Source organism: Bifidobacterium simiarum (assembly GCF_002802905.1).
Classification (GTDB): domain Bacteria; phylum Actinomycetota; class Actinomycetes; order Actinomycetales; family Bifidobacteriaceae; genus Galliscardovia; species Galliscardovia simiarum.
Genome location: NZ_PEBK01000004.1, coordinates 246,551 through 292,387 on the forward strand (window position 1 = coordinate 246,551; position 45,837 = coordinate 292,387).

Annotated in this window: 37 protein-coding genes, 2 tRNA genes and 1 rRNA gene (1 of these 40 running past the window's edge); 26 read left to right on the forward strand and 14 right to left on the reverse strand. The window is 63.5% G+C overall.

Annotated elements, in window-relative coordinates:
• A protein-coding gene (locus CSQ87_RS05505) for a LacI family DNA-binding transcriptional regulator (RefSeq protein WP_100512872.1) crosses the window boundary here: on the reverse strand, window positions 1–48 show its beginning. The gene continues 990 nt to the left of window position 1, outside the view; the window shows 48 of its 1,038 coding nt (coding positions 1–48); the start codon lies at window positions 46–48; the stop codon falls past the left edge of the window.
• A 285-nt stretch (window positions 49–333) separates the two neighbouring features.
• Here CSQ87_RS05505 and CSQ87_RS05510 point away from each other — a divergent pair, with 285 nt between their 5' ends.
• From CSQ87_RS05510 to CSQ87_RS05530, 5 genes are all read left to right on the forward strand, one after another.
• The gene (locus tag CSQ87_RS05510; RefSeq protein ID WP_100512873.1) at window positions 334–1,809 is read left to right on the forward strand and encodes a glycoside-pentoside-hexuronide (GPH):cation symporter; all 1,476 of its coding nucleotides are present in this window, start codon (window positions 334–336) and stop codon (window positions 1,807–1,809) included.
• 3 nt (window positions 1,810–1,812) lie between these two features.
• Window positions 1,813–3,405 carry a glycoside hydrolase family 43 protein gene (locus CSQ87_RS05515; protein ID WP_100512874.1) on the forward strand — a complete coding sequence of 531 codons (1,593 nt, stop codon included), beginning with the start codon at window positions 1,813–1,815 and terminating at the stop codon, window positions 3,403–3,405.
• A gap of 211 nt (window positions 3,406–3,616) precedes the next feature.
• On the forward strand, window positions 3,617–4,465 hold the full coding sequence (locus tag CSQ87_RS05520) for a TM2 domain-containing protein (RefSeq protein ID WP_243388840.1): 849 nt from the start codon (window positions 3,617–3,619) through the stop codon (window positions 4,463–4,465).
• Between the two features lie 140 nt (window positions 4,466–4,605).
• Complete coding sequence (locus CSQ87_RS05525) at window positions 4,606–6,054, forward strand: lipoate--protein ligase family protein (protein ID WP_133122352.1); 1,449 nt, start codon at window positions 4,606–4,608, stop codon at window positions 6,052–6,054.
• Window positions 6,055–6,150: 96 nt separating this feature from the next.
• The gene (locus CSQ87_RS05530) at window positions 6,151–7,305 is read left to right on the forward strand and encodes a quinone-dependent dihydroorotate dehydrogenase (protein ID WP_100512876.1); all 1,155 of its coding nucleotides are present in this window, start codon (window positions 6,151–6,153) and stop codon (window positions 7,303–7,305) included.
• A 13-nt stretch (window positions 7,306–7,318) separates the two neighbouring features.
• Here CSQ87_RS05530 and CSQ87_RS05535 read toward each other — a convergent pair whose 3' ends face one another.
• The 3 genes from CSQ87_RS05535 to CSQ87_RS05545 all read right to left on the reverse strand — a co-directional run bounded on the left by CSQ87_RS05535 (window position 7,319) and on the right by CSQ87_RS05545 (window position 11,792).
• Window positions 7,319–8,425, reverse strand: coding sequence for an NADH:flavin oxidoreductase/NADH oxidase (locus tag CSQ87_RS05535; RefSeq protein WP_100512877.1), 1,107 nt, complete (start codon window positions 8,423–8,425; stop codon window positions 7,319–7,321).
• 134 nt (window positions 8,426–8,559) lie between these two features.
• Window positions 8,560–10,827: a transglycosylase domain-containing protein gene (locus CSQ87_RS05540; RefSeq protein WP_100512912.1), complete on the reverse strand. Its 2,268-nt coding sequence runs from the start codon at window positions 10,825–10,827 to the stop codon at window positions 8,560–8,562.
• A gap of 230 nt (window positions 10,828–11,057) precedes the next feature.
• Entirely contained in the window at window positions 11,058–11,792 is a 735-nt protein-coding gene (locus tag CSQ87_RS05545; RefSeq protein ID WP_240541771.1) for a Crp/Fnr family transcriptional regulator, read from the reverse strand.
• Window positions 11,793–11,929: 137 nt separating this feature from the next.
• Here CSQ87_RS05545 and CSQ87_RS05550 point away from each other — a divergent pair, with 137 nt between their 5' ends.
• The 6 genes from CSQ87_RS05550 (at window position 11,930) to CSQ87_RS05575 (ending at window position 20,032) form a co-directional block, all read left to right on the forward strand.
• Window positions 11,930–12,733: a polyprenol monophosphomannose synthase gene (locus tag CSQ87_RS05550; protein WP_243388841.1), complete on the forward strand. Its 804-nt coding sequence runs from the start codon at window positions 11,930–11,932 to the stop codon at window positions 12,731–12,733.
• 156 nt (window positions 12,734–12,889) lie between these two features.
• Complete coding sequence (locus CSQ87_RS05555; RefSeq protein ID WP_100512878.1) at window positions 12,890–13,705, forward strand: DeoR/GlpR family DNA-binding transcription regulator; 816 nt, start codon at window positions 12,890–12,892, stop codon at window positions 13,703–13,705.
• A complete protein-coding gene (gene galT, locus CSQ87_RS05560; protein ID WP_100512879.1) occupies window positions 13,698–14,945 on the forward strand; it encodes a galactose-1-phosphate uridylyltransferase in 1,248 nt (415 codons plus the stop codon). The genes CSQ87_RS05555 and galT overlap by 8 nt, the downstream gene beginning before the upstream one ends.
• A gap of 422 nt (window positions 14,946–15,367) precedes the next feature.
• Window positions 15,368–16,615 (forward strand): galactokinase, encoded by a 1,248-nt coding sequence (galK, locus tag CSQ87_RS05565; protein WP_100512880.1) that lies wholly within the window; start codon window positions 15,368–15,370, stop codon window positions 16,613–16,615.
• A 230-nt stretch (window positions 16,616–16,845) separates the two neighbouring features.
• The gene (locus CSQ87_RS05570; RefSeq protein ID WP_243388842.1) at window positions 16,846–18,417 is read left to right on the forward strand and encodes a DHA2 family efflux MFS transporter permease subunit; all 1,572 of its coding nucleotides are present in this window, start codon (window positions 16,846–16,848) and stop codon (window positions 18,415–18,417) included.
• Between the two features lie 280 nt (window positions 18,418–18,697).
• Window positions 18,698–20,032 (forward strand): MATE family efflux transporter, encoded by a 1,335-nt coding sequence (locus CSQ87_RS05575; RefSeq protein ID WP_100512881.1) that lies wholly within the window; start codon window positions 18,698–18,700, stop codon window positions 20,030–20,032.
• A gap of 142 nt (window positions 20,033–20,174) precedes the next feature.
• Here the strand turns inward: CSQ87_RS05575 and CSQ87_RS05580 are convergent, their stop codons facing one another.
• From CSQ87_RS05580 to CSQ87_RS05590, 3 genes are all read right to left on the reverse strand, one after another.
• Window positions 20,175–21,539: a PFL family protein gene (locus tag CSQ87_RS05580; RefSeq protein ID WP_100512882.1), complete on the reverse strand. Its 1,365-nt coding sequence runs from the start codon at window positions 21,537–21,539 to the stop codon at window positions 20,175–20,177.
• 27 nt (window positions 21,540–21,566) lie between these two features.
• Window positions 21,567–21,839 (reverse strand): ACT domain-containing protein, encoded by a 273-nt coding sequence (locus CSQ87_RS05585; RefSeq protein WP_093960720.1) that lies wholly within the window; start codon window positions 21,837–21,839, stop codon window positions 21,567–21,569.
• Between the two features lie 205 nt (window positions 21,840–22,044).
• Window positions 22,045–22,728: a tRNA (cytidine(34)-2'-O)-methyltransferase gene (locus CSQ87_RS05590; protein WP_165776750.1), complete on the reverse strand. Its 684-nt coding sequence runs from the start codon at window positions 22,726–22,728 to the stop codon at window positions 22,045–22,047.
• 92 nt (window positions 22,729–22,820) lie between these two features.
• Here CSQ87_RS05590 and CSQ87_RS05595 point away from each other — a divergent pair, with 92 nt between their 5' ends.
• Together CSQ87_RS05595 and CSQ87_RS05600 are read left to right on the forward strand one after the other, a co-directional pair.
• Window positions 22,821–23,822 carry an HhH-GPD family protein gene (locus CSQ87_RS05595; RefSeq protein ID WP_243388843.1) on the forward strand — a complete coding sequence of 334 codons (1,002 nt, stop codon included), beginning with the start codon at window positions 22,821–22,823 and terminating at the stop codon, window positions 23,820–23,822.
• An 87-nt stretch (window positions 23,823–23,909) separates the two neighbouring features.
• Window positions 23,910–24,674 carry a hypothetical protein gene (locus CSQ87_RS05600; protein WP_165776751.1) on the forward strand — a complete coding sequence of 255 codons (765 nt, stop codon included), beginning with the start codon at window positions 23,910–23,912 and terminating at the stop codon, window positions 24,672–24,674.
• 3 nt (window positions 24,675–24,677) lie between these two features.
• On the opposite strand, the gene CSQ87_RS05605 is transcribed toward CSQ87_RS05600, so the two are convergent.
• Complete coding sequence (locus CSQ87_RS05605; protein WP_100512918.1) at window positions 24,678–26,240, reverse strand: DNA repair protein RadA; 1,563 nt, start codon at window positions 26,238–26,240, stop codon at window positions 24,678–24,680.
• Between the two features lie 112 nt (window positions 26,241–26,352).
• Between CSQ87_RS05605 and CSQ87_RS05610 the strand changes: the two genes are divergently transcribed.
• Both CSQ87_RS05610 and CSQ87_RS05615 read left to right on the forward strand, forming a co-directional pair.
• Window positions 26,353–26,976 (forward strand): hypothetical protein, encoded by a 624-nt coding sequence (locus CSQ87_RS05610; protein ID WP_100512884.1) that lies wholly within the window; start codon window positions 26,353–26,355, stop codon window positions 26,974–26,976.
• 228 nt (window positions 26,977–27,204) lie between these two features.
• Window positions 27,205–27,294 (forward strand): 30S ribosomal protein bS22, encoded by a 90-nt coding sequence (locus tag CSQ87_RS05615; protein WP_004268639.1) that lies wholly within the window; start codon window positions 27,205–27,207, stop codon window positions 27,292–27,294.
• 490 nt (window positions 27,295–27,784) lie between these two features.
• On the opposite strand, the gene rpiA is transcribed toward CSQ87_RS05615, so the two are convergent.
• Window positions 27,785–28,483, reverse strand: a complete 699-nt coding sequence (rpiA, locus tag CSQ87_RS05620) for a ribose-5-phosphate isomerase RpiA (RefSeq protein ID WP_100512885.1) — start codon at window positions 28,481–28,483, stop codon at window positions 27,785–27,787.
• A gap of 166 nt (window positions 28,484–28,649) precedes the next feature.
• A complete protein-coding gene (locus CSQ87_RS05625; protein WP_100512886.1) occupies window positions 28,650–29,654 on the reverse strand; it encodes a ribonuclease H family protein in 1,005 nt (334 codons plus the stop codon).
• A gap of 258 nt (window positions 29,655–29,912) precedes the next feature.
• On the opposite strand from CSQ87_RS05625, the gene CSQ87_RS05630 reads away from it, so the two are divergent.
• Window positions 29,913–29,985 (forward strand) — tRNA-Ala (locus CSQ87_RS05630).
• A gap of 377 nt (window positions 29,986–30,362) precedes the next feature.
• Here the strand turns inward: CSQ87_RS05630 and pgm are convergent.
• Complete coding sequence (gene pgm / locus CSQ87_RS05635; protein ID WP_100512887.1) at window positions 30,363–32,039, reverse strand: phosphoglucomutase (alpha-D-glucose-1,6-bisphosphate-dependent); 1,677 nt, start codon at window positions 32,037–32,039, stop codon at window positions 30,363–30,365.
• 261 nt (window positions 32,040–32,300) lie between these two features.
• Between pgm and CSQ87_RS05640 the strand changes: the two genes are divergently transcribed.
• The 5 genes from CSQ87_RS05640 to CSQ87_RS05660 all read left to right on the forward strand — a co-directional run bounded on the left by CSQ87_RS05640 (window position 32,301) and on the right by CSQ87_RS05660 (window position 38,356).
• The gene (locus tag CSQ87_RS05640; protein ID WP_243388844.1) at window positions 32,301–34,571 is read left to right on the forward strand and encodes a glucose PTS transporter subunit IIA; all 2,271 of its coding nucleotides are present in this window, start codon (window positions 32,301–32,303) and stop codon (window positions 34,569–34,571) included.
• Window positions 34,572–34,575: 4 nt separating this feature from the next.
• Window positions 34,576–35,442 (forward strand): PRD domain-containing protein, encoded by an 867-nt coding sequence (locus CSQ87_RS05645; RefSeq protein WP_100512888.1) that lies wholly within the window; start codon window positions 34,576–34,578, stop codon window positions 35,440–35,442.
• Window positions 35,443–35,732: 290 nt separating this feature from the next.
• Window positions 35,733–36,122: a VOC family protein gene (locus CSQ87_RS05650; RefSeq protein WP_100512889.1), complete on the forward strand. Its 390-nt coding sequence runs from the start codon at window positions 35,733–35,735 to the stop codon at window positions 36,120–36,122.
• A 407-nt stretch (window positions 36,123–36,529) separates the two neighbouring features.
• Complete coding sequence (gene fucP / locus CSQ87_RS05655; protein ID WP_243388845.1) at window positions 36,530–37,936, forward strand: L-fucose:H+ symporter permease; 1,407 nt, start codon at window positions 36,530–36,532, stop codon at window positions 37,934–37,936.
• 147 nt (window positions 37,937–38,083) lie between these two features.
• On the forward strand, window positions 38,084–38,356 hold the full coding sequence (locus CSQ87_RS05660) for an HPr family phosphocarrier protein (RefSeq protein ID WP_100512891.1): 273 nt from the start codon (window positions 38,084–38,086) through the stop codon (window positions 38,354–38,356).
• Window positions 38,357–38,450: 94 nt separating this feature from the next.
• Here CSQ87_RS05660 and CSQ87_RS05665 read toward each other — a convergent pair whose 3' ends face one another.
• Window positions 38,451–39,731, reverse strand: coding sequence for a diacylglycerol/lipid kinase family protein (locus CSQ87_RS05665; RefSeq protein WP_423734773.1), 1,281 nt, complete (start codon window positions 39,729–39,731; stop codon window positions 38,451–38,453).
• 177 nt (window positions 39,732–39,908) lie between these two features.
• Between CSQ87_RS05665 and serS the strand changes: the two genes are divergently transcribed.
• The 3 genes from serS (at window position 39,909) to CSQ87_RS05680 (ending at window position 43,077) form a co-directional block, all read left to right on the forward strand.
• Window positions 39,909–41,195: a serine--tRNA ligase gene (serS, locus tag CSQ87_RS05670; protein ID WP_100512893.1), complete on the forward strand. Its 1,287-nt coding sequence runs from the start codon at window positions 39,909–39,911 to the stop codon at window positions 41,193–41,195.
• A gap of 491 nt (window positions 41,196–41,686) precedes the next feature.
• On the forward strand, window positions 41,687–42,859 hold the full coding sequence (locus CSQ87_RS05675) for an MFS transporter (RefSeq protein ID WP_243388852.1): 1,173 nt from the start codon (window positions 41,687–41,689) through the stop codon (window positions 42,857–42,859).
• A gap of 130 nt (window positions 42,860–42,989) precedes the next feature.
• Window positions 42,990–43,077 (forward strand) — tRNA-Ser (locus CSQ87_RS05680).
• 242 nt (window positions 43,078–43,319) lie between these two features.
• Here the strand turns inward: CSQ87_RS05680 and CSQ87_RS05685 are convergent.
• Window positions 43,320–43,871 (reverse strand): VapC50 family PIN domain-containing toxin, encoded by a 552-nt coding sequence (locus tag CSQ87_RS05685; RefSeq protein ID WP_100512895.1) that lies wholly within the window; start codon window positions 43,869–43,871, stop codon window positions 43,320–43,322.
• Window positions 43,868–44,263 (reverse strand): helix-turn-helix domain-containing protein, encoded by a 396-nt coding sequence (locus CSQ87_RS05690; RefSeq protein ID WP_100512896.1) that lies wholly within the window; start codon window positions 44,261–44,263, stop codon window positions 43,868–43,870. The genes CSQ87_RS05685 and CSQ87_RS05690 overlap by 4 nt, the downstream gene beginning before the upstream one ends.
• Window positions 44,264–44,481: 218 nt before the next feature.
• On the opposite strand from CSQ87_RS05690, the gene CSQ87_RS05695 reads away from it, so the two are divergent.
• Together CSQ87_RS05695 and CSQ87_RS05700 are read left to right on the forward strand one after the other, a co-directional pair.
• The gene (locus CSQ87_RS05695; RefSeq protein ID WP_165776752.1) at window positions 44,482–45,144 is read left to right on the forward strand and encodes an HAD family hydrolase; all 663 of its coding nucleotides are present in this window, start codon (window positions 44,482–44,484) and stop codon (window positions 45,142–45,144) included.
• Between the two features lie 415 nt (window positions 45,145–45,559).
• Window positions 45,560–45,837 (forward strand): 16S ribosomal RNA (locus tag CSQ87_RS05700); the annotation flags it as partial.

Below are 45,837 nucleotides of genomic sequence, written 5' to 3' on the forward strand. Positions count from 1 at the left end.
CGTAATCTTGCGCTTTGCCGGTTCGCCGTGTTCGGATTCCTTTGCCATGATTTCCCTGCCGCAGTGTCGATTTCTCTGTCGTATTTGGTATCGCAGCCGTTTCGACGGCCGATGACGACACCCCTATATCCTAGCGTTTGCTAAAAACCACACAAGTTGTGAGAAACGATCGTCTTCCTCCGTGCGACACGTTAAGTGTTTTGAATTGACAAACGGTCGGTGGATGGTAATCTTACGTTTAGAAACAACGAAAAGTTTCTTAAAAATATCAGTTAAAAACGAAAAGATACTTAAACGACGAAGTTTATCGTTACTGATCGGAAAGAGGCAGTCATGCAATCAACGGCACAGACATCGTCCGGCTCACATATCAGGCCCATAGGCAGCATCGGAGTCGGGGAGAAGATCGGCTTCGGTCTGGGCGATTTTGCTTGCAATCTTATCTATGCCAGCCTGTCCACCTATCTGTTGTTCTTCTACACAAACGTGTTTGGCCTTTCCGCGGCGGCGGCCTCGCTGCTGTTTTTCGTCGTTCGTATCGTGGATGCCGTCACGGATCCGTTCCTCGGATTCATGATCGATAAGGTCGACACGCGCTGGGGCAAGTATCGCCCATTCCTGTTGTTCGGCGCGATCCCGTTCGCGGTGCTCGCCGTGCTGTGCTTTACCGTGCCGAGCTTCGGCGGCGTTGGCAAGCTGGTTTACGCCTATGTGACTTATATTCTGTTGTCCATCTGCTATACCAGCGTCAATGTGCCGTATGGCAGCCTCACTGCTGCTATGACCAACGATCAGCAGGAATCCGTGAGCCTGACCACTTTCCGTACCTTCCTTGCCAATATCGGACAGGTGGTCGTGGCATTCTTCGTGCCGTTCCTCTCCGATTGGCTTACCGAAAGTTTCGGCGCCGCTACTGGCTGGCAGCTCACGATGATCGTGATGGGTACGCTCGGAGGTCTGCTGCTGTGGGGCTGCTTCGCCACCACGCACGAGCGTGTGAAGGTTCCTGCCTCGCACACCCGCATTCAGGTAAAGGATGTGTTCGAGCAGCTTGCCAACAACCGTCCGCTTGTCGTGCTGTGCGTGTTCTTCTTCGTCATCTACGGAGTCAAGTCCATTGTCAGCTCCACTGGCATCTACTACGTCACCTACTATGTGGGCCGCCCCGATCTGGTCAAGTGGTATTCGCTGGCCGGTACGTTGCCCGCCCTGCTGTTCATTCCTGCAATTCCATGGCTGGCTCATCGTCTGAGCAAATTCCAGCTCATCATTCTTTCCATTTCAGCCGATATCATCGGTATGGCGGGCCTGTTTCTCGCCCGTCCGAACTGGATCGTATGGATCTTTGTGTTCCGTGGCATCGCTTCCATCGGCAACGGCATGATCTCTGCCTATATGTGGGCGCTGATCCCCGAGTGTGTGGAATACGGCGAATACAAGACCAACAAGCGCATGAGCGGCGTGATCTACGCCATCGTCGGATTCGTGTTCAAATGTGGCAACGCACTCGGTGGCATGATCCCCGGACTGATTCTCGGGGCAACGGGCTATGTGGCCAACGCCACACAGACCGATACGGCACTGCATGGCATCGTGATTGCCACCACCGTGGTGCCGATCATCATCTATTTCATCGCCATCTTCTCCATGAAGTTCTACAACCTCGACAAGGAGACCTACGCCCGCATCTCCGCCGAACTCAAGGAGCGCAACGCGGCTGAGATGGAGCGTGAGGCGCAGGCGGAGCGTGAGGCATCCCTGATGGGTTCCGCCGCCGATGAATCCGACGTCACCAAGGAAGAGAGGTGAGTCATGGCCTCCTCGATCATTCATAATCCGGTGCTCCCCGGATTCAATCCTGATCCGGTGATCTTCCGTGATGATAAGTGCTACCACATCATCGTCTCGACCTTTGAGTGGTTGCCTGGCTTGCGTATCTATTCCTCAGACGACTTGGTCAGCTGGCGCTATGAAACCTCGGTGCTTTCCGAGCCCGGCATGGTCGAGCTACGTGGCAATCCCACCTGCTGCTCGATCTGGGGGCCGTATGCCGCCTATCACAACGGCCGGTACTATGTGGTCTACACCAATGTGAACTCCACGAAGGTGCCTTACAAGGACTGCGACAACTACATCGTCACCGCGGAACGGCTCGAGGGACCATGGAGCGATCCGGTATACGTCAACAGTTCCGGATTCGATCCTTCGCTGTTTTTCGACGATGACGGCAAGGCATATTTCCTCAACGAAATCTGGGATTACCGACTCGGCACGCATAACAAGTCGGCAGGTGTGGTGATGCAGCGTATCGATCCCGAAACACTCGCGTTGATTGGCGAGCCGAAGGTGATCTTCCGCGGTACCGACGCCCGCAAGACCGAGGCCCCTCAGATCGTCAAGCGCAGCGGATATTACTATCTGCTTACCGCAGAGGGCGGTACTGAGGCAGGTCATCAGGAAACCGTGGCACGCAGTAGGAATATCTGGGGGCCGTATGAGGTAGATCCAGATACCCCGCTGATTACGGCGGCCGACGACCGGTCCCTGCCTCTGCAGTGTGCCGGACACGCCTCTTTGGTGAGGACCGATGGTGACGAATGGTACATGGCGTATCTGTGCACCCGTCCGTTCCCGGACGGTGACGAGTTTTCCATTCTCGGACGGGAGACCGCGATCCAGCGTGTGGAATGGACCGATAACGGTTGGCTACGATTGTCAGGCGGAGGACATCACCCGTCATTGACCGCGACGGGTCCGCGTCTAACGGTGCCGGACCATGCTGCGGGAGTCGACTGTGATTATGTCACTGCCAACTTGGGATTCTCCGATCCGTTGACTGGCTCTCGGTTGGACCCTGAACGTTGGAACACGTTGAGGCAGTTTCCCGACTCGTCATGGCTTGACCTTACTTCCGAGGGAATGGTTATCCGAGGAGGTCAGTCGCCGCAATCCGCCTTCGATCAGCATCTGGTGGCCACACGTCAGACGGCTTTCGACTGTGACGCTTCAGTGACCATGCAGTACACGCCGCGGAACTACATGCAACTTGCCGGTATGACGCTATATCTGGATACCGCCAACTACGTGTTGTTCATGATTACCGCGGGCGACGATGGCTGTCCATACGCAGTGCTGCAACGTTCGGTACGCGGTCAGTTCGAACAGATCGCCTCTGTGCCAGTTTCCGACAGCGGTAGCTACCGGTTCAATATCCGACTTTCCGGTCCTTCGGCGGAGTTCGTCGTGAACGACGGCCAGTCCAGCCAGACGCTGGCCGAGTCCGATATCGCCTTCCTTTCCGGAGGGTATACGGGCAACTTCATCGGACTGGATACGATCGATATGGGCAGGCGTAATGCCAGCGAAGCGGTGTTCACTGATTTTTCATATCGGGTGAGCGCCTGATCGCTACGTGGCCTGATCCATACGATCATCGATCAGACGAGCGGAGATCCTCCTTCCTTCATCTCCGCTCGTCTCCTTTTTACGTTTTCATCCATGCCTTGTGTGCGATGTGTTTGTCGGTACGTTGGCATGGCGCCCTCCCACGGCCCCTCGAACGGCGAAATCCAACAGGAATCACGCGGTTGTTGAAGCGCTCGGGTAACGTGGAGGCATGACCAACAATGAGCCCCAGAAGTATAGTGAGACTCCGAACCGCGTTCCGGGGGAGGATGCGAACCGGTCCGATCAATCGTTGAACCATGATTCCATGCCGCTGCAGCAGCCGTCGTTCCAGCAGCCGGAACAGCCGCAGCAGCCCACCTATTCGCAGTCGGCGCAGGACGCCTTCCTTGAGGCCGAGCAGGCCGCGGCCCAGTACACCGGCACCGAACCGCAGTTCGGGGCGGGTGCCGTGCCGAATCAGCATGGCCCGTCCGCCCAAGGACCGCAGTCACCGTATAGCAGCCCGTACGACAGCCCGTACGGCAGCGCCCACGGCCAGCCGCAGAATCCGCCGTCATACGGTCAGGCCTACGGCCAATCCCAGTCGTCCTACGGCCAGCAGTACGGCCAGTCCGGTGCCGGTGTCGGTACCGGTACCGGTGACCGTGACGCAGCAGACAATCCCTACGCCCAGAATCCATACGGGCAGAACCCCTATGGGCAGAACGGGTACGCCCAGAACGGATACCAGCAGTTCCCGCCATACGGCCAGTCCCAGTATGGTCAACCCCAGTACGGCCAGCCGCAGTACGCCTACGGCTACGGCCTAAGCTCGAAATCGAAGATCGCGGCCGGTCTGCTCGGCATCTTCCTCGGCTGCTTCGGCGTCCACAATTTCTACCTCGGCAACACCGGCAAAGCGCTGGCCCAGCTGCTGCTGACGGTAGTCGGCTGGATCGTGGTGATCGGCCCGGCCGTTGCCGGACTGTGGGGACTGGTCGAAGGCATCCTGATCATCGCCTCCAAGCCGGGTTCGCCGTGGCACCGGGACGCCAACGGATACGAGCTGCAGGACTGAGACAGGAAGGGGCCGGTTCGGCTGGTCGACCGATTGGTCGGTCGGTTGATCGATCGGGCAGCTGGTCGACCGATCGGCTGGTCGTCCGATCGGGCAATCGACACGATGGTCGAACGCATGACGATCGAATAGGGGGTATCGTGATCGGCAGGGGATTGTGCAAGACGCCGCGCGGCAAGCTCGTGGCGGTGACCGTGCGAATCGAAGGAGACGGGACCGGTCCGGACCGTATCGTCGAGGCCCGTCTTGACGGTGATTTTCTCATCGACCTGACCGGTGCCGACCGTGTGGTCGAGACCAACGGCATTGTCGGGCCCGACAGCGAGACCAAGGCGGACAGTGTGACCGGGACTGATATGGACCTGATCGCGGATCTTGGTCACGCCATCGTCGGCGACACCGATGCCGATGGGACTGGTCCCGGCCGGCCCGTCCCCGTCGATTCGGACCGTCTGCGGGCCGATCTGCTCGCGGCCGTGGGCCGTCATCCCCACGCCGAGCTGGTCGGTGTGACGGTCGGGGCGATCGTCGACGCCGTCAACCGTGCGGTTACCGATGTTCGGATCCAGTCGAGGGCGGAGAGCGATCCGCGGGCCTCATATGTGGCCGATGCCCCTTCCGCGTCGTTCGATCAGCCGGACCAATCATCGTCAGACCAGTCAGATCAGCCGGACCGGTCCGATCAGATCAATCAATCGGATCGACCAGACCCGATCGGTCAGACGGTCTTCGTCGAACCCCATGATCTGCCCGACGATCTCTCCGATGATCTGACTAATCCGCGCTGGCGCTCGCTTCGCCCGCAGATCATGATTGACGCCGAACCGTACATGCCCGCCATGCAGATGGCGCTGGATCAGGCGATCGCCGAAGCCGTCGCCGCGGGCCTGATGCCGCCGACCCTGCGTCTGTGGCGATGGGGCGGACCGGCCGTCGTGATCGGCGCCTATCAATCGGTCAGCAACGAGGTCGATGAGCGTGCGGCCTCCGAAGCCGGATTCGCCGTGGTCCGTCGTGTGACCGGCGGCGGCGCCATGTTCGTCCGTCCGGCCGACACCATCACCTACTCCCTGTACGCTCCCGCCGGGTTCGTCGATGGCCTCGACGCCGCCGCCTCCTACCGGCTGTGCGATGCCTGGGCGTTCGGTGCCCTGCGCTCGTTGGGCATTCCCGCGGTCGCCCAGCCGCTCAACGACATCGCCATGCCCGACGGCGGCAAGATCGGCGGTGCCGCTCAGAGGCGCTTCCCCGCACCCCGTGGTCAGCATGGCCCCGGCTGCGTGCTGCACCATGTCACCATGGCGTACGATATCGACGCCGAACACATGGTGCGGATTCTGCGCATCTCGAAGGAGAAGCTCGTCGACAAGGCCGTGACGTCGGCGAAGAAGCGGGTGGAGCCGCTACGCACCCGCACCGGACTGAGCCGGGACGAGGTGGTCGAGGCCATGCGCCGGTATGCGCTCGCCAACATCGAGGGAGCCCGCGCCGCCGGGACCGCCGATCTGCCCGAGTCGGTGATCGTCCGGGCCCGTACTCTGGCCGCCGAACGGTTCTCGAACCCCGAATGGACCCATCGAATCGGCTGATTGTTTGGTTTTTGGTCATTCCAAGCTTGAACGACCGAAAGAACCGGTCTTTACGCTTGGGTTGACCAAAAACTGGTCCGTGCAAGAATGGGACGTATGAGTTACGTGTCGCAATCACCGGTTCGCAATACCGTCAACAAGGTCGCCGTCGACCTGTTCAAGTTCGGCTACAAGAACGTGGCCAAGAAAGCCTTCTTCGCCATGCCGCCGGACGAGGCCCATGATGCCATGATCAAGGGATGCCACGCCTTCGGCCAGATCCCGCCGATCATGTGGGCCCTGCGCCAGACCCTCGACTACACCGATCCCGTGCTGGAGACCGAGGCGCTCGGCCTGCGGTTCGCCAACCCGTTCGGTCTTTCCGCCGGCCTCGACAAGGACTGCATGCTGCCCAAGGTGCTCGACGCCGCCGGCTTCGGCTTCGAGACCGTGGGCTCCACCACCTCCCGACCGTGCGCCGGCAACCCGCGCCCGTGGTTCCACCGTCTGCCCGAATACGGGTCGATGATGGTGCACGCCGGTCTCGCCAACGACGGTTCCGAGAAGGTGATCGCCCGCGCCGAGAAGGCCTACACCACCACGAAGTCGATGCGCGTGTCGGTGTCGATCGCCCGTACCAACGACCGGCTCGCCGGCGACATCGACGAAGGCATCGAGGACTACCGCATCTCCTTCGAACGGGCGGCGAACCGCACCGACATGATCGAGGTCAACATCTCCTGCCCGAACACCATGGCGGGCGAGCCGTTCAACACCGATCCGAAGAATCTGGACCGGCTGTTCACCGCGCTGGACGAGGTGCCGCGCAGCCAGCCGGTATTGGTGAAGATGCCGCTGAACAAGACATGGCCGCAGTTCCGAGCACTGCTCGAGGTGCTTGCCGAGCACAACGTGCAGGGCGTGAGCATCGCGAACCTGCAGAAGGACCGCACCGGCATGCCCGACATTCCGGCCGACTGGGCCGGCGGCCTGTCCGGTCTGCCCTGCCAGCAGGCCAGCAACGAGATGATCGCCCGCACCTACGCGGAGTTCGGCGACCGGTTCACGATCGCCGGCATCGGCGGCGTGTTCACCCCGCAGCAGGCGTACGACAAGATCCGGTCCGGCGCTTCGCTGGTGATGTTCATTTCGTCGCTGATGTACGTGGGACCGCAGAACATCGCCACGCTGAAGCGCGGACTGGCAGATCTGCTGCGCGAGGACGGGTTCGACCACGTCGCCGAGGCGGTCGGCGTGGACGTGCGCAGCTGACGGTTCGGTTGGATCAGTAGGCGCCGCGCACGTACGACGGCGGGTAGCCGGCCTCCTGCGCGTTCAGTCCCAGCTTGTAGGCGGCGCGCAGCGGCCAGTACGGGTTGCGCAGGGCGGCCCGGCCGATCTCCACGGCATCGGCCTCGCCCTTGCGCACGATCTTGTTGGCCTGCTTGGCCTTGGTGATCAGGCCGACCGCGATGGTGCGCACGCCGGCGCGCTTGCGGATCTCGGACGAGAACGGCACCTGATAGCTCGGTTCCACGGGAATCGTGACGGCGGGCACGATGCCTCCGGTGGAGACATCGACCAGATCGACGCCGTGATCACGCAGCACGCGGGCGGTTTCGACGCTCTGATCGAGATCCCAGCCGCCGGCCGCCCAATCGGTGGCGGAGATGCGCACCAGTACGGGCAGCTCGTCGGGCCAGACGCTGCGCACCGCGTCGACCACTTCGACCAGCAGACGCATACGGCCGGTGAGATCGCCGCCGTACTCGTCGGTACGTTCGTTGGTGAGCGGATCGAGGAATTCGCTGAGCAGGTAGCCGTGCGCGGCGTGGATCTCCACGACCTGGAATCCGGCGCGCAGCGCACGCTCGGCGGCGGCGCGGAACTGGTCGACGATGCCGTGGATCTCATCCACGCTCAGTTCGCGCGGAGTGGCGAGATCACCGAAGGCGATGGGGGAGGGGGCCACGGTCTGCCATCCGCCGGCCTCGGCGGGCACAGTCTGGCCCTCATAGCCGACGATGTGCGATCCGGTGGAACCCTTACGGCCGGAATGGTTGAGCTGGATGCCCGCCGCGGCACCCGCCGCGCGGATGTCGCTGACGATCCAACGCCATGCCTCGACCTGATCGTCGTTCCACAGTCCGACGTCATTGGGCGAGATGCGTCCCTCCGGGCTGACGGCGGTGGCCTCGGCGATCACCAGACCGAATCCGCCCAGCGCGCGGGACACATAGTGCTGGTAGTGGAACGGCGTGGGCTTGCCGTCCTGCGCCGGCACCGCGTACATGTCCATCGGCGGCAGCCAGATGCGGTTGCGGATCTCCAGATTGCGAAGGGTGATCGGATCGAACAGACCGACCTTGGTTTTCTCGACGTTCTTTGCCATTGGCCCTCCTTAGGCGTTCTCATTCGCGGGTGGATATGAGAACAGGCGTAGGGTTGTTCATCCCCTACGCCTGTTCTATCACAAGCCGTCGGCCCGTCGGCCCGGTCGATGCCCTGCGACCGGGCCTCGGTGCCTTACCGCTGCTTGTTGGTGGTGCCCGACGTGGCCCCGGAGCTCGTGCCGGTCGTCTGCTTCTGCGTGGTCCCCGTGCTGCCTGACGTGCTGCCGGAGGTCGAACCGGAAGTGGTTCCGGAGGTCGAGCCGGACGAGGTGCTGCCCGAGGTGTCGGTGGTCGCCGCGGCGCCGGAGTTCAGCGTGGAGGCGGGGTTGCCGTAGTTGTTGTCGGCCGGGATCTTCGCCGAGGAGAGGTAGTTCTCCATGAACTCCTTCCACGTCGGCAGTGCGATGTCGGCGCCGTACCAGGTGCTGCGGTACACGCCGTTGATGGTGCCCTGCAGCGGGGTGCCGGAGCTTTCGGCGTTGGTGATGATCACGAAGGCGGCCACCTGCGGCACGAAGCCCGACGTGGCCAGTGCGTTCTGTTCCGACGTACCGGTCTTGGCGAAGGTCTTGCGGCCGCCGCTGAGCTGCGCGTCCTTGGCGATACCCTGCGTGACGTTGAGGTTCATCGCGTAGGCGGTGGTCTGCGCCACCTCCTTGGAGATCGCCTGATGGCAGTTGGCGCTCGGCACCTTGTATTCCTTGCCGCTGCTGCTGGTCACCTTGGTCAGGGCGATCGGCGTGCATTCCACGCCGTTGCCGGCGATCGTGGCGTACACGTTCGCCATGGTCAGCGGGGAGGACTGCTCAGTACCGATCACCATGGACGGGTTCCAGATCGTGCGCTTGGTGATGTCGTTGCCGTTCGCGTTGTGGTAGCCGAGGGCCTTGGCGGTTTCGGCGATCTTCTGCAGGCCGATCTGCTGGGCCATGGCGCCCTGCGTGGTGTTGTGGGACTGGTTGAGACCCTGCAGCGGGGTTTCGGGGCTCACGGTGCCGCCGCCCGAGTTCTGCACCTCCCAGACGTTGGAGTATCCGCCGGCGCCGGGGATGGAGGAGTAGGAGTAGGCGGTCGAGGTGACCAGCGGCTCGTTGAGCGAACGGCCGGTGCTCAGCCATGCGGCCATGTTGATCGGCTTCCACGTAGAGCCGACCTGGAAGCCGTCGCCGCCGCCGTCCTTGCGGTCGACCGCGTAGTTCATCGACGTGCGCGTCGTGCCCGGGGCGCCGTTGACGTCGTAGGTGCGGTTCTGGGCCAGGGCCAGCACTTCGCCGGTGCCGGGCTTGATCGCCGCGAGGATGTTCTCATAGCCGCTGGGATCGTTCTCGGGCAGGTTGTTGCGCACGGCGTTCCATGCGGAGTTCTGCGCGTTCACGTCCAGCGTGGTGTAGATGTTGAGGCCGCCCTCCTTGAGGAGCTTCTTGCGGTCGTCGAGCGTCTTGCCGAATTCGGTGGAGCTTTCGATCTGGTGCAGTGCGTAGTCGCAGAAGTATGCGGCGTTGCCGGCCGCCTGGCAGCCCACGGCCACGTCCTTGACCTTCAGGGTCTGGGCCAGCGGGATCTTCTTGGCCGCGTCGGTCTGCTTCTTCGGTACGAAGCCCCACTCGCTCATCAGGTCGAGCGTGATGTTGCGCTGCTTCTCGGCCTCCTTCGGGTTCACCGTCGGATCGTACATGGCCGGGTTCTTGGTGATGGCGGCGATCGTGGCCGACTCCACGAGGTTGAGGTCCTTGGCGCTCTTGGAGAAGTAGTGCTGTGCGGCGGTCTCCACGCCGTACACGCTCTTGCCGAACTGCGCGATGTTGAGGTAGCCCTGCAGGATCTCGGCCTTGCTGTACTTCTTCTCCAGCTCCACGGAGATCAGCATCTCGCGCAGCTTACGGGCGATAGTCTCCTCCTGCGCGTGATAGGCGCCGATCGGGTCGTCGCTTTCCAGCGCCTGATCGATGAGCATGTTCTTCACATACTGCTGGGTGAGGGTGGAACCGCCCTGGGTGTCGCCCTTCTTGACGTAGGTCTGCACGAAGGCTCGTGCGATGCCCTGCGGATCGATGCCGGTGTGGTCCCAGAACCGGTGATCCTCTCGCGCCACCACGGCCTTCTGCATCATGTCGCTGATGTTCTTCAGCGGGACGATGATGCGGTTCTGCTCGTAGAAGGTGGCGAGCACGGTCTTGCCGTCACGGGCGTACATGCGGGACTGCTGCGGCAGGTCCGCCAGATCGAAGTTGACGTCTTCGGCCTTGAGCTGTTCGGTCAGGCTGTTGGCCACGGTGTTGGCGCCGAACACTGCGGGCAGCAGGAATCCGGAGGCCACCGCACCGCCTGCGAGACAGAAGATAATGTAGGCGAGAATCAGCGTGAAGACACGACGTGCGGTCTTGGGTTTCTTTTCGGGCATGCTGACCATTCTAAAATGGCGGCTCTACCTTTACCGCGTTCCCGTGATCTTCTCCGGCAATCTCCACATCAGCGACGGATGAGGCGGTTGTGGGCTTCCCCCTCTGGCTCGGGTCTTTTTTGCCTTCCCCTTTGAGGGGAAGGTGGCCGACGAAGTCGGTCGGATGAGGTGCCCGACCACCCTCAGTCAGCCTGTGGCTGACAGCTCCCGCCGGCGGGAGCGGAAAAGGACTACTGGTGTGCCCTGCGGATCAGCTTTCCGGGCTGGTAGATGATGATGGTGCGGCCCTTGCGGCTGATCCACCCGCGCTGCGTGAACTCCATCAGCGCCTTGTTCACGGTTTCGCGCGAGGCGCCCACCAGCTGGGCCATCTCCTCCTGGGTGAGGTCGTGGGGTACCACGAGACCGTCCTCGCTGGGCTCGCCGAACCGCTGCGCGAGGTCGATGAGGGTCTTGGCGAGTCGTCCGGGCACGTCCATGAACACGAGGTCGCCGATGCGCTCGTTGTTGAGTCGGGCGCGGTTGGCCATGACCTGCAGCATGTCGATGGCGACCCGGGGGTGCTCGTCCAGCCAGTCGAACATGGCGCTGCGCTCCATCGAGGAGACGGTGGTGCCGTTGGTCATGACGATGGCCGACGCGGTTCGCGGGCCTCCCGTGGGATCGAACACCGGGATCTCGCCGAGCAGTTCGCCGCGGCCGGTGATGGACAGCAGATGGATGCGATGGTCCGAGGATTCGCGGGTGAGCTTGACCCGGCCGTTTTCGACCAGATAGATGCGGTGGTCGGTGTCGCCTTCGCGGAAGATCGTGTCTCCCTTGGCGTAGTACCTGCGCTGTAGATGGGGCAGCAGCTGATCGGCTTCTTCGGGGCGCACCTGCTTGAACAACGCGGTGTGCAGGAGAGCGTTCCGCTGATCCTCCATCGTGTTGGACTCACGGATCACGAGGGTCCTCACCTCCATACGTCGTCGTCTTTGGGTTTTGTTGACCCTTGGCGTCAATAGTCTAGCGCGCCGTTGAGCCAAGATGAACAATCGGTGACAAAAGATGTCAATTTGTGAATCAAATATAGTGGAGTTGATCAGGAAAGGGGATCGGGATGGCGAAGGCGAGCGGACCGCGGACGTTGGTGGTGATGCCGACCTACAACGAACGGGAGAATCTGCCGATCACCGTGGGCGGGGTGTTCGCGCATTGCCCGCAGGTGCATGTGCTGGTGGTGGATGACGGATCCCCGGACGGCACCGGCGAACTGGCCGAACGGATGGCGGGGGAGCCGATCGGCCATGATGCGCAGGGCGAGCCGAGACTGTTCGTGCTGCACCGAACGGAGAAGAACGGTCTCGGCCCGGCGTATCTGGCCGGGTTCCGGTGGGCTTTGGATCGCGGATACGAGGTGATCTGCGAAATGGATATGGACGGTTCGCACCGGCCGCAGGATCTGCCCCGATTGCTGGCTGCGGTCGGTGCGGGCAGTGGCCCGGCCGGTATGGGCGGCGCCGATCTGGTGATCGGGTCGCGGCGGGTGCCGGGCGGTCGCATGGTGGACTGGCCGTGGTACCGCGATCTGATCTCCCGCGGCGGATCGTGGTATGCGCGGACCATGCTCGGCGTCGACGTGCACGACATGACCGCCGGGTTCCGCGCCTACCGGGCCGAGACGCTGCGCCGGATGGATTTTGGGGCGATTGAGTCGGGCGGCTACGTGTTCCAGATTGACATGACCCGCCGAGTGGCCGCGATGGGCGGGACGATCCGCGAGGTGCCGATCGTGTTCGAACAGCGTGCCCTCGGCACGTCGAAGATGAGCGGGTCGATCGTGATCGAGGCGATGGCCCGCGTGACCTGGTGGGGGATCGGTCGGCTGGCCGGACGATTGAGGGGGTCCGGCGGAAGTCGGTGAGGGTTGCCGGGTGCCGGTCGGTGATCGCGGCCGGCTTCGGCGTTTCGCAACGGCCGCTATGGCTGGGCGCCGATGTGAGCGTTTCGCGTTCTCCCGATCGTGAAGCATGTGCGATTGGTTTTGCTTTTATGAGTAATTGTGTGCGATAATGTTCATATGATTTCCTCACAACGACAGCATGTGATCCTCAGCAGGCTTCGCACGCGAGGGGCGGTGCGGATCACCGCACTGAGCAAGGAGCTCGGCGTCTCATCAATGACGATCCGCCGAGACATCGCCGACCTCGCGGACAAAGGTCTGCTCAAGCGCGTTCACGGCGGCGCGGTCACCACCAGCACACTTCTCGCCGAACCACTGTTCTCCGTCAAATCCCAGATGGACGTCGGTCTCAAGGATGCGATCGCCCGACGGGCCATCGACTACGTCTCCCCGGGCGACGTGATCGCCATCGGCGGCGGCACCACCGCCTACATCTTCGCCCAGCACCTGCTGGAAAGCGAAAACTCCTCCGGAGTCACGATCCTGACCAACTCGATCCCCGTGGCCGAACTCGTGCAGGCCATGGAAAACAAGGACGCCGAAGTCATCGTCACCGGCGGCGTGCTGAGCCGATCCAACTCGCTGGTCGGGCCGATCGCCGACAAGGTGATCTCCTCGCTGCGCGTCAACACCCTGTTCCTCGGCACGCATTCGGTATCGATGCCCCGCGGCTTCCTCACCCCGAACTCGCTGGAATCCGCCACCGACGCCGCTCTGATCAACATCGCCGACCGCAGGATCGTGCTCGCCGACCACACCAAGTGGGACAACACCTCGCTGAGCATGTTCGCCAGCTTCGACGACATCGACGTGCTGATCACCGACGACGGGCTCAGCCGCGAATACGCCAATCAGGCCAAGGATTTGGTGAAAGAACTCGTCCTGTCCTCTCAGGGCGACACCGACAAGGAAAGAGAACTGAACTATGACTGATTTCGCTCAGTACGTTCCGGGAGACTATGCGAAGGAGCGCATCCGGATCACCCCGACCACGCTGGCCGACGGACGCGACTTCTTCTATCTGGACGACGACCCCGAATACGTTTCCGGCGCCAAGACCCGCGAGCTCAAGGATCCGCGCCCGCTGGCCTACCGATTCGCCAACCAGCTGAACGCCGCCGGCGAGGAAGTGCCGTACGCGGCCCCCGAAATGCGCCGCGACCCGCTGACCGGCGACTGGATCCCGATGGCCACGGCCCGCATGAACCGACCGATTACCGCCGGCCCCGGCGCCACCGCCAAAGGCAATCCGCTGGCCGCTCGCAAGCCCGGCGACCCGTACCAGGACGGCGAGGTGCCGGACACCGACTACAACGTCGTGATCTTCGAAAACCGCTTCCCCTCCATGGTGCGCGTGCCGGGCCGCTCCGAAGACGTCACCTACGTGGACGGCAACCCGCTGTGGGAGAAGAAGATGGCCGCCGGACGCTGCGAAGTGATCTGCTTCGACCCGAACGAGCACGGGCTGCCCGCCGACCTGCCGGTCTCCCGACTGCGCACGGTCGTGGAGGCATGGGCCTTCCGCACCGCCGAGATCTCCGCCATGGACGGCATCGAGCAGATCTTCCCGTTCGAGAACCACGGCGCCGAGATCGGCGTCTCGCTGGCCCATCCGCACGGTCAGGTGTACTGCTACCCGTTCATCGCCCCGAAGATGGAACAGGAGCTCAAGCACACCGAGGCCTACCATGAGAAGACCGGCGGCAACCTGCTCAAGGACATCATGAACGCCGAGATCGAAGCCGGCGAACGCGTGGTGATGCGCAACCACAGCTGGGTCGCCTACGTGCCCGCCGCCGCCCGCTGGCCCCTCGAGGTGCATGTGGCGCCGGTGCACGACGTGCTCACCATCGACCAGCTCAACGATCAGGAACGCTGGGATCTGGCGCAGATGTACTCCACGCTCCTGAAGCGCGGCAACGCCTTCTTCGACAAGGGCGACGGCAAGGGCATGGACCTGCCGTACATCGCCGCGTGGCACCAGGCCCCGATCCACGATCCCCGCCGCGAGAACTACCGTCTGAACCTGCAGTTCTTCTCGTTCCGTCGCGCCGCCAACAAGATCAAGTACCTCGCCGGCTCCGAATCGGGCATGGCCGCATGGATCTCCGACACCACGCCGGAGCTCATCGCCAAGCGGTTCCACGAACTTGGAGGGGTGGATATCGACTAGCGCGTTCGTGCGTTCGCGCGTGTGGGCGTCGGCCGGCATGGTGTTCTCGACACGCTCCGGGCCGCTCAGGCCGAGTCCTTACGGTCGAGAACACCATGCCGGCCTCCGCTTTTTGGCGCGAATCTGAGGGACGCACGACACTTGCTCACGTGGGCCGCCTGCCTCACGTGGGCCGCCTTGCGTAATCGTTGTAATTTCAACGATCGTGGGTGTGTCTCACATGGGCCGGGCGGCCCGCGTGAGTGCGGTGGGGTGCACATACGCGCCGGGGATTGTATCGGCGCTGTAGTTGTGACTATACTGATCAATAAACGAACAAAAATTAACATACTTAAACATGATTTGTTTGGGATCGGTGCGATGTCTTGTCGATGACCCGCATATGTTTGGGTATGGGTGCCATGCTGCGAGGAAGGAGAATCATGGCTCAGGTTGCATTCATCGCTCCGATCGAGGCCGAGGAGGGCGTCGACCGGTCGACTGCATTGTTCGAGAAGACGTTTGGGGAGAAGCCGGAGGGCGTGTGGAACGCGCCGGGTCGCGTGAACCTGATCGGCGAGCACACCGACTACAACGCCGGTCTGTGTCTGCCGATTGCGCTGCCGCATCGCACGTACATCGCCCTGAAGCCGCGTACCGACACCAAGGTGCGCGTGGTCTCCGACGTCGATCCCGACAACGTCGCCGAAGCCGATCTCGAGGGACTTGAGGCCGGCGGCGTCAAGGGCTGGGCCGCCTACCCGGTGGGCGTGGCCTGGGCGCTGCGCCTCAAGGGCTTCAACGTGAAGGGCTTCGACGCCGCGTTCGTCTCCTGCGTGCCGCTCGGCTCCGGCCTGAGCTCGTCCGCCGCCATGACCTGCTCCACCGCGCTGGCGCTCGACGACGTGTACGGCCTCGGCTACGGCCAGTCCGACGCGGGCCGCGTGACGCTGATCAACGCCGCCATCAAGTCGGAGAACGACATGGCCGGCGCCTCCACCGGCGGCCTCGACCAGAACGCCTCGATGCGCTGCACCGAAGGCCACGCGCTGCTGCTCGACTGCCGTCCCGAGCTCACGCCGCTGGAGAACGTCTCCCAGCAGCCCTTCGACCTCAAGGCCCACGGTCTGGAACTGCTGGCCCTCGACACCCAGGCCCCGCACCAGCTCAACGACGGCCAGTACGCCGAACGCCGCGCCACCTGCGAGAAGGCCGCCGAGATCCTCAAGGTGCCGAACCTGCGCTACTGCGCCGACGGCATCATGAAGGCCGGCGACCCGTTCCAGGCGCTTAAGGAGACGCTCGACGCCCTGCCCGACGAGAACATGAAGCGCCGCGTGCGCCATGTGGTCACCGAAATCGAGCGCGTACGCACCTTCGTCCACGCCTTCGCCGACGGCGACATCGAGCAGGCCGGCCGCCTGTTCAACGCCTCGCACGACTCGCTCGCCACCGACTACGAGGTCACCGTGCCCGAACTCGACGTGGCCGTGGACGTGGCCCGTCGCAACGGTGCCTACGGCGCCCGCATGACCGGCGGCGGCTTCGGCGGTTCGATCATCGCACTGGTGAACGAAGGCCGCTCCCAAGAAGTGGCCCAGCTCATCGCCGACGAATTCGAGCGTCGTGGATTCCATGCGCCCCGTGCGCTGGCCGCGGTCGCCTCCGCCTCGGCCTCGCGCAACGCGTGATCGTCGCCGCATGACCGGCGACACGCCCGGCCCGCTTATGCGAAACCGCGAATCGTGTTAGCGTAACAACCGACTTTCAAAACCGCATGCCTCCGGCGTCTTGTTCCTGCCGGCGGGCATGCGGTTTTTTGTTGTCTTCGGCGATACGCACCGGCCAGTCCCGGTCACACGCCGAACACGAGAAGCGGGGGAGTTCCCCGAGATCATTCCGGCCGGTCCGCCGGAACCGTATGGAGAATCAACAAGAGAGTATGCTGTCCGAATCGCAGAACCAATCGCAGTCACCGAACCAGTCACAGTCGTCAGTCCAAACCGAATCCCGCGGATCGGCGTCCCGATCCCATGATCTTCCCGAATCCGAACCGCGTTTCCGTCACCCGCACCGCACGATGCTCGGCCTGTACGTCGGCGCCTTCCTCGGCATGCTGTCGGAAACCTCGATGAACATCGCCCTGCCCGACCTCATGGACGAGTTCGGCGTCTCCGCCGGCACCGCGCAGTGGATGGTTGTCGGCTACATGCTGGCCATCGGCGTGGTGCTGCCCTGCGTCGGCTTCCTGCTCAAGTGGATCAAGGCCAAGACGCTGGTGCTGTTCGCCATGGCCTGCTTCCTCGTCGGTGCGGTCGTCTCCGCGATGGCCGTGACCTTCCCCGTCCTGCTCGGCGGCCGTATGCTGCAGGGCGTCGGCACCGGCATCGTGCTGCCCACCATGTTCGCCGCGATCATGCGCGTCTTCCCGCCCACCCGTATCGGCGCCGCCAACGGCGTGGCCGGCCTCGTCGTCATGCTCGCCCCCGTCGTCGGCCCCACGCTCGCCGGCGTGCTGATCGGCGCGATCTCCTGGCGTGCGATCTTCGTCCTGTTCGCCGTCGTGGCCGCCGTCTCCATCATCGCCACCGCCGCGTTCTTCGTCACCCCGATCGAACAGACCCGACCCGCGGTCGACCTGCCCTCCGTCCTCGCCTCCGTCATCGGCTTCGGCTGCCTCGTCGCCGGCGTCAGCATGATCGCCGACATGGGCTTCTCCCCGCTGGTCATCGGCCTGCTCGTCATCGGCGTCGCCGTGCTCGCGTTCTACGCATGGCGTCAGCTGACCATCGCGAACCCGCTGCTCGACCTGCGCGTGCTGGCCATCGCCGCCTTCCGTACCCCGGCCATCATGGTCACCTGCTCGTTCGCCTGCACCCTCGCGTTCATGTACCTCGTGCCGCAGGAGCTGCAGCGCGGCCTCGGTCTGAGCTCCACCGTGGCCGGTCTGCTCATGCTGCCCGCCGGCATCGTCAACGCGGTGTGCTCCCTGCTCGCCGGCCAGATGTACGACCGCTACGGCGCCAGGCGTCTCGTCTGGTTCGGCGGGGCGATGGCCTTCGTCGGCGGCGCGCTGTTCATGGCGATCGGAGTCTCCTCCCCGGTGGCGCTGTTCCTCGCCGCGCACATCGTGATCATGATCGGCATCCCGTTCATGCAGCAGTCCGCCCAGTCCGCGGCCCTGAAGAGCCTGCCGCGAGAGCTTTCGGCCGACGGCAGCACCGTGCTCAACACCATGCAGCAGGTGGTCGGTGCGATCGGCACCGCCATCGCCACCTGCCTGCTCGGCCTCGGTCAGGCGCACTACACCGTGGCCGGCGGATCGAACCCCGCGCAGGGCTTTGTGAACGGCTCCCGATACGGTTTCGTCTTCGGTCTGGCGCTGATCGTACTGGTGCTGGCGTTCTCGGCCATGCTGCACGAACGCCAGTCCCACGTCGCCGAATCCGTGGAAGCCGGCTTCCGTGCCAAGGAGCGCGTCAAGGCCGCCTGATCCCACCGGACTTCCCGGGCGGCCCTTCGTCCCCAGACCTTCCCCTTGGAGGGGAAGGTGGCCGGCGAAGCCGGTCGGATGAGGTGATGGGGCGATGCGCGAACCGAATGGCGTCCTGATCCCCCTCATCAGTCGGCTCTCGCCGACAGCTTCCCCCAAAGGGGGAAGCCAAGAGAGATTCCTTTCGGATCCGGGAAACTCGGGGCAACGCGTTGCCGCCCATCGCTGCGGAGGCGTACCGTACCGCACGGAAACCGTACAATTCCGAGGTGATGGGCGAATGGCGACGATCGACATGACGGTGGGGCGGCCCACCCCGCATCTGATGAACTATGCGGTGCCGCTGGTGCTGACCAACGTGTTCCAGCTGTCGTACAACGCGCTGGACGCGATCATCGTTGGCCGGTTCATCGGCAAGGAGGCGCTCGCCGCCACCGGCATGGCCAGCCCCGTGATGAACCTGCTGATTCTCGGCATTTCCGGCCTGACCATGGGCGCCGGCGTCCTGATGAGCGAATTCTACGGGGCCCGCGACTTCGCCAAGCTCCGCCGGGAGATGTCCACCACCATCCTGGCCGGGCTGATCCTGTCGGTGGCGGTCGCCGCCCTGGGATTCGCCTTCACCGTCCCGTTGCTGCACCTGCTCAACGTACCCGCCGAAGCGTTCTCGCAGACGCTGATCTACCTGCGCATCACCTTCCTCGGCGTGCCGTTCACCTACTGCTACAACGCGCTCGCCGCCGCGCTGAAAAGCGCCGGCGACTCGAAAACCCCGCTGATCTTCCTCAGTATCGCGCTGGTGATCAACGGCGGACTCGACTTCCTGTGCATCGGATTCCTCGGCTTCGGCATCGACTGGGCCGCGTTCACCGACGTCCTCGCGCAGGGTCTGGCCATGATCATGACCGCCGTGTACATGGTGGCGAAAATGCCTGATTTCCGTCTGCGTCGCGGCGAATTCGGCATCGATCCGGCCCTGCTGCGTACCACATGGGCATACGGCTCGGTCACCGCATTGCAGCAGTCCGTCCAGCCGATCGCCAAACTGATCATCCAGGGGGCGGTCAACTCGCTGGGCGTGGACGTGATCGCCGCGTTCAACGCGGTCACCCGCATCGACGACTTCGCCTTCACCCCGCAGCAGAGCATCTCGCACGGCATCACCACGTTCGTGGCGCAGAATCGCGGGGCCGAGCGTCCCGAGCGCATACGCCCCGGCTTCCGTGCCGGACTGCGGCTGGAATTCGCCTACTGGATCATCATCGGCCTGACGGTGCTGCTTCTGCACCGGCCGCTCATGCATCTGTTCGTGGAGGCCGACCAGACCCGGGTGATCGACCTCGGCAGCCAGTACCTGCTCACGATGTCGCTGTTCTATCTGTTCCCGTCGTTCACCAACGGCATCCAGGGGTTCTTCCGCGGTATGGGGAACATGTCGGTCACCCTGATCTCCACGTTCATTCAGGCGTCGTTGCGCGCGGTGTTCACATGGGTGCTGATCGGCCGGCTGGGGATGTACGGCATCAGTTTCGCCTGCGCGATCGGCTGGAGCGCCATGCTCCTGTTCGAGGTGCCGTATTACGCCGTCTATCGTCGTCGGCACCGGCTGCCGTAGGGGCTTCCCCTTGAGGGAAGCTGTCTGCCATGGGCAGACTGATGAGGTGACAAGTGCGTGACCGAAATGGCCCCTCATCCGACCGACTGCGTCGGCCACCTTCCCCCGGAGGGGGAAGGCAACATATTGATCTTGTGCTCCGTCAGTTCTTGAAGCTGTGGATCGGGGCGGGGATGCGGCCGCCGCGGTTCACGAACGCCTCGCAGCTGGTCTGGTTCACCGGGATGATCGGCGCATAGCCCATCAGACCGCCGAAGTTCGCCATCTCGCCCACGCCCTTGCCGACCACCGGGATCACGCGCACGGCCGTGGTCTTCTGGTTCACCATGCCGATTGCGGCCTCGTCGGCGATCATGCCGGAGATCGTGGCGGCCGAGGTGTCGCCGGGGATGGCGATCATGTCGAGACCGACCGAGCACACGCAGGTCATCGCCTCGAGCTTTTCGATGGTCAGGCAGCCGGAGGAGGCCGCGTCGATCATGTTCTTGTCTTCGGAAACCGGGATGAACGCGCCGGAAAGGCCGCCGACATAGCTCGACGCCATGATGCCGCCCTTCTTCACCTGATCGTTGAGCATGGCCAGCGCCGCGGTGGTGCCGGGGGCGCCCACCTGCTCCAGACCGATCTTCTCCAGCACCTCGCCGACCGAATCGCCCACGGCGGGCGTCGGGGCGAGCGAAAGATCGATGATGCCGAACGGGATGCCGAGACGGCGGGAGGCCTCCTGCGCCACCAGCTGCCCCACGCGGGTGATCTTGAACGCGGTGCGCTTGATCGTCTCGCACAGGAACTCGAAGTCCTTGCCCTTGGCGGCGTCGAGCGCGCGGGAGACCACGCCGGGTCCGGAGACGCCCACGTTGATCACCGCGTCGCCTTCGGTCACGCCGTGGAAGCCGCCGGCCATGAACGGGTTGTCGTCCGGCACGTTGCAGAACGCCACGAACTTCACGCAGCCGTAGGAGTCATTGTCGGCCGTGCGTTCGGCGGTGTCTTTGATGATGTGGCCGAGCAGCGCCACCGCGTTCATGTCGATGCCGGTCTTCGTGGAGCCGACGTTCACCGACGAGCACACCAGATCGGTTTCGGCAAGGGCCTGCGGCAGCGACTTGATCAGCAGCTCCTCGGCCGGGGTCATGGCCTTCGACACCAGGGCGGAGTAGCCGCCGATCAGATCGACGCCCACCTCCTTGGCCGCACGGTCGAGCGCGTGGGCGATCTTGACGAAATCCTCGCTGGTCTTGCACGAGCTGGCGCCCACCAGCGAGATCGGGGTGACGGTGATGCGCTTGTTGACGATCGGGATACCGAAGTCCCGGCTGATCTCCTCGCCGGTCTTCACCAGATCCTTCGCGTACGAGGTGATCTTGCGGTAGATGTTGTCGCAGACGGTGTCCACATCCGAGGCCGCGCAGTCCAGCAGGCTGATGCCCATGGTGATCGTGCGCACGTCGAGCTTCTCCTGCTCGATCATCTGATTGGTCTCGTGGACCTCCATGATATTCAGCATGGCGTGATCTCCCTTGTTCCTTCCCGGTCAGACGCGGTGCATCTTGGTGAAGATCTCTTCGCGCTGGCAGCGGATGCGCACGCCGATGTCGTCGCCGAGGTCCTCCAGATTGCCGACCATGGCGCTGAAGTCCTTGTCGGACTGCGAGTAGTCCACGATCATCATCATGTTGAAGAAGCCGTCGATGATGGTCTGGGAAATGTCGAGCACGTTCACATGGTGCTTGGACAGGTACGTGCAGACGCGGGCGATGATGCCGACCGTGTCCTGGCCGACGACGGTGATGATTGCCTTGTTCATGAAGTCTCCCTTAAGGCCGAAAAACCGGACTAATCCAGTCTATCGGCCTTGAAGGTCTTCGCTTGTTTCGTCTCACCGACTCCACCGGACCGTTCGTATCATCGACCGGTTTCTGGTGGAGTCCTGCGGACGCGGTGTCTTTCCCCTCGCCGCTCGTAGATCGCGGCTCGCGTCGCTACGAAACAGTCCACCGGACTGTTTCGCTTCACGCTCCGCCAGCAAAGCCCAGCTGGCGCCAGGCCTCGTAGATGGCGATCGAGGCGCAGTTCGTCAGGTTCAGGCTGCGCAGGCTCGGCCGCATCGGCAGACGCACCTGCTCCGCCACATGCGGTCCGGCCATGATGTCCATCGGATCGGGGATGTTGCCCGGCTCCGGACCGAACAGCAGGATGTCGGTCGGCTTGTACTCGATCTCCGTATACAGCTTCGTGGCGTGCGCGGTGAACGCGATGATGCGGGAGTTGGGCATCGACTCCACGAGGTTCTCGAAGTTCGGGTGCAGCACCACATGTGCCATGTCGTGATAGTCGAGGCCGGCGCGGCGCAGCTTCGTGTCGCGCAGGTTGAATCCCAGCGGCTCCACCAGATGCAGGATCGTGCCGGTCACCGCGCACAGGCGGATCGCCGAACCGGTATTGCCGGGGATGCGCGGCGAGTAGTAGCACAGATGCGGGGTGACGGTTTCGGCCTCGGCGGCCTTTTCGGCCGACAGCATGGCGTCGACCACGCTGATCGGATTGCCGTGCGCGTCGGTCACCAGCTCGTCGGGACCGTAGTTCGACTTGCGGTAGCCGTATTCGAACATCTTCTCGACCTTGGACTCGGGATCGCCGGCGTTGACTGCGGGATCGTCGTGATGATCGGCCGGCTGCTGGGGGTTCTGCTCCATATTCACAGTCGTCAAGGATAGAAACGTCAGGCGACACGATCGACGTCCGGCATCGTATGGGCGAGACCGGGCGGGGCCGTATGGTTGGTGGCATGGTTGCCGAGAAGATGAAGGAACATGGCGAAGCCCGCGAGCGTAAGCAGAACCGCGAACATGAGCGCGAACGCAAGCAGACCCGCGAATGGATCAGCGAGACAGCCCGCGATCGGACCCGCGAAACCGTCCGCGCCCATCTGGCCGCATGGTGGGAGACCAATGCCCGCGACCTGCCGTGGCGGTTCGGCCGCACCACCCCGTGGGGCGTGCTCGTTTCCGAGGTGATGAGTCAGCAGACCCAGATGAGCCGCGTGGTGCCGTACTGGACGGCATGGATGGCCGCCTGGCCGGACGCCGCCGCGCTCGCCGCCGCCTCCACCGCCGAGGTGATCACCGCGTGGGGCAAGCTGGGGTACCCGCGCCGCGCCCTGCGGTTGCAGGAATGCGCCCGCGTGGTGGCGACCGAATGCCACGACGAGCTGCCGACGACCTATGACGGGCTGACGGCGCTGCCCGGCATCGGCGACTATACGGCCAGCGCGGTGATGAGCTTCGCCTACGGCAAGCGGGTGCCGGTGATCGACACGAATATCCGCCGCGTGCTGTCCCGCGTGTTCCTCGGCAAGGAGTCGATGGGAGGGGCGGCCAGCCGTGAGGAACGCGATCTGGCCGATCGGGTGCTGCCCGAGGATCCGGAGCGTTCGGTGGTCTGGAACCAGTCGGTCATGGAGCTCGGCGCGGTGATCTGCACGGCTAAGAAGCCGGTGTGCGAACACTGCCCGGTGTCCGGCGAATGCCGGTTCCTCGCCGCGGGAAGACCGGGATTGGGGGAGCGGCGGACCCGTCCCCGTCAACGGTTCCAAGGCACCGACCGTCAGGTGCGGGGATTGGTGCTGAACGCCCTGCGCGCCAAACCCGCCGGCCGACAGGTCATCGCCCGCGACGAGATCGAAGCGCTGTGGAAGGATCGGGTGCAGCTCGACGCCTGTATCGCCTCGCTTGACGAGGACGGTCTGATCGATATGCTGCCCGACGGCTCGCTGCGGCTTCCCGCCTGACATGCTCTCGCCTGAGATGTCGTCATCCGGTGTAGCCTGACCGCGGCCCGGGTTCCGCGAATCCCAGCCGGCCCTACACTCGTGACTATGGTCAAGCGCACATCAGGGAACGTAGGGAAATCAGGGAAGACCGGGAAGTCAGGGAACACCGGAAGGTCAAGGAACATCAGCAAACAGCAGCAGGCGATCTACCGTCGTCGCCGCATCGTCGTCGCCGTACTGCTGGTGGTGGCGCTGGCCCTGTGCGGCGGGATCGTCTTCGGCGTGGTCAGCGCGGTGCGCGGCCTGACCGGCGGATCGCAGGCACAGTCGTCGCAGTCGCAGTCGGCTGACCGATCGAAGACCAAGTCGGGATCGGAAACCGATACCAAGAACTCGGCTTCGTCGGATTCCGCCTCGGACACCGCATCCGCCGACGACTCGGCCTCCGCGAAGCCGAAGAAGACCGCGGGCATCCCGGACTGCACCGCATCGGACGTCGACCTGTCCCTCACCGCCCAGACCGCGGTGATCGGCGTCGGCGGGACGGTGACGTTCAAGGCCGCGATCGACCATCGCGGCGATCAGGACTGCCTGATCGACAGCTCCACCAGCGGACTGGTCCTCACGATCTCCTCCGGCGACAAGCAGATCTGGCAATCCGACTCCTGCCCGGCCGACTCGAATCTGCTGCTCATGCACGGCAGCGACAAGTACATCCAGTCCATCACCTGGAACGCCAACAGCTCCGGGAGCAAATGCGTGGCCGACGCCGATCTGCCGAAGGTGAGCGCCGGCACGTACACGGCCACGCTCGCCCTGCGGGACGCGCCGAAGGCCAAGTCCGACCAGCTGTCGGTCACGGTTCAGTAGGGATCACCGCCGCTCCACGCCCATCGCCTTCAGCGCCCGCGCCAGCGTATCCGCCTCGATGATTTCAAGGCCGTCGATCCGCAGCGGTTTTGCACCCTTGCGGCGGCGGGGCACGACCACATGGGTGAAGCCGAGACGGGCCGCCTCGCGCAGCCGGTATTCCAGCCTCGGCACCGGCCGCACCTGACCGGTCAGCGAGATCTCGCCGATCGCCGCCCAGTCTCGGGGAATGGGGGTGTGGAAGGCCGCGGAAGACAGTGCCGCCGCCACCGCCAGATCACACGACGGCTCCTTGGCGAGCCCGCCGGCGATCGTGGAGATATACAGATCATTGGTCAGCAGCGGCACGCGGCCATGACGGTACAGCACCGCCACCAGCATCGCCAGACGGTTCGAGTCGATGCCGTTCGTGGCGCGGCGGGGGGTCGGCAGCACCGAGTTGGTGACCAGCGCCTGAATCTCGATCGGCAGACTGCGATGGCCGTCCACGGTGAACGTGACGCAGGTGCCCTCCACGGGGGCGTCCGAATCGGAGAGAAACAGCGAACCGGGGTTGGTGACCTCGTCGATGCCTTCGCCGCTCATGTCGAAGCAGCCCACCTCGTCGGTCGGACCGAACCGGTTCTTCACCGCCCGCAGCATACGCAGCGCGGTCTGCGGATCGCCTTCGAACTGGCAGACCACATCCACCAGATGCTCCAGCGTCCGCGGTCCGGCGATCGAACCGTCCTTGGTCACATGACCGACCAGCAGCACCGGCACGTCAAGGGTCTTGGCCACGTCGATCAGGGCGCTCGCCACCTCGCGCACCTGCGTGGATCCGCCGGCGATCCCGTCGACGTCCTGCGACACGATCGTCTGCGCGGAATCCACGATCGCCAGCCTCGGCCGCACCTGCTCGATCAGACCCAGTACCGTGGACAGATCGGTGGTGGAGGCGAGCAGCAGATTGTCGCTCATCGCGCCGATTCGCCCGGCCCTCATGCTTACCTGCGCCTGCGACTCCTCGCCGGAGACGTATAGCACCGGACGATCGTCGGAGCGGCCGCCGGATTGACTGCCGGAGCGGTCGCCGGATTGGTCGTCGGATGACCGGACTGTCGACCGGGCTGACGACTGGGCCACGCGTCCGGCGGTCTCCAGCAGCAGCGTCGACTTGCCGATGCCCGGCTCCCCGGCGATCAGCGCCACCGATCCGGGGACGATGCCGCCGCCGAGCACCCGGTCGAACTCCTCGAACCCGGTCGATACGCGGGAGACGTCCTGCGCATCCACGCTGGTGATCGGGGTGGCGAACCCTTCGGGCACATGAACGGCCCCGGTCCGGGCCGCGCGGATCGGACCGCCCGCGCCGGATCCCGTCTGACCGGCCGTCATGCCGATTCCCGAGCCGCTTCCGGCAGCCCCGGACCGTCCGGCCGCAACCGTGCGGGACCGGGCCGCGGGCCGGGCCTCGTGGAACTCCTCGATGGTGCCCCACTGGCCGCATTCCGGGCACCGTCCGAACCATTTGCCGCCACTCCAGCCGCATTCCGAGCAAAGATACTGAGTCGAGGATTTCGCCATGCCCCAAGCATGGAATCGCATGTGGACACCGGCCGTACGGAGGTCTGACCGGACCGTTCGGCGGCGGATTGCGGCGGCATTGAGCGTCCTAACGCCGTGAGAGAATCGCCGTATGTCTAATAACGCTTCTACTTCTTCCCGCCGTCGTTTGGTTGTGATTGTCGTTGCGGCCGTGGTTGTGGTGCTCGCCCTGCTGAGCGCGTTCGTGTGGCCGGGCTGGGCCGTGCGCAAGCCGGCCGTCGAGGCTACGGGGAAGGCCACGTCCGGGCAGACGCAGTCCGCTCCGGCCACGCCGACCATCAAGGCCTCGCCGCTGCCCGGCAGCGCCACCGAACTGCTCAAGGCGGCCGCTCCGGAGACCGTGGAGGGCACGGCCTACGCCCGTGTGAAGACGCAGAGCGCCCAGGACTGGGCTTCCGCAAGCCCGATCGAGGAGTACCAGATCACGTATTCCACCGGCAATGCGGCCAAGGATCTGACACTGGTGACCGCCCAGTGGTCCGACGCCAACTCCGCGCAGGCCCAGTACAAGAAGGTCACCGACGCCTTGGATGGCGAGACACTCGCCCAGGGCAGCGTGAAGGTGTCCGGTGCGGCCAAGGGATCGTATCTGGTGAAGGCCGACGACTCCGATAGCGCCAAGGCCGTCGCCGTGTGGCAGAACGATACCGTGCTGTTCCAGATCACCGGCCCGAAGGCCGAGGTGCTGGACTTCTACCAGAAGTTCCCGCTGTAGTCGCCGTAGTCGTAGTCTGCGGTATTCGTAGTCTGCGGTAGTCGGTTCCGCCCGGCGGTTCTGTCAGGCGGTCCGTCCGGTGGGTCCGATCCGAGATCGATGGGGTCGATCCGGGCTGATCGGGGCCGAGATATGGGCAATATCGACTGATGGTCGTGTTCGTCCGAGAACCGTAGTACTATTGGGCAAGTTGCAATCTTTTCGATATGTATAGGAACGGAGGCTGAGATGGGTTCGGTCATCAAGAAGCGCCGCAAGCGGATGAGCAAGAAGAAGCACCGCAAACTGCTGCGTAAGACTCGCCACCAGCGCAAGTAGTCTTCAGCGCCTCTGGCGCAGAGCCGCGTAGTGTAGCGATGTACGGTGTGAAGCCGTATAGTCGGCGGCCAATGGAAAAGCCCCGGAATCTCACGATTCCGGGGCTTTTGCGTAAGCGTCTAGGTTGCCGGCGAAGACGACTGGGGGTGGTTAAACCACGCGATGAGTGGATTGTGCCCCCGTTGGATGATTTCGAGGAATAGCTACTCGACCACCCTCAGTCACGCAAGGCGTGACAGCTCCCGCCGGCGGGAGCGGGGATGATATGCCCGCGTTGAATGAACGGTCCGGTGGACTGTTCATGGCGGGTCGCCTCGTAAGGCGTACGTCGCACAATAGGTCGGGATCTATCGGCAGAGCCGACTGGGGTGGTGTTCGCTCCCGCTGGCGGGAGCTGGCCCGCGTGAGCGGGACTGAGGGTGGTCGAACAACGCTACACATGGCCGGGCTGCGCAAGCCCGGCCATGTTCTGATCTAAACCCTATCTCGGTTACTTGTTGCCGTTGGTCATCACGCGCGGGCCGTTCGGATCGCCCACGATCACGGTGTCGACCATGTTGAGGAACAGGCCGTGCTCCACCACGCCGACCATGTTGATCAGATCCTCGGCCAGATCCTGCGGGTGGTCGATGCGGTTCAGATGCAGATCGACGATGAAGTTGTTCTCGTCGGTACGCACCTCGACGCCGTCGGCGTCCTTGCGCAGCACCGGGTTGTAGCCCTTGGCGGCCAGCTTGGAGACCACGTGGCCGGCGCCGAAGGGGATCACCTCGACCGGCAGCGGGAACGCGCCGATGGTGTCGACCACCTTGGACTCGTCGACGATCCACACGATCTTGTTGGAGTTGATCGCCACGATCTTCTCCCACAGCAGGGCCGCGCCGCCGCCCTTGATGCCGTTGAAGTTCTTGTCCACCTCGTCGGCGCCGTCGATGGTCACGTCGATGTGATCGACGTCGTCCACGTCCACGATCTTGATGCCATAGCTTTCGGCCTGGGCCTGCGTGCGGCGGGAGGTGGTGACGCCGGTGAACTCCAGGCCCTCCTCCTGATGACGACGACCCAGCTCGTCAACGAGGAACCTCACGGTGGAACCGGTGCCCAGACCGGCGATCATGCCGTTCTCGACGATCTTCGCGGCCTCGATGCCGGCTGCCTTCTTCAGCGCGTCCTGCTGTGCCTTGTCCATGGGACTCTCCTTCTGATCGGTGGTGGACGATCGAACTTTGAACGTTCTTATCATTCCAATCGACCAGTTTATGCAGTGCGTGCGATATTGGGTCGTGGTCACAGTTCGGTCATGGTTCCGGCTCGGTCGCGGGGGCGGGCAGTCGGTCGGGCAACCGGTCGACTGATCAGGCGGTGCGGGCGTGCAGGGTTACCGGTCCGTCGAGGTGCATGGTGCCGTCGGCCGCCACCGTCGCGGTGAAGGAGATCGTGCCGCTGATCGTGATGCTGTCGCCGTGGAAGGCCGGCGAGCTCGACGGCGGCGGCGTGATGCGGATGGTTCCCGTGGCACGCAGGCCGCCGGCTGCGTGGGTATGATCCTTGACGATGGCGGGAATCGACGGTGAGGTGGGGGCGTCGTGGGAATCGAAGACGAGATCCGGCACTCCCTCCGGTTCCGCAAGCCGTTCGGCGAGCGACGGCTTGGCGGTCGATGCCTTGGTTGCCGATGATCTGGCTGCTGATGGTTTGGTCCCTGACGGCTTGTTGGCTGACGGTTTGGCGTCCCCGTCGCCGTAATGCGATTCGCCGCGCAGTGATTCGGCGTCGGCCTTGCCGTCCAGGACCAGCTGCACGTCCGGCGGCACGTCCAGTCCGTCCGCGTATTCGGAGGCGATCAGCGCCTTCCATCCTTCGATCGGCAGATACCCGTCGCGGGCGCCCGAGCGGCAGTCTCCCGCATACGTCCGGGCCAGCTCGTCCACCAGCTCGTTGCCCGCATTGCCGGCGTGGCCCTTCACCCACTTGAAGTCCACCGGACCGGGACGGTTCGCGATCTCGACGTCGATCGCCTTGATGATCGCCGCGTTCTTCACCGGCTTCTTCTGCGAGTTTTTCCAGCCGTTGCGCTTCCAGCCCTTGACCCACTTGGTCGAGCAGTTGATCGCATACTGAGAGTCCGATTCGATCAGCAGCGGTTCGTCGCCCGGATGCGCCCGCAATGCCTCCAGCACCGCGCACAGCTCGCCGATCTGATTGGTGCCGTTCGTGGCGCCGCCGGCATCGTAGCCGTGATCGTCGTGGGCGTGCCCCGGCTTGCCGCCGGCGTTCCTGTCATGGTCGGCCCAGGCCCAGCCCATCGGGCCATTGGGGTTGCCCAAGGCGGAACCGTCGGTGGATACCACAATCGTCATGATCGCTCCCTTCGTGCGGATTCCTCCGAGGATTTGGCGGATCCGTCGATGAATGTCTCATTCGCTATGGGCACCAGACTACCGATGACGGTCTATGCCGGGTGCAGGCGGCGTGATCCTCGCCTCTGGATTGCCTGAATATGACCGCGACACGCCTCATATTCCGCCAAATTTGCGTTTTTTGGCAAAGTGGTAGTAAAGTATCACAGGTCCGATCAAGCGGCAAGGTTCTTGTCCGGTTGATTGGAGCTTCGATCCGGGGCTATGGCGCAGCTGGTAGCGCATCTCCATGGCATGGAGGGGGTCGGGGGTTCGAATCCCCCTAGCTCCACGGATAGGGCTTCGAGCACACGCTCGAAGCCCTTTTTCATTTTCCCGTCCGATTCAGAATCTTGGATTATAGGCCAAATTGGGGTTATAGGCCAAATTGTGTGTCCAGTGGTTTATCCATGTGACACATGCGCCCCCGCCCCAAACGAAGCCGGCCCGTGTGAGTGTGTCGAGCGCCCGATATGCCCCCGCCCCAGGTGAGACACATGAGATAGCGCCCGATCTCCCAAGACAGCAAAAGACCGGGAACCCCAAACGATCAGGGATTCCCGGCCATCAGCCAGATAATCAGTCAGTCAGTGATCAGTCAGCCAGACGAACGATCAATCAGTCAACCAAACGATCAGTCAGCCAGCCGATTCGGCCACTCGCCGAAGCTCACTCGCCGAGGGCCTTGTCGACCACGACTTCGGCCTCGTCGAGCACCTTGTCGAGCGCCTCGGGGGAGACGAACGACTCGGCGTACACCTTGTAGATGTTCTCGGTGCCGGAGGGACGGGCGGCAAACCAGTTGTCCTTGGTCGTCACCTTCAGGCCGCCGATCTTCGCGCCGTTGCCCGGCGCCTCGGTGAGCTTGGCGGTGATGTCCTCGCCCGCGAGCTGCGTGGCGGTCACGTCGTCACCGGTGAGCTTGGCGAACTTCTGCTTCTGCTCCAGCGTGGTGGGCGTGTCGACGCGCTTGTACCACGATTCGCCGAAGCGCTCCACCTGCTCCTGATGCAGCTGGGCCGGGTTCTTGCCGGTCTTGGCGGTGATCTCGGCGGCCAGCAGGTCGGGGATCAGACCATCCTTGTCGGTGGTCCACACGCGGCCGTCGCGACGCAGGAAGCTCATACCGGAGCTCTCCTCGCCGCCGAACGCCACCTCGCCCTTGAACAGCGGGTCGACGAACCACTTGAAGCCGACCGGCACCTCGACGAGCTTGGCGCCGATGGAGGCGGCCACGCGGTCGATCAGCGAGGAGCTCACCAGCGTCTTGCCGATGCCGGCGCCCTTCGGCCAGTCGGGGCGGTTGCCGCCGAACAGGTACTCCACCACGACGGCGATGTAGTGGTTCGGGTTCATCACGCCCCAGTTCGGGCAGACGATGCCGTGACGGTCGGCGTCCGGGTCGGTGCCGCCGACGAGATCGTACTTCTCCCAGGCGCCGGCGTTGAGCTCGTCGACCAGACCCTGCATCGCGTACGTGGAGGAGGGGTCCATGCGGATCTTGCCGTCATGGTCGATGGTCATGAAGCGCCAGGTCGGATCGACCTCGGGACGCACCACGTCGATCGTGAGGCCGTACTTCTCGTTCATCAGCGGCCAGTAGTTCACCGAGGCGCCGCCCAGCGGGTCGATGCCGAGGCGCACGCCGGAGGAGCGGATCACGTCGAAGTCGATGACGTTCTCCAGATCGGAGACGTAGTGATCGCGGTAGTCGAAGCCTTCCACGAGGTCGGACTTGATGGCCTCCTCGTACGGCACGCGCTTGACGGACTTGTAGTCGTCGAGCAGCTCGTTCGCGCGGGCGGCGATCGCGTTGGTGGTCTCGGCCGGGGCCGGGCCGCCGGTGACCGGATCGTACTTGAAGCCGCCGTCGGTGGGCGGGTTGTGCGAGGGGGTGACCACGATGCCGTCGGCCAGGCCTTCACCGGTGAAGCGCTGGGAGCCGTCGGCGGCACGGTTGTGGGTCAGGATCGCCTGCGAGACGACCGGGGTGGGCACGTAGTCGCCGCGGGAGTCGACGCGCACATGCACGCCGTTGGCGACCAGCACTTCGATGGCGGTCTTCTCGGCCGGGCCGGAGAGGGCGTGCGTGTCACGGCCGATGTACAGCGGTCCGGTGACGCCGGCCTTCTTGCGGTATTCGGCGATGGCCTGCGTGATGGCCACGATGTGGGCCTCGTTGAACGAGGTCTTCAGGCTCGATCCGCGATGGCCGGACGTGCCGAACGACACGCGCTGCTCGGGGACCGAGGAGTCGGGGACGAGGTCATAGTACTTGCCGATGACCTCATCGACGTTGATCAGATCTTCTGGAGTGGCGGGCTTACCCGCATTGATAGCAACCATAAACCCATTCTGCCACACGCCTCTCGGGGAACCGCGTGTTCGATTCCCCGTGTTGTGGAATGTTTCATGGGTGGTGGCTGTGCGTTTATGTGCCGTTTACCGGTCGGGGGCCGTATGGTGGAGAGTGCCGGCGGGATTGTCGGAATATCCGTGCCGGCCCGTGTCGGCCAGTGCCGGCAACGCACGGCCGACAGGGCAAAGTCGGCAGACAGTATCGGCAGGACGTGGCCGATACGGCATGGACCGGGAAAGGCGGGGGCGATGAGGGCTGAGGATCGTAGGGCGGCCGCGGCGATCGTCGCGGCACTGGGCGGCGCGGACAACATCCGCTCGGTGACCCATTGCGCCACCCGTCTGCGATTCGTGCTCCGGGATGCCGGCCGGGTCGATCAGCGGACCTTGGACGACGATCCGGCGGTCCTCGGCGCGGTCCCTCAGTACGGCGACCGGTATCAGGTGGTGATCGGCGCGGCGGTGGAGGACGTCTACGACGCGATGATGATCATCCCCGGCGTAAGCGGCGAAGGAACCGGTCGGTCAGATTACGACGGTCGGGCAGATTACGCCGGCCGGGCAGATCGGTCAGGCCGGTCCGTCCGGGCGGATCGACCCGCTCAGACCAATCGGTCCGATATCAGCGATGCCGCCGATGCCGACGATACCGCCAACACCAGCGATGCCGCCGATCCGTCCGCCCGCTCCCGTCTTCTCACCCGCGGTGCCGTGGCCGAGACCGCGACCCGGGCGGTCAACTGGTTCTTCGAATACCTGTCCGACTCGTTCCGTCCGATCATCGGCGTGCTGCTCGGCGCCTCGATCGTCATCGCCCTGGTCAACATGTTGATCGCCGTCGGCGTGATCCCCGACGACGAGGCCTCCGCCGGCTGGGTGTTCGTCAAGACGATGTGGAAGGGCGTGTTCTATTTCCTGCCGATCATCGTGGCCTACAACGCCTCGAAAAAGCTCAAGGTGGACCCATGGCTCGGCTCGATGATCATGGCCGCGCTGATGACCCCCCAATTCACCGGGCTGATGGCCGCGCCGACCGCCCGGTGCGTCATGGACCCCACGCTGGGCACGCGCTCCTGCACGATCGACGTCTTCGGTCTGCCGATGCAGCTCAACGACTACAGCGGCAACGTGTTCGTGCCGCTGATCATGGTCCTCGCGCTGGGGGCGACGTATCACGGGCTCAAGGCCGTCCTGCCGCGCAGCGTGCGCATCGTGTTCCTGCCCTTCCTCAGCATGGTGCTGATCACCCCGCTCACCGCGTTCGTGCTCGGCCCGTTCGGCGTGTGGCTGAGCCGTGGCATCGGAGTTTCGCTGGCATGGCAGAGCACCCATGCGCCCGTGCTGTTCGCGATCATGCTGCCGCTGATCTACCCGTTCATGGTGCCGATCGGCCTGCACTGGCCGCTCAACGCCCTGATGATCGTCAACGTGCAGATGCTCGGCTACGACTTCATCCAGGGGCCGATGGCGGTATGGAACTTCGCCTGCTTCGGATCCACCGCCGGCGTGCTGTTCCTCGCCGTGCGCGAGCATGACGATGCCATGCGGCGAACGGCCACCGGCGCGCTGCTGGCCGGTCTGCTCGGCGGACTGACCGAGCCGAGTCTGTACGGCATCCACCTGCGATACCGGCTGATCTACCGTCGGATGCTGGCCGGCTGCGCGGTCGGCGGCGTGACCATCGCGCTGTTGGGCGCGCTGTTCCCCGCAACCGCCTCCGACGGCACGGTGGTGCATGGGGTGATCGCCTCGTCGTTCGCCTTCACCTCGCTGCTCACTATTCCGCTGTTCAGCCGCATGGGGGTGTATGCGGCGTCGATCGCCGTGGCGTTCGTGGTCCCGATGATCCTGATCATCGCGATGGACTACCGTCCCCGTCATGCCGGATCGGAGCCGTGCGGCGATCATGCGGACGATACGGACCATGTGGACGGACGGGACAAGTCTGGGGAAAACCACGCCGGAAGCCAGTCGGCGGCGGACCGTGCGATCGGGGAAAATCCGAACAAGTCTGGGGAAAACCGGCCGGACGCTCCTGCTGAGACGGACGCCGGCACGACCGCCGTCCGATCGCCGATCGCCGGCCGCACCGTGCCGCTCGAGCGCAGCGGGGACCCCGTCTTCGCATCCCGGGCACTGGGAGACGGCGTCGGCATCCTGCCGGACGAGCGATCGGGACGGACCGAGGTATTGGCCCCCGTATCCGGCGTGGTGAAGACGGTGGCCGGCACCGGACACGCGTTCGGCATCCGCACCGACGACGGCGTCGAGGTCCTGATCCACATTGGTATTGATACAGTAAGGATGGAAGGCGAAGGTTTTTCGATGGTGGTGTCCAAGGGCGAACACGTGGACGCGGGGGATCCGTTGGGCACGGTCGATTTTGCGGCGATCCGGCACGCGGGATGCGACGCCATGACGATGATGACCGTCACCAATACCGCCAAGATGACGGCGGTCGCGCCGATCGTCGGTGTGGCCGTGGACGCCGGCGACCCGGTGATCGCGATCGAGAGGTAGTGTCGTGGAAATTCTGCGAGTGTTCAACAACAACGTCGTGCTGGCCAAGGACGACGACGGCACCGAAGTGGTGCTCACCGGCAGGGGACTGGGATTCCAGGGCAGGCCGGGCGGTGCAGTCGATGCGGCCAAGGTGGTGCGCAAGTTCGTGCCCTCCGACGGTCGTGATCCCGACCATCTGGCCCAGATGCTGGCCGGCATTGCCCCCGAGACGGTGCGGGCGGTGATCGACGCGATGCATGAGACGGGTCTGGGCGACGACATGGCCGGCAACACCGCGGTCGTGGTGGCGCTCGCCGACCATGTGGACAATGCGCTGCGGCGCGTGCGCGAGGGGATCGCGGTGGAGTATCCGCTGCGCGCCGAGGTGTGCAATCTGTATCCGCGTGAGTTCGAGCAGGGCAGGACGCTGCTTGCCGCGCTGAACCGACGACTTGTCTCGGCCGAGGGCGGCGTCGCGTTGCCAGACGGCGAGGCGACGGCGCTGACGCTGCATCTGGTGAACGCGGGATTCGCCACGGGCGACCTCTCGTACACCTACATGATGACCGGCGTGATCCAGCAGATGATGACCATCATCGAGGCGAGCTACGGCATTACGTTCGACCGGGATTCCGTCAGCGTGAGCCGCTTCATCACGCATGTGCGCTACCTGTTCGTCCGCATCCATCAGGGTCGGCAGCTGGAGCACGAGCCGGAGCCGATCGTGCAGGCGATCCGCCAGTCGTACCCCGAGGCGTTGCGGTGCGCGCAGAAGATCGCCGCCGTGCTGGAACTGCGGCTCGACGCCAATCTCACGGAGGACGAGATCGCGTATCTGGCCCTGCATGTGGCGAGGGTCTCCTCCCAGCCGGCCGAGCCCGCGGCCTGAGGGGCTGGGTGTGGGGGCTGAGGGTCTTATGCGGGCCGGGGTCGAATACGTCACGGGCGGCGTCCGCGACACGCAGTGCCAGCGCTGTCCCTGTTGATTGTTGTTGAGTGGCGCTGATCGTCCGGTCGGTTGGTTAGAACGGTCTACTGTAGATACGGCAACGGAGTGCGGGATCATCCATTCGACTTCGCACCCTCTTTCTCAGTGTTTCCGTCGTTGATTAATTAACGTCATTAATGTATGATGAATCCCGCAAGCACAAACCATGTAGGCAACGGAGGCTACGAATCATGAGCATTCGCGATCATCTCACCGGAATCGGCCACGTCGGCATTCCCACCAACGATCTCGAAGGCACCATCGCATACTACGAGAAGCTCGGTTTCGAGTGTGAGGGCATCTACCCCAACGGCGACGACCGCTGCACCTTCCTGCACCTGAACAATCTCGTGCTCGAGGTGTGGACGATGGCCGAACCGGCCGGCGTCACTGGCGCGATCAACCACTTCGCCATCGACGTCACCGACATCGATCAGGCCTTCGCCGAGGCCGAGAAGCTCGGGCTGAACTTCGTCGAAGGTTCGGTGCAGCACATCGACACCTTCCACGAGAACGGCATTCGCTACTTCAACGTGCTCGGCCCGAACCACGAGACCATCGAATTCTGCCAGGTCCTCTGATCGACCGATTGGGGCCGTCCGAATAACCGAACGACATCCATAACTGAACATTCATAACTGAACGCCATTGTGCTTTCGTTGGCCTTAGCTTTCCGCGGGTTACGGCGAATCCTCCAGGCTCCCAGTCGATGCGATGCGGCACGAAACGACATGCGACCATGCGCATGCCGCCGTGGCGCACGCATCCGGCGGTCGCGGCGAAGCGGCCGAGCCTGAGTATTGATACCCATTCGCGTAACCCGACGTGTTTGCCGGAGCCAAGGCCAACGACCGACCTTCGCGGCAAGGCAGACCCTTACGGCAAGGACCGCGGCCCCGACGTCGATCTCCCGACGCGGGCCCGATCCCGTTCACCGCCGAACCGGCCGACAAGCCATCGGATTGCGCACTTCATGAGAGAAGACATCATGACCGAAGCAATCGCAACCGATATTCCGCAGGCCGCGGAATCCGAAACCACCGGCAAGAAGGCCAAGTGGATCGAATTCTCCGACGGCTACCTTGACCGCACCCCGGTGCTCCAGTTCGCCATGACGGCGGTGCTGTTCGGCATCTGGGCCGTCGCCTCCAGCCTCAACGACGTGCTCATCACCCAGTTCAAGGCCGTGTTCTCGCTGAGCGACCTCGCCACCGCGTTCGTGCAGAGCGCCTTCTACGGCGGCTACTTCCTGATCGCCATCCCCGCCTCGCTGTTCATCAAGCGCACCAGCTACAAGATCGGCATCATCGCCGGCCTGTCGTTCTTCGCCGTCGGCTGCTTCATCTTCTTCCCGGCCAGCCGACTGGTGACCTACGAGGTGTTCCTCTTCGCCATCTTCGTCGAGGCCATCGGCCTGAGCTTCCTTGAGACCTCGGCCGACACCTACGCCACCCTGATGGGCCCGAAGCGCCTCGGCACCGTGCGACTCAACGTCGCGCAGACCATGAACGCCCTCGGCCTGATCACCGGCATCCTGCTCGGCAAGTACCTCGTGTTCCAGGACTCCAACCTGCACGCCGAAATGGCCAAGATGGCCCCCGACGCCGCCAAGGCCTACGGCGCCGAACAGCTCAGCCGCACGCTGGAGCCGTACAAGTACCTGCTCATCGTGCTCGCCATCCTGATCGTGCTGTTCGCCCTCACCAAGTTCCCGAAGTGCCGTCCGGCCACCAAGGAAGGCACCGTCGCCAAGGCCACCCTCGGCGAGACCATGACCTACCTGTTCCACAACGGTCGCTTCTGGAAGGGCATCGCCACCCAGTTCATCTACGCAGGCGCCCAGACCGGCATCTGGTCCTTCACCATCCGTCTGGCCCTCAACCAGGGCGGTGCCTCCATGACCGACCGTGACGCCGCGAACTTCATGATCATCAGCTACATCGTGTTCTTCATCGGACGACTCGGCGCCAGCTACCTGCTCTCCCGCTTCCGCGAGACCCGCGTGCTCGCCATCTTCATGATCGGCGGCGCCATCGTCCTGCTCGGCACCGCGTTCCTGCCCGGCATGACCGCCGTCTGGTTCGCCGTGGCCGTGAGCTTCTTCCTCGGACCGGGCTGGCCGACCATCTACTCCCGCACCCTGAAGACCGTCGAGGACCGTCGCCACACCGAAACCGCCGGCGCGATCATCGTGATGGCTCTGGTCGGCGGCGCGTTCCTGCCCACCCTGCAGGGCGCCCTCTCCGACGCCTCCACCATGCAGTTCTCCTTCATCCTGCCGGCCATCGAGCTCGCCATCGTGGGCCTGTACTTCATCACCGAATTCCGTCGTGACAAGTACACCCCCGCCCAGCTCAAGGAGATGGCCGCCGCCGAGGAGGCCAAGGCCGAGTAAGGCAGCCCCAACGCCCTCAATGAGTACCCCTCAGTGAGTAATGTCATGGCGGGTCGGACGATACCATGTCGTCCGACCCGCCATCGTCATATACAGTGAAACCGATGTCCGTCACGAAAATGGCAACGATCGGAAGGAGAATCCCCCATGATCACCCGCACCGTCATCGTCGGCACGACGCTCGGATTGCATGCCCGGCCGGCCGCGCTGTTCGCCCAGGCCGTGCTGGAATCCGGGATCGACATCGTCATGCGACACGGCGATCAGGAGGTCGAGGCCAACAGTCCGCTGAGCATCATGACCCTCGGTGTCCGCGGGGGAGACGAGGTGACGATCGCCACCGCCGACGACTCCGCGGAGGAGACGATGGACGATCTGGCCGCCATGCTGTCCCGCGATCTTGACACTGACCGGTCTTGAACACTGATCGGTCCTGAACACTGATCGGTCCTGAACACTGACCGGTTCTGAACACTGACCGGTCCTGAACACCGATCGGTCCTGAAGTCGGTCGTCAGGCCTGACGGACCAGTTCCGGTTCGGCGTCCGAAGCGTTTCCCCTATCGGCATGTTCGTCGGATTCGGCCGGTGCCTTACCATCATCGGAGACGGTCGCCGCCGGTGCCGCCGTCGGTGTCGTAGTCGGTGCTGTCATCGGTGCCGGACCCGAGGCCGATTCGCCCGTTTCGGTGGACGTGACCGTGGTCGCCGTCGTCGGCTCGGGCACGCGGATGCACAGCGCCTGATGATCCACGGTGAATTCGATATGCGAGGTATTGCCCAGAATGTCGCCGTCCACCTGGGCCAGAGCCGGCTTGACCAGTCGGATCTCCGCGCGCGACCCCTGAATCTGATCCACCGAGGAATTGGTGGACAGGGGGTTCTGCTCGGCCCGGCGCGTAATGGTCTGGTGCAGTACGTCGCCGAACAGATTCGCCCAGCCGATCAGGCCGCCGGTGGTGTCGATGAGTTCGAAGTCGAGGATGCCGTCGCCGTAGTCGGCCTCCGGCATCAGTGAGAATCCGGGGATCTGACCACAGTTGCCGGCCATGAACGTGCGGAAGGAGACGTTCTTCGACGTCTGTTCCACGCCGTTCTCCCCGCTGATCGTGATATCGCCCTGATACCGCGGCGTGAACAGGTTCTTTACTCCACCGACGAAGTAGGCAAGCCAGCTGATGTTCTTCTTCAGCGCCGGATCGGTGTCGTCGATCATCGCCGCGTCGAAGCCGATGCCCGCGATGATCAGGAAGGCGTGGCGACGATCCGGTTCGTCCGAATCCAGCAGCCGCATACGACCCATGTCGACCTTGCGCGAGCCATGCGACGTGGCCACGGTCAGCGCTGCGTCCACGTCCGCGATCGGAATGCCCATATTGCGGGCGAACAGATTGCCGGTGCCGATCGGAATGATGCCGAACGGCCGATCGCTGCCGGCCATCACGCTGGCCACCGTGCGTACGGTACCGTCGCCGCCCACCGCGACCACGGCATCCGCGCCGCGGGCGATGGCCTCGCGGGCGCAAGCCTTGCCGTCCTTGTCGAGCTGGGTTTCGATGAACATCGGATCGCCGAGATCATGATCGCGGAAGAACGCGCGGATCTGCATCACCGTCGTGCCGGCCTCGGGCTTGGAAGGATTCACGATGAAGGCGTACTGCAACGGGGCCTCGTCGCGCTGCTCAAGCGCCTGGGCGAGTCTGCGCCTCCGGCCGATATGGATGGCGAAGGCGATGGCGGCGGCCACTGCCAGCACGCCGAGAACAACAAGAACGACGATCCATCCGATAGACATGATTACCATTGTGAGCTAAGACTGCGCTGAGATGCCGCGAATCCGACGGTTTTTCTTCGTTTTCTGCACGATTTTCGGTTCGCGCTCGACGTCGCGTTCGATGCCGTGACGATCCCGGTCCGGACACCCGCGGGGAACCGGTTGGGCGTGTCGGCTCGCGGCATTACTCTTGGAGCCATGCTTGATATTCAATTCATTCGCGAACATGCCGATATCGTCAAGGAATCCCAGCGCAAGCGCGGCGAATCCGTCGAGCTCGTCGACGAGGTCCTGCGCAGCGACGAGGCCCGTCGCACCGCCCTGAAGGAGTTCGAGACCGCCCGCGCCGAGCAGAAGGCCATGGGCAAGAAGGTCGCCTCCGCGCCGGCCGACCAGAAGGCCGCGCTCATCGCCGAAACCAAGGAACTGGCCAACAAGGTCACCGAATACAAGTCCGAAGCCGACAAGGCCGCCGAAGAGTACACCACCGCCATGTGGAAGCTCTCCAACATCGTCGAGCCCGAAGCCCCCGAAGGCGGCGAGGACGATTACGTGGTCGTCAAGAAGGTCGGCCAGATCCGCGACTTCGCGGCCGAAGGCTTCGAGCCCAAGGACCACCTCACCCTCGGCACCGGCGTGGCCGGCATCGACATGCGCCGCGGCGTGAAGGTCGGCGGCTCCCGCTTCTACTTCCTGCGCGGCGCCGTGGCCCGCATGCAGATCGCCATGCTCACCATGGCCGTCGACCAGGCCGAGGAGAACGGCTTCATCCTCGCCATCACCCCGACGCTCGTGCGCCCCGAGGTCATGGCCGGCACCGGCTTCCTCAACTCCCACGCCGATGAGATCTACCGCCTGCGCGAGCCCGACGACCAGTACCTCGTCGGCACCTCCGAAGTGGCGCTCGCCGGCATGCACGAGAACGAGATCCTCGATCTGTCCAACGGCCCGCTGCGCTACACCGGCTGGAGCTCCTGCTACCGTCGTGAGGCCGGCGCCGCCGGCAAGGACACCTCCGGCATCATCCGCGTGCACCAGTTCGACAAGGTCGAAATGTTCGTCTACTGCAAGCAGGAGGACTCCCGCGCCCAGCATCAGGCGCTACTCGCTATGGAGCAGGAGATGCTCGGCAAGGTTGAGGTGCCGTACCGCATCATCGACACCGCCGCCGGCGACCTCGGTTCCTCCGCCGCCCGCAAGTTCGACTGCGAGGCCTGGGTGCCGACCCAGGGCCGCTACCGTGAGCTGACCTCCACCTCGAACTGCACCGAATACCAGGCCCGTCGCCTCAACATCCGTGAGCGCGTGGAAGACGGCGGCACCCGCCCGGTGAGCACCCTCAACGGCACGCTCGCCACCACCCGCTGGCTCGTCGCCATCCTCGAAAACCACCAGCAGAAGGACGGTTCCATCGTGATCCCGAAGGCCATGCGTCCCTACATGGGCGGCCGCGAGGTGATCGAGCCTACCAAGTGGGAAGCTTGAGTTCGACTCAAAGCTTGGCTGCCCTGCGCGGCTCCGTAGTGTCGCCGCTTTGCTGAACAGTCCACTGGACTGTTCAGAGTGGGAGGCCTGAGTTCGATTCAAAGGGTGAGTTGCCTGACGCCGCTCCGTAGTGTCGCGGCTAGGTCCTGTCAGGGAATCGCCGAATGACTCACTATGCGGTTCCGTGCCCGATATTCGTGGCGCGGAACCGCATTTGTCGTATTTATCGCCGTTCCGTGGCGGCATTCCTGATCTCCCCTTTCGGATCAACGGATGTCGTCACGATCACCGTGATCCCGTCCCCGACCTCTGTCGGGCGTTTCGGAATACCGTCGTCGAACGTAATGGGGCAACGGTAGCGTAGACGTGTGAATATGACGACCAATACCGCAACAACCACATCGGTCGGTTCCAAAACGACCGGTTCCAAGCCGGCCGGTCCCGTGACATCGGACCGTTTCTTCACCCTCCCGGTGATCTCCCTGATTGCCATGAGCTTCATGCTCGGCATGAGCGAATTCATCATCGTCGGCATCCTGCCCGACATCGCCGAAGGCCTCAACGTATCGCTGACCACCGTGGGCGGTCTCGTCTCCCTGTTCGCATTCGTCTACGCGCCGGCCACACCGATCGGTGCGTCCATCAGCTCCCGTTTCGAACGCTTCCGCACCATGCTGTTCCTCGCCGTGGTCTTCCTCATCGGCAACCTGATGTGCGCGTTCGCCGTCGGGTACGGCATGCTCGTCGCCGCCCGAATCGTCATCGCCCTGATCTCCGGCACCACCGTGGCCGTATCCATGACCTTCGCCGACGACGTCGCCTCGAAGAAGAACCGCACCAAATTCGTGGCCTGGGTGTTCTCCGGCTTCTCCATCGCCTCGGTGTTCGGCGTGCCGATCGGCACCTCCATCGCCAACGTGTTCGGCTGGCGCTGGGCCTTCCATGTGATCAACCTCCTCACCGTGGCCCTGATCATCCTCATGTGCGTCGTGCTGCCGAAGAACCATTACGGGCCGAAGTCCCGCTTCCTCGCGCAGTTCTTCATCTTCACCGAACCGCGCATCTGGGGCGGCATCCTCGCCGTCGTGTTCGCCGCCGCATCCAGCTACGTGTTCTACACGTATCTCACGCCGATCCTCGAACAGGAGATCGGCATTCCCTCGCACCTGATCTCGTTCGCGCTCGCCGCCTACGGCGTGGCCTGCCTCGCCAGCAACCTGTACGGCGGCAAGCTGGGCGATCGCGGCCGCGGCGTGGTGCCGCTGGTCAAGGGCCGGCCGATCTACCTGATCCAGGCCGTGTTCATGATCGCGCTGCCGTTCGCCGTGATGAACATGGTCGTCGGCTGTGTGGTGCTGCTCGTGCTCGGATTCCTGATGTACCTGCAGAACACCGCGTCTCAGGTGCTGTACATGGACGTGGCGTCGGCCACCCATCCCGGTTCGCTCAACCTCGCCTCGTCGTTCAACTCGATGTCGTTCAACATCGGCATCGCACTGGGTTCGGCGGTCGGCGGTCTCGTGACCGACCACATCGGCATGCGTTGGCTCGGACCGTTTGGCGCGATCTTCGCCGTGCTGGCATTCCTGACGGCCGTGTGGCTGAACGCCGATCTCAAGCGCCGCGAGAAAGCCGAGGTCGAAGCGGCCAAGGAGGCTAAGTAGGCCAAGGAGGCTAAGTAGGCCAAGGCCGTGCGCTGATGACAGGAGCTGATGGCGGGCGTTGACGGCGGGCGCTGATTTGGCGAAATGTCGCGGCATGGTCTACGATGGTCGGGTGCTTTTCGCATGACTTGGACAGGTGTCTGAGCGGTCTAAAGAGACGGTCTTGAAAACCGTTGAAGCGCAAGCTTCCGCGAGTTCGAATCTCGCCCTGTCCGCCACTAGGGGTTCCAGCCGATCGGCCGGAACCCCTTTTTCATGCCGTTTTCGGCGGTATTCCAACGGTTTCGAGCCCTTGTGGCGCTCGCCGGCAATTCGCGTAAGGGGTTGCAGAAAGGCGCCTTAATGCCCTCGATAAGCGGTAGTTAACGGGTAAATAAGGTGGTAACGGTAACGGGGATTTGGGGTTACAGGCCAAAATGCGTGTACGGCTTCTGCCTGACGGTGTTGGGGGCTTCGACTGTCACCCCATGTGTCGTAGCTTCGCGGCAAACGTTATGAGTCCAAGTCGTTCGAGATGGCGGATCTCTTCGTCCATTGTCCGGGGCGGGTGTCGTTTCGATCTGATCAACTCATGCATCAGTCGTCGTGATTCCTCCTCATCCTCCTCGTATAACGTCGAAAGGAAGCTGTCGGGGGTCGTCGCCTTGATTCCGTATGTCCGTAGGATCGAGCTGGGGAAATGCTTGATATTGGCGGTTACTATTGTGCCGGCATGGGCTTCGACTGCGGCCGCGACCACATGCCGATCATCGACGTCAGGCAGCGAGATCGACTGTTCGTGACGTTCCCATCCTTCGACCATGGCTTCGGGAAAAGCCTTTCGGATCATATCGAGATAGCCCAGAACATCCTCTTCGGACGCGTGTGCCCATACGTCGGGCAGGTGCTCCGCCACTTCCCCGAGTATCCGTTCCGACCATATCGGCCTGTAGTATCCTGATTCCGCGAATGAGAGCAGCGGATCGGTAATCCATGTGGAGAAGAACAGATTGGCGTCAAGAACGGCTTTCATTTCGCTGTCCCGTTCGCTGTCTCGTCAGGTATGTCATAGCCGCCCATACGATATGCGAGACCGCGCGCCTGTTCCATGAGGTTGTGGCGTCGTTCCCGCTTGCTCTTATATGCGATGACGTCGCGGAGCTCTACCATGCGGTGTCCAGCGGTCCCGTTTCTGTAGAACGGCATTTCGCCGGCATCGAGCAGTCTTGCCACGGTTTTGGCGCTCACGCCGAGTATCTCGGCCGCTTCTCCCGTGGTCAGGGGGTGCGATGCGCCCGCCACCGCGTCGGCGGCATGCATGGCCGCGTTGAATTCATCCTCGGTAAGCCTGTATGTGCGACCGTAACCACTGATGGTGAACAGGGGCTGTTCGAGTGTGGGAGCCGATGCTGTCATTGCGTTCATTGGTCGCTCCTTCGTAGGTTTTGGTAAATCAAGATTACCCTAAACGGACAAAACGGACAAACGGATAAAGCGAACAATTTGACTAGATGGCGGAGGGTGCTTACGGAACCGTTTTCGGAATCGGGTGGGTAAGGGAGCGAGCGGCGGGGATAGAGTGGCGGCATCAGGGTCGAACAATCGGCGTCGACCATATCGACGTCGGGTGCGAGGAGGGACGAATGCCGAACAGATTGGGTAATCCGAACAATGTGATCTTTGATTTCTGCGATGTGCTGCTGCAGTGGGATCCGAAGGGCGGCACCTACGATCTGTTCGCCGGCAGTCCTTTGTTCGGCGGCGAAGGCGCTGCCGTGTGGCGGGATTTCTACGATGAGGACGCCGAGTACGGCTTCTGGCATTACGACGGTCTGCTCGACGCCGGTTTGGATGCGGCCGAAGCCGCCGCGGATTATCGGGCCCATCATCGCGGCGAACCGGGAGAGGGTGCCTTCGACCTGTATTACGAGCATCGGGAGCTGGCGTTCCGGGGCATGATCCCGGGTATGGATACGTTGCTGGAATTGTTGGACCGCCGTGGAATCGCCGTATGGGGATTGACGAACTTCACCGCCGACGCCGTGGAGTATGCGCAGGCGCAGTATCCGGCGATGCGATTGCTGAAGGACGTGGTGGTGTCGTCGACGGAGCGAGTGAAGAAGCCGGATCGGCGCATCTACGAGATCGCGATCGACCGGTTCGGTGTGGACCCGACCCGATCGGTGTTCATCGACGACAAGCCGTGGAATGTGGACGGAGCCCAAGAGGCGGGATTGCGATCCTTTGTATTCGTCAATGCGATGGATGCCCGCAGTCAGTTAGGCAAGGCCGGTATTCGGCTGTAGCGTCCGGGTGACTTTGTCAAGTTTCGACACGCCGATGGAGGCGTTGATTTGCAACGGTTTACGTCGAATTCACGTTGCCGGGTTTGCGTTTTGGGTTGGTGGCGTGTAAGTTGTTCATTCGTTGCCCGGCACGGCGGGTGGCCTCCTAGTGGTGGTTGCCGGTTTGCCTGTGTGGTGGTGGTTTGAGAACTCAAGAGCGTGTTTTGTACTACTTTTTGATGATTGCCAGTCCGGTTCCGCCCGGCCGCGGTTAGCGGCTTGGGTCCCCGGGAGGGGTTCGAGGGGACCGGTTCTTGGAAGGAAAATTTTTGTGTGGTGCCATCGGCATGGGGTCTTGTCCCCGTGTTCTGGTGGCGTCCGTCTTTTTTCTTTCTTTTTGTTATTTTCGAGTCGATTATCGGCTCTTCATGATTTTTTTGTGGAGGGTTTGATTCTGGCTCAGGACGAACGCTGGCGGCGTGCTTAACACATGCAAGTCGAACGGGATCCGACCAGCTTGCTGGTCGGTGAGAGTGGCGAACGGGTGAGTAATGCGTGACCGACCTGCCCCGTACTCCGGAATAGCTCCTGGAAACGGGTGGTAATGCCGGATGCTCCACTTCCTCGCATGGGGTTGTGGGAAAGGGTCTTACCGGTATGGGATGGGGTCGCGTCCTATCAGCTTGTCGGTGGGGTAACGGCCCACCGAGGCTT

Excerpts from the sequence above, each read along its gene's own strand:
- CSQ87_RS05515 (WP_100512874.1), top strand. The coding sequence starts at position 1,813 with ATGGCCTCCTCGATCATTCATAATCCGGTGCTCCCCGGATTCAATCCT.
- fucP (WP_243388845.1), top strand. The coding sequence starts at position 36,530 with ATGACCGAAGCAATCGCAACCGATATTCCGCAGGCCGCGGAATCCGAA.
- CSQ87_RS05540 (WP_100512912.1), bottom strand. The coding sequence starts at position 10,827 with ATGCCCGAAAAGAAACCCAAGACCGCACGTCGTGTCTTCACGCTGATT.
- CSQ87_RS05665 (WP_423734773.1), bottom strand. The coding sequence starts at position 39,731 with ATGTCTATCGGATGGATCGTCGTTCTTGTTGTTCTCGGCGTGCTGGCA.
- CSQ87_RS05605 (WP_100512918.1), bottom strand. The coding sequence starts at position 26,240 with ATGGCGAAATCCTCGACTCAGTATCTTTGCTCGGAATGCGGCTGGAGT.
- CSQ87_RS05650 (WP_100512889.1), top strand. The coding sequence starts at position 35,733 with ATGAGCATTCGCGATCATCTCACCGGAATCGGCCACGTCGGCATTCCC.
- CSQ87_RS05625 (WP_100512886.1), bottom strand. The coding sequence starts at position 29,654 with ATGACGATTGTGGTATCCACCGACGGTTCCGCCTTGGGCAACCCCAAT.
- CSQ87_RS05695 (WP_165776752.1), top strand. The coding sequence starts at position 44,482 with ATGCCGAACAGATTGGGTAATCCGAACAATGTGATCTTTGATTTCTGC.
- CSQ87_RS05685 (WP_100512895.1), bottom strand. The coding sequence starts at position 43,871 with ATGAAAGCCGTTCTTGACGCCAATCTGTTCTTCTCCACATGGATTACC.
- CSQ87_RS05585 (WP_093960720.1), bottom strand. The coding sequence starts at position 21,839 with ATGAACAAGGCAATCATCACCGTCGTCGGCCAGGACACGGTCGGCATC.
- CSQ87_RS05570 (WP_243388842.1), top strand. The coding sequence starts at position 16,846 with ATGGAGAATCAACAAGAGAGTATGCTGTCCGAATCGCAGAACCAATCG.
- CSQ87_RS05575 (WP_100512881.1), top strand. The coding sequence starts at position 18,698 with ATGGCGACGATCGACATGACGGTGGGGCGGCCCACCCCGCATCTGATG.
- CSQ87_RS05640 (WP_243388844.1), top strand. The coding sequence starts at position 32,301 with ATGAGGGCTGAGGATCGTAGGGCGGCCGCGGCGATCGTCGCGGCACTG.
- CSQ87_RS05590 (WP_165776750.1), bottom strand. The coding sequence starts at position 22,728 with ATGGAGCAGAACCCCCAGCAGCCGGCCGATCATCACGACGATCCCGCA.
- CSQ87_RS05675 (WP_243388852.1), top strand. The coding sequence starts at position 41,687 with ATGAGCTTCATGCTCGGCATGAGCGAATTCATCATCGTCGGCATCCTG.
- serS (WP_100512893.1), top strand. The coding sequence starts at position 39,909 with ATGCTTGATATTCAATTCATTCGCGAACATGCCGATATCGTCAAGGAA.
- CSQ87_RS05555 (WP_100512878.1), top strand. The coding sequence starts at position 12,890 with ATGATTTCCTCACAACGACAGCATGTGATCCTCAGCAGGCTTCGCACG.
- CSQ87_RS05610 (WP_100512884.1), top strand. The coding sequence starts at position 26,353 with ATGTCTAATAACGCTTCTACTTCTTCCCGCCGTCGTTTGGTTGTGATT.
- CSQ87_RS05510 (WP_100512873.1), top strand. The coding sequence starts at position 334 with ATGCAATCAACGGCACAGACATCGTCCGGCTCACATATCAGGCCCATA.
- CSQ87_RS05520 (WP_243388840.1), top strand. The coding sequence starts at position 3,617 with ATGACCAACAATGAGCCCCAGAAGTATAGTGAGACTCCGAACCGCGTT.
- CSQ87_RS05600 (WP_165776751.1), top strand. The coding sequence starts at position 23,910 with ATGGTCAAGCGCACATCAGGGAACGTAGGGAAATCAGGGAAGACCGGG.
- CSQ87_RS05550 (WP_243388841.1), top strand. The coding sequence starts at position 11,930 with ATGGCGAAGGCGAGCGGACCGCGGACGTTGGTGGTGATGCCGACCTAC.
- galT (WP_100512879.1), top strand. The coding sequence starts at position 13,698 with ATGACTGATTTCGCTCAGTACGTTCCGGGAGACTATGCGAAGGAGCGC.
- CSQ87_RS05530 (WP_100512876.1), top strand. The coding sequence starts at position 6,151 with ATGAGTTACGTGTCGCAATCACCGGTTCGCAATACCGTCAACAAGGTC.
- rpiA (WP_100512885.1), bottom strand. The coding sequence starts at position 28,483 with ATGGACAAGGCACAGCAGGACGCGCTGAAGAAGGCAGCCGGCATCGAG.
- galK (WP_100512880.1), top strand. The coding sequence starts at position 15,368 with ATGGCTCAGGTTGCATTCATCGCTCCGATCGAGGCCGAGGAGGGCGTC.
- CSQ87_RS05545 (WP_240541771.1), bottom strand. The coding sequence starts at position 11,792 with ATGGAGGTGAGGACCCTCGTGATCCGTGAGTCCAACACGATGGAGGAT.
- pgm (WP_100512887.1), bottom strand. The coding sequence starts at position 32,039 with ATGGTTGCTATCAATGCGGGTAAGCCCGCCACTCCAGAAGATCTGATC.
- CSQ87_RS05660 (WP_100512891.1), top strand. The coding sequence starts at position 38,084 with ATGATCACCCGCACCGTCATCGTCGGCACGACGCTCGGATTGCATGCC.
- CSQ87_RS05615 (WP_004268639.1), top strand. The coding sequence starts at position 27,205 with ATGGGTTCGGTCATCAAGAAGCGCCGCAAGCGGATGAGCAAGAAGAAG.
- CSQ87_RS05535 (WP_100512877.1), bottom strand. The coding sequence starts at position 8,425 with ATGGCAAAGAACGTCGAGAAAACCAAGGTCGGTCTGTTCGATCCGATC.
- CSQ87_RS05595 (WP_243388843.1), top strand. The coding sequence starts at position 22,821 with ATGGTTGCCGAGAAGATGAAGGAACATGGCGAAGCCCGCGAGCGTAAG.
- CSQ87_RS05580 (WP_100512882.1), bottom strand. The coding sequence starts at position 21,539 with ATGCTGAATATCATGGAGGTCCACGAGACCAATCAGATGATCGAGCAG.
- CSQ87_RS05690 (WP_100512896.1), bottom strand. The coding sequence starts at position 44,263 with ATGAACGCAATGACAGCATCGGCTCCCACACTCGAACAGCCCCTGTTC.